This is a genomic window from Bifidobacterium callitrichidarum (assembly GCF_003129905.1).
Taxonomy (GTDB): Bacteria; Actinomycetota; Actinomycetes; order Actinomycetales; family Bifidobacteriaceae; genus Bifidobacterium; species Bifidobacterium callitrichidarum.
This window is the reverse complement of record NZ_QFFM01000018.1, coordinates 1-57,671: the sequence shown is the minus strand read 5'-3', so window position 1 is coordinate 57,671 and position 57,671 is coordinate 1. Positions and strand designations below refer to the sequence as shown.

Here is a 57,671-nt window from a genome sequence, read left to right as displayed (position 1 = left end):
AGGCGGTCCATCCCATGCTCAGCAACCCTTTGAAGAAGGAACCTAAAATTCCTGACGTGGCTGCCGCAATGGGCGTGGATACCATGAACTTGCGCGAGTTCTATGATGCCAGCGGTGAACTCGTTCCGCTGGCATATCCCGTTCAACCGGCATTGTGAACCGGTATCGGAACAGCTGGAATCGTTTTTTAGCGTGTGTGCTCGGTTCTCGGCGATGGCTTCCTTTCGCTCATGAATTTTTGAAGATCAAAGGGACTGAATATGCCGGATATAGGGGACGAACTGATTTACCGGTTGAGGGTTTACGAACCGTCTCAGCACGTCAAAGTCGTTGAGATCGATAACAGCAAGAAAACTCCGCGATATGTAGTGGAGTTTCTTGAGGGAAATAATGCCGGAACGAGAGCTAATGTTCCAGGCAGTAGGTTGCATGGCCCATGGGCGGATGTAGAGCAATTCGATTGGCGAATGGCGCAATGGGAGAAATTCGAGGATGTTGAGCTTACCGAAACGGAAACGGACGCGATGTGTGAAGTATTCTGTTTGCTTATTCCCGAAACCATAGCTCAGTGGGACTGGTCGTACGTTCATTGGTCGGTACAAGTATTGGACGAACTTGGACTGGAACAGCGGATAGGCGTTTCCGTGGATGATGTTTTGGATCAGGTTGCCGGATTCAAGGAAGACGGAGGCGTGATGCTTTCTCCGGAAGGGGGATTGCTTATAGCGCAGTATGCCTGTCGAATTAATCCCATGCCGGTTCTTGCGTGGGTGGATCAAGACGAAAAGGAGTATCGAGATAAATGCAGGAACGGTCATCTTGGCGTAGGGCCGGATAACCGTCCGCATCGAACCGATCCGCAGTGGGAATACCAATGGTATTTGGAGCATGGGCGTCCATTGCATGAATTGCTGCGATGCTGGTGCGGACAAAGAGCCGTGACTATGCATGAACGTTTGGGTGCCGCCGAGGCGGAGAACCATCGGCTGGAGGAATTGCTTGAACAGTTGTTCAGACAGATGGAACAGCACGGGTTTGCTCAATCCGTTGAATATCTCAAACGGAAATATGAGGAAGAACGCATCACCCCCTATAATTATCGAACTTCCGTGGATCGGCCGCTCAGACCTGAGGAAATTCCCGTTCGGGTGGAGTACAGGCGTGCTCCGCGTTGGTGGGGATATTAACGACCTTTCATGATTAGGTTGATAATAGGTTGCAAATCACTCGTCGTTGGTTCCGATAATTCAGGATGGGCACCATCGGGAATCGGGTTGATGACAGCAGCATACTCTCTAATTTCGGAGGCCCATTTCGTCAGTTCATGTCGCTGTGAGGGATGCGTTCGTGCCGCCTGTTCCAAGGCAATGGCATACTCCATCAAGAGATTGGAATCTCGCCAATTTCTTGCTTGTCTGATCATCGAATCCGTTGTCTGTTTACGGCGATATTGAGCCAGAGCCTCTTCGCGAGCGGCTGCAAGTGCTCGTTCGTGACGATCCCGTTTTTCTTGCTCCTGCTGGAGTCGTTCTGCTTCCTTGCGTCGTTGAAGAACGAGATCATTGTGCCGTAGCCGTATTGCTTCAAGAACTTCCGGAAGATCATCTTCCAATTTATGGTCAGTGTTATCGGCCCAATGTTTGCCCCATACTTTGTCCTGATATCCGCTCCAATTCGTGCTGCCCTTCTCTCTGAGTTGAAGAACGAGCTGCTCGCCGGGATACTCGTCATAATCGGGGAATAATATGCCACGGCTGACGAGATTGATTTCCCTGCGGGTCGGCTCATGACGTTGACGTACCAAAGGCTGTTCGAGCCATACGCGGTAGGTGTCATCTCCAAGAGAGATGTGAATTTCATCATGACGTGGAGCGTCAGGCTGGTAATACCGGTAATCATCAGTGACCACGTTGATTGCGGATTCTACGGTCATATTGTCCGCTTCGGCTGCCGTAACCAGTCCGCTCAGACATAGTAAAGCGCGGTGTCGGGTTTCTCCGGTTATCCGAAAGGTTTTGCTGTCCGCCATAGTTTGCACGACGGTATTTTGCTGAGAGAGCCTATGTGGTATCGGAACCGGAGTGAGTACAACGGATTCGCTTGTATCCTTTGGAATAAGTGCGACGCATAGAGTGCAATTATTCGCGGATAGTTTATCCACAAACACGATTTTCATGCCCGAAGGGATTTTCTTGTAACGTTTCGCTGTTCCTGCCATGTGCCGATAATGATGTTCCTCGGATGGGGGAACGGCGATTCCTGAAAGACCGGCTTGGATTAAATCATTGATGAATTGCTCTGTTTTAGTGTTTTTATTGTGCTGTTCGGTAGTGTCGTTGGTTTTCTGCCGTGTCTCAACGTTGTTATGTTGTGGCGGATTGTCTTGTTCGATTGGATGTTTTTCGGTGATACTGACAGTATTATCGGCGGAATCCTGCTTCGGGTTCTCCGGCCGCTTGGGAGACTGCGGATTTCCGCTGGGCATGTTCAAAGAAGGATTGATGGTTTGGTTTGAGATGGAAGTATTTTCGATATTGGTGCCGGATTTATGGGATTCCGTAGTATCCGGATATCGACCATTCTGTAAATAGAATGTTCCATCCTTCGTGAGCGAGGCGCTCCATTGTTTCCCATGCCCAGTAATGGTCACAAGTCCGCGATTGGACAATGCACGTGCGGATATGCGCGGAGAATAGTCATCGAAAACATCAGAAGGGCAGCCTTCTCCGATCCAAACGAGTACTTTATGCTGCGCTGCGGTCAATGGTTCGTCCCGGAATCCCATGACACGATTGTATGACCCTGAGGCATTCGTTGGAAGGCTGTGCTTTATGCGCGTTGTGGATACTATGGCAGTGGACGTACGTTGGGCATTGATGAATAAGGACCAGGCTCTGTTGAACCAAGGAATATCAGGGAGGACGCATGACGCCGATTGAATTGGCCACACGCAGGCGGGTTACCGGGTTGTCTTCGGGAGAGTTCGCCAAACTGTTCGTCACGCTGGAACGCAAGGTGGACGGCGAATCAGCGCACTGGGACGCCTCGGACGTGGAATCGTGGGAGATCGTCGGGCCGCCCGTGACGGCCGAGGAGCACTTGAACGAGACGTTCGCCGCGGCCAACGAATTCGTGGCCACGCTGGCCCGCCGCCTGTACCGTACCGTCATGCCGGGCGGTGGAGTGGCGCCCGAGGAGGGGACGGCCATCACCGCGTTTCCCGATGACCTGACCTTCTGGTCCGCGCAACCGGACTTCGGCGGCATCCCGCATGCGCTGTGGAACATCGCCGCGCTGCAGGCCGCCGAATGGATTCGCAAGGAGACCGGCGTCGTCTGTGAGCTGCACGCGCGAGAACCGCTGGTGTAGGACCATACGAAACGGGAGCGGCGGACGCATGTCGTCCTTTACCGCTCCCGTTGATTATTAGAGGTACTTGGTTCCCGTCCGTTAGTCGCGTTTACTGCTCGCCTCTTCCTCGGGGTAGGTCATGCCCCACTGGGCGCGGCGGATCAGGGTCATCATATCCATCACGTCGCGCGTGTAGTCGAGATGCATGACGGAGCGGTCGCCGGCGATGGCGGCCTCCATGTCAGCCACCTCGTAGGCCAAGGCCTTGGCGGTCTCGCCGGTCTCCACGACCTCGGTGTGGCCGTCCTCCACGTAGGTGATGGTCGCGCGCTCGCCGCGCGGGTAGTCGTAGATTTCCACGAAGCCCTTGTCGAATGAGAGCAGGCCGCGCTTGGGCTGCTTGGCGTGCAGCGACAGCGTGACCGTGGCCATCTGGCCGTCCGGGTTGGTCAGCAGGATGCCGGCCTGCTCGTCCACGCCGGACGGGGCGCGCTTGACCTGCGAAAGGATCTGGTCGGGGGTGGAGCTCATGAACCAGCGCACGAAGGAGAGCGCGTACACGCCGATGTCCAGCATGGCGCCGCCCGCGAGCTCGCGGTTGAAGAAACGGTTGGTCATGTCGTACTCCTTGTAGGAGCCGAAGTTCATCTGGATGAGTTTCAGATCGCCCAGTTTGCCGGAGGCGATGATCTCGTTGAGCTTACGGTACAGCGGCATGTGATAGAGCGTCATGGCCTCGCCGAGCACCACGGCGTTGGCCGCCGCGAGGGCCACCGCCTCGTTGAGCTCCTCGCTGTTGAGCGTGATGGACTTCTCGCACAGCACGTGCTTGCCCGCGGTGAGCGCCTTGCGCAGGAACTCGATATGCGTGTTGTGCGGGGTGGAAATGTAGATCACATCCACATCCGGGTCGGCGAACACGTCGTCGATGTTGTCGTAGACCTTGCCGATGCCGTACTTCTCGGCGAAGGCAACGCCCTTGGCGTGTGTGCGGTTCGCCACCGAATACAGCTTGCGGCCTTCGCCTTCCAGCGCCTGTTCGAGTTGGTTGGCGATGACGCCGCATCCGAGCGTGGCCCAGTTGAGTTCGCGCATAATCGTCTCCTTGTTGCCCTATTGGTCAGACTTTCAGCATACATTCGCCCCGTTCAAGGGCGCACATCGGGGGTATGTCGGGCGAGATGGACGGGGAGCAACCCGGCGGGACGCGCCGGACGCGCAGGAAGGACGGGACCGGCAGGGCACCGGCGTGACGGGGCCGAAGGGCTTCGGATGAGTTTCGCGTAACATTCGCCGATAGCATGACAGATTGTCCTGATCGATCGGCTGACGAATCGGTTGTGGAAGGACGACGGCGTCATCGAAACATCATCGAACATGGAAAGGAACATACGCATGGGCGGATACGACACGCAGCACGCACGGGCGGCACGCGCCGGAGAGTCGGCGGAATCCGGCAAACGTCCGGTCGGCGCGAGGCTCGTGGTGGCGGTGGTCTCGCTCGCGATCCTTACGTTCCTGGGCATCCTGTCCGAAACGTCGCTGAACATCGCCTACTCCACGCTGATGGAGGAGTTCGCGATCAGCGCGTCCGTGGTGCAGTGGCTCACCACCGGTTATCTGCTGCTGCTTTCGGTGGCGATTCCGAGCTCGCCGTTCATGGTGCGTCGCTTCGCCACGCGGGCGTTGTTCGTCGCGGCGGTCGTGATCTTCACCGCGGGCACGCTGTTGGGCGCGTTCGCGGTGAACTTCCCGATGCTGCTGGCCGCGCGACTCGTCATGGCGCTCGGTACGGGCATTTCGTTGCCGCTCATCACCAACATCATTCTGGAGAAGGCCCCGCTGGAGCAGCGCGGGGCGATGCTCGGCATCGTAAGCCTGGTCACCTGCGCGGCGCCGGCCATCGGCCCGGTGTTCGGCGGCGTGGTGATGGAGTACCTGAACTGGCACTGGATCTTCTACACGATACTGCCGTTCCTGCTGATTTCCTTCCTGCTCGGCATGGCCACCGTGCCCGAGATTCGTCATGAGGGCGACGCCGCACAGGCCACCATCAGCGTGCCCTCGCTGCTGTTGGTCGCCGTCGGACTGGCCGGCCTGATCGTCGCGGTGAGCTTCTTCGCCTCGTGGAACGGCGATTGGCGGTTCTGGCTGGTATTGGTCGCCAGCGCGGCGGTTCTGGCCGCGTTCGTGGCGATGCAGCTGCGCATGGAACGGCCGCTGGTGGAGGTGCGCGTCTTCGCGTATCCGGGATTCTCTCTGGGCATGCTGATTCTGGTCATGGCCTCCGGCGGCGTGCTGGGACTGAACTTCCTGCTGCCGATTCTGCTGCAGCGCGGGTTCGGCCTGAGCAGCCTCACGGCGGCGTTGACGCTGCTGCCCGGCGCGGTGGTCGGTGCGATTTCGGCGCCGATGATCGGCGGTGCCTTGAAGAATCATTTCCCGCCGAAGTTCATCGTGATCGGATTCGTGGTCGTCACGGTGATGGATGCCGTGTTCATTCTGATTTCCGGCAATATCTGGGTGATCGCGGTGGCCTATGCAGTGTTCATGGCGTTCTCCGGGTTCGTGCTCGTGCCCGACCAGACGCATGCCCTGAACCAGCTGCCGGCCAGGCTGAACGCCGATGGTTCGGCGGTGATGAACACGGTACAGCAGTTGGCGGGGGCGATCGGCACGGCCGTGGCCAGCACGCTGATCACCGAGTTCGCCGCGGCACAGGTCGCGGGCGGTGCGGGCCAGGCGGACGCCTACCTGCGCGCGTTCCCCCAAAGCATGTGGGTGTTCGCCGGCATGGCCGTGTTCGGCGCGGTGCTCGCCGTGATGATGTTCCGCTTCTCGACCCGTCGGCCGCCCGAGCTCACGGAGGTCGACGCGCAAGCTCGGGACTAGCGAAACTCAGTTCGCCTGTTCGGTGAAGTTGAAGAACTGGTCGCCGATGCGGACGGTGGCGGGGGCGTCGAGCTTGAGCGGCGTGCCCTTGACCACCTGGGTCTCCTGACCGTCCTTGATGATGTAGGTACCGTTGAGTGAACCGTAATCCTCGATCCACAGCGCGCCGTCGGTGTCGATGCTGATGGCGGCATGGTTGCGCGAGGTGGTGCGGGTCGGATCCTCGATGCGTTCCGACTTGGCGCCCTGCGGCACGTCCATGGACGGCTTGCGGCCCAGCAGCGTGCTCTTGTCGATCACGATGGTCTGGCCGGTCAGGTCGTTGTGGAGCAGGTACACCTTCTGCGGTGCCTTCGACGTGAACGAGGGGGAGAGCACGGTGCTGTCCCAGTCCTCGATGTCATGTTCGGCGGCATGCGGGGTGCCTTCCGCGGGAGTCGGGGCATCGGCGATGTCGCTGACCGATTCGGTAGGGGCGATTGCGGGGTCGGTCACCGATTGCAGGGCATCGGCCGCGGAGGTCTCGGGTGCCGACGCGGCGCTGTCCGGCTCGACCGCAGCGTTTGTCGGCTGGTCGGCCGCCTGATCGGTCGGCTGGTCGTCGGCGTACCAACCGAATTCGGGTGCCGGGGGATAGGGGATGAAGGCCATGATGATGCTGTCCTTTCGCTACTTCACCGCATCATGCGTCACTGGCGGGAGGCCAGCGCGGCGTTGATGGCCGGGTCGCCCAGCTGTGCGAGCCAATCCAGCAGGGCCGGGTACGTATTGGGGTTGCGGGCGATGCACACGCGCAGCTCCGGCGCGTACTGGGCGATCTGGGCGATCTGCATCTGATCGGTGGTGGTCAGCGCCAGCTGCACGGTGAAACCGTACGGGTTGGTGACCACCGGCTCCTCGAATACCGGCTGCGGTTGGACCGTCTGCTGAACCGGCTGGGCATAGGTCTCGGCGGCGGGCTGCGCGTAGCCGGCCGCGGGCTGGTCGGCAGGCTGGACGTCGGCCGGCTGATCGGCAGTCACGCCATAGGTTTCGGCATACGATTCTGCCGGCTGATTGGATACGGACTGCAGGTCGGCGTAACCGTCATACGCCGACTGCGATTCGGCGGACTGACCGTCGTCGGTCCAGGCGTCGGCGGCGGGCTGGGCGTCGGTCTGCTGAGCGGTTTCGGACGGTTCGGCGAAGGTCTCCGCGGCAGTCTCCTGACCGTAGACCACGTCGGATTCGGCCGGTGCCTCGGCTTCGGGTGCCTGCTGATCCACCACCGGGCCGCCGATCGCGTCGGCGGTGAAGCCCATCTGCTCCAGGGTCTGACGGGCGCGTTCGTCGCCGAACTCGGCCAGCCAGCGCTTCAGGCCGGGGTAGCAGCGGGGGTTCACGGCCACATTGGCGCCGAACTCCGGATTCTCATAGGCGACCTTCGCCAGCAGGATGGGATCCGCATTCGGATCCTGTACGGCAGCGACCGCGGCATCGTAATCAACCATGGGTTTTCCTCCTTAACTCCGCTCGGCTATGCCGAACGCAACGTCCTGAGTGTTTGCAGTGTTGCGTCCTCGATGACGCCGATTTCCTCACCCGCGTCCAGCTTGCAGGCGCTGAACGCATGGTGTTTGGGCGAGGTCGGCGGCATATCGACCACAATCACAGTGATGTTGTCCGTGCCGCCCGCGTTGAGCGCGGCGGCCAACAGCGCGTCCACGGCCTCCTGCGGGGAGGAGTGGGCGGCGGCGATGGCGGCGATCCGTTCATCCGGCACTTCGCCGTGCAGGCCGTCCGAGCAGATGATGAACCGTCCGGTCATATCCGCCACGTAGACGTCCGGCTCGATGCCGTTCGGATCGCCAAGGCATTGGGTGATGATGTTGCGTGGGATGGTGGCTTCGGCCACTTCCGGCAGCATCTGGCCGGAGTCGATGGCCTCCTGACGCTTGGAATGGTCCCGGGTGATGCGGGTGAACGAGGAGACATCCCAGACGGGCGCTTCGGATGAGCCGGTGCCGGGTACGGGATTCATGTGGTAGGTGCGCGAATCGCCCACATTCACCACATAGGTCTGGTCGATGAATTCGCGGGGAGCCCGGCCGGAGCCATCGGCTGGCGTGTGATTGGAAGCGTCCGGCAGGTCCGGCGAGGTTGGTGAAGCCGACGAATCCATCGGCCTCGGGGAATCCGGTGAATCGGGCGTGACCGGCAGAATCAGACCGGAAATGGTGGTGCCGGCCACGCCGCCGAGCTCGCGGCCCAATTGGAGGATGTCATGCTGCGCGAGCGCCAGGGCGTCGTCGATGTCGGCGCGGTTGCGTTCGGGACGTCCGGCGAGTTGGGCGAACCGCTGGATGGCCAGACCGCTGGCCTGCTCGCCGCCCATGCCGCCGCCCATGCCGTCGCAGACCACGTATACGCCGTGCGAGGCGAGGCCGCTGTCCTGATTGTTCCGGCGTTTCAGGCCCACGTCACTCGCGATGGCGGTGCGGATGGAACCTGAACTCATGACGTCGTTCCCTTCTTCGACGTGCGCCGGACGGTGCGAGACCCCTTTGGCTTCCTGACTGTGGCGCGTCTACCTGACAGTATAACCACGCTCTTGAGTGAAAGCCGGGTGCGAATCCGCCTGAATCGGGGTAGCGCCGCGAGCATCGATTTGCGTACCTTGTCCACGCTCTTCCAATAGGCGGCGGCCTGATTGGAGAGCACGGCCTTGCCGGAGAACGTGGCATAGTCGGCCTCGCGACCCAGTTGGGCGAAGGCCTGCGGGTCGGTGTTGAGCTGACGGGCGATGGACTGGGCCTGATTGCGTCTGGTGCCGGTGGCGGTGATGCCGCTTTGTTCGGCCAGCGCGTGGATGGCGTCCCATCCGGCGGCCACGCGAGTCTGCGGGCTGCCGTGCCTTCTCGCTCGGGCCAGTGCCAGCGCCTTCACCGTCAGAATCAGGCCGCAGACGATGAGCAGCAGCCAAACCGGGCTACCGTAGAGCGCCACCAGACGGGTCACACGCCAGAACTTTGGCCAGAGCAGATTGGCGGAATCGGCGTCCGCGTCCGCTCCGGCCAGGGAACTCTGGCCCTTGGCCTGGGTCTTGTCGCGCAGGGGGTCGGTCAGCGGCACCGGAGGCTGACGGACCAGCGTCTGCGGGTTCGGTGGGGTCAGGTTCTGGTTCTCATCGGGCACCTTGGTTTCCTTGGGCGTGGGGTAGAAGGCCACCCAGCCGAGGTTCTGGAGCTTGATCTCCACCCAGGCGGTCACGTCGTTGCCGGTGAATTCGGTGACGGTGTGGTTGCCGGTCTCCTTCTTGGTGCGCTTGTCCGAGATGCTGCCATCCTCATCCTTGGGCAGGAAGCCCATCACCACGCGCGAAGGCAACCCAAGTTCGCGGGCCATGAGCGCCATGGCCGAGGCGTACTGTTCGGAATCGCCCACCATGGCCGTACCCGCGAGCAGCTTGTTCACGCGGTAGTTGCCGTGGCCGGCCTCGGACGGGTAGTCGCCCTGCAGGCCGTGGGAGAACCAGCCTGATTCCTTGAGGGTATCGGCCAACGCGGCGGCGGCCGCGCCTCCCGAAGCCTGGCCGCCGGCGATCGACGTGGCCAGTTTGCTCACCGAATCGGGCACGTCTTGCGCCTGCGGCTGACTGATACGGGAGGCCTTGGCCTGGCTGACCTGTTTGTCGCTGGGCTTGGTCGGGACGATGCCGGTTTCGGTGTAGGTCAGTCCCTCGTGCGTGCCGGAGGGGATGATGGCCGAATCGGTGTCCGCGTTGTAGTAGAACGTGTCGTTGTTCGACTTGAAATCCACGCTCCTGGCCGCGCCGGCTAATGGCAGCCAGGTGTCGGCAAGCCCCTTGTTCACGGTGAAGGTGGCGGTGAACGGGTAGCCCTTCTCGCTGGTGGCGATGGACGTGCCCACGCGCTCGTAGTTCGAGGAGTCCGAAGCCTCGCTGGAATCGGAGAGGTTCCATACCGAGCCGTCGAAACGGTCCATCACCGCCAGACGTACCGGAGTTCCCGCCGGCAGATCGGTGACGGTCAGGAGCACGTCCTTCTTGTGATCCTTGATATAGGAGCGCATGCCGCTCAGAGGGCTGGTGTAGTCGTACGGGTTCAGCGGCGGGTTGTAGCGGTCGCGCAGCACCATGCGGTCCTGCGGCACCAGCAGCGTGCCGCCGAACGCCAGACCCGCGGCAAGCACCACGATGATCAGACTGGAGATCCAGCGGCCCCATTCGAACAGGTCGAGCCTCCAGGACAGCCACACGATGAGCACGATGGCGAAGGCGGTGCCGCAGATCGGCCTCTGCCAGCCGGTCCCGGTGCCCAGCAACGCGCAGACGGCCACGGCGCACGCCAGCGGTGGCACGCTGACCAGGGACAGCCAGGCGTTGCCGTGGATGGCGAAGATGCCGGCCAGGAACGTGAGCCACAGGCCCATGGTCCATACGGCCATCAGCGAACCGTCCGCGGTGCCGATGGGCGGCGTGATGGAAATCAGGTATTTGAACGAGCCGAACGTCGCCTCCCAGCCGCGGCTCAGGGTCTCAAGACCGGGCACGATATGGGCTGTGGTGGTGCCGTTGAACGCGATCACCGGTCCTACGATGAACTGCGCGAACGCCAGGAACACCAGCTGCCACCACAGTCGCAGGATGGGGCGTGTGCCGGCGAGGGCTATCAGGGCGCCGATCAGCGTGGCCGGCACCGCCGCCGCGGCCCATGCGACGGGTTCGCCGTAGACGTCGATGAGATTGGACAACGCCAGCAGCATCATCGCGACCACGGCCGTCAGACTGATGAGATGACGTCCCCAGGGCTGGCCGGAGCGGCCGATGCCATGGGCCAGGTCCCCATGGGTCATCCAGATGACCGAGTGGGTGGAATCCGCCCATGACCCGGTGGTGGTGTTGGTGCCAAGGGTGCCGCCGAACGTGGCGCCGGAGACGGGGGCGGTTCCGGAGGGCAGTCCTCCCGGTGTCCGGCCGGGTGCGGTGCGTGGCGCGGTGAAGAACCCGGCCGAGGTGCGGGTCGGCTGAGCTGGCTGATTCGGCTGATTCGGCTGAGTCGATTGGGTTGGCCGAATCGATTGTGCCGATTGGCTCGGCTGCCCTGATCGGGCCGGCGCGACGGATCCGGTCGCCCCGGTGGCCCGATACGTGGCTTGGCTGGCGCTAATGGGAGCTTTGCGACGGTTGGCGGTCATGCGAGCACCCCCATGATGAGCGGCAGGTCGTCAAGCTCGCCCACGGTGGCCAGCGTGAAGTTGGCGAATCGCCTGATGCCGCGGTTCGCACCGGAATCGGCCTGCAGCACCACGCAACTGGCGGAGCGGGGCAACGCCATGGTCATGCGCTTGATCTGATCCACGCTTTTGAGCGAACCGACGGTGAAGAAGTAGAACGAGGCGTCCGGGCTGTGCCGCAGCGTGCCTTCGGTCAGATTCGGATTGTCCTCGCGGTCCGGTTCGATGGCGCTGGAGGCGTCCAGGAACTCCATGGCGTTGCGCGGCTGGGCATGCAACTCGCCGGCATGGCAGAAGAGTGGACGGTCCTGGAGCAGGCATTGCACGCCGATGGAGGCGTGGATGGACACGGCCATCTCGAATTCCTGGCTGGTGGCGTAATCGTCGGGATTGACGCTCATGGTCACCGACGTGTCCGTGCGACGTGTGGCCTCATACTGGCGGATCATCAGGGTGCCGGTCTTCGCCGAGCTCAGCCAGTGCACGTTGCGCACGTCGTCGCCCGGCTCGTATTCACGCAGGCCGTAGAAATCGAGGTCGTCGTCCACGATCTGGCCGGAGGGCTGCCCTTCGAGATCGCGCGGCACGCCGGAGCTCAACGTGTTCAGACGCACGGTCTTCGGATGGATGAACACGGTGAGCCGCTCCGCCAGCTCCTTTTCGTGGCGGATGAGTCCGAACGGGTCGCCTTTGCGGATGCGCAAAGGGCCGATGGGCAGGATGGCGCGGGAGACCGTGCGGAACTCCACATCCGTCTGTTTGGCCTGGCCCGGAGCGAGCATCGGGATGGTGAACCGTTCGTGGGCGTCGCCGATCGGCAGGTCGCCACGCGCGTTGGTGGTAGGCGTACGGCCCTTGTTATCGATATCCACCAGCACGGACACCATGTCTCCCACGGTCACCCGCCGGTTGGACGCGGAGATCGCGGCGTTGAAGCGCGTGTTGCCCAGGGACAGCACCACGGCGGAGAGCAGCATCACCGCCGCCACGATGGCGAAGACCAGCAGCTCGTACCAGCCCAGCAACGCGAACGCGATCAGGCATGCCAGCCCCGCCGCCAGCACCGCCCAGCCCAGGGGCGAGACGTATGAGGCGAAGAATCTCCGGACCGTCCTGACGGCGCGTCTGAATGAGCGCTCGCGTCTCCGGCGTCGCCGTGCGATTGCAGTGGATGCGGTATCCATGAAAATCCCTTCCGAGAAAACCTTCTCCTGCAGGAGTGTTTTCGTCATCGTCCGATGGTGGGGGCGGGCACGTCCTCCAGGATCTGGGCGATCAGGCTTTCGGCGGTGGCGCCGTCGAAGGTGGCCTCCGGGGTGAGCGTGATGCGGTGGGCGAGCACCGGCACCGCCAGGTCCTTGACGTCGTCCGGCACCACGTAGGCGCGACCGTCCGCCGCGGCCCAGATGCGGGCGCAACGGGTCAGGGCCAGCGCGCCACGCATGGAGGCGCCCACCATGATCTTCTCGTTGTGACGGGTGGCCTCCACCAGACGCACCACGTATTCTCGGATCGCATCGTCCACGTAGATGTCGGAGGCCACCTTGCGCAGGCTCAGCACATCCTCGCCGGTGAGCACGGGGGAGATCTCGCCGGCGCGGTCGGTCACGTCCAGCTGCTTGAGGATATCCACCGAGACGTCATGGCCCGGATATCCGATGGAGGTCTTGATGAGGAAACGATCCATCTGCGCCTCGGGCAGTTTGTAGGTGCCGAGCTGCTCGATGGGGTTCTGCGTGGCGATCACGATGAACGGCTGCGGCACGGGATGGGTTTCGCCGTCCACGGTGACCTTCTGCTCCTCCATGACCTCCAGCAAAGCGGACTGGGTCTTCGGCGAGGCGCGGTTGATCTCGTCGGCAAGCACGATGGACGCGAAGATCGGGCCCTCACGGAACTCGAACTCGCTGTGCTTCTGGTCGTAGAAGGTCACGCCCACCACATCCGAGGGCAGCAGATCGGGGGTGAACTGGATACGCTTGAAGCTGGTGGAGATGGAATTGGCTAAACCTCGGGCCAGCTGGGTCTTGCCGGTGCCCGGATTGTCCTCGAGCAGGATATGGCCACCCACCAGCAGCGCGGTGACGCACTGGCGGATCGGCTGCACCTTGCCGACCACCACCTTCGAGATGTTCTCCACCAGCGCGTGGAAGGAGTCCTGGAACTCCCTTACCTCGTCGGTGGGTTCCGGCAGTAGCCCGGAATCGATGGCGCCGGGGGCCTGGGAGGCCGCGCGCTGCCGGGTCTTCTTCGGGAAACCCTCGTCGCCCTTCCGTTTCGGCGTGATGGGCGCGGTCTGCGGGCCGGACGGCTTGGACGCGCTTCCGGTGCCCGGACGCTGAGGAAGGCTGGGCTGCACCACGGGAGATGCGGCGTTGGCCTTGGTATCGGACGACGTGGCTTTGGCCTGCCTGCCGCCGGAGGGCTGCTTGCCGCGGGCGTGATCGGACGGGCCATGCGGCGTGGTGGAGAGGCGCGTGGCGTCGGACAGGCGGGTGGAGTCCGAGAATTCGGTGGAGTCCGAAAGCCTGGTGGCGTCGGACAGTTGCGTTGCGTCGTCGATGTGTTCGCTCATGGGGATTGTTCTCCTACTGTTGCTGGTCGTGCTGCCGGGTTATGCCGTCGGCTGTGTTCGGCGGCTTTGGGTGTGTCGGTTATGTCTGTCTGCCATCGGATTGATGTCCGTGCGCTGGATTGGCGAGGGATTCATGGAATATTCGGAACGTATGGGTCGTAAGGTCCTCACCGCCCCGGCGTTCTGGCCAGTCCCAATATCCATGGCGATCTGATCAGTGCATGGGTGCTGGAACGGGATTTGAAGGAGGATGTGGAGGCCTCGCCGTCGGTGTCGGGCTCGACGCCGGGGCGGGTTCCCCGGATCGTGCCACCGGAGGCGGTGTTGTTGAGCCCGCTCAGGCCTTCGGTGCTGGTGACCTTGACGCTCCACCGGTAGTCGTCGTCATCGTCGATGTCGAGGTCGGTCACGTCCAGCGGGCGTCCCGGAGTCCAGTCGAACGCCTGGCCGTTGATGACGATCTGGTAGCGGGCGTCCTTGCCGTAGGTGTCCACGGAACCGCCGGACACCTCGACCACGTCCTTGCTGTCGCCCCACTTGAGACTGCTGGGGGCGGTGATCTTCGCCTTGACCTCATAGACGTACGGCGAGCCCGACGGGCCTCCGGAGACCGGATCGCTGGTCTCGCCGTTGAACACCTGCTCGACCGAGGCCGTGCCGCAGGTGGCCCACGGATCCATGCTGAACGTGGCGGAGGTCTCGTTCTTGCCGGCCGTGGTGGATCCCAGACCGTCCGCGGTCACGTTGAAGGACTGGACGAGGCCCTGCTTGCTCCAGCGCACGGTGCAGGTGCTGCCCGAACCGGAGGTGCGGACGTTCGTGGGCTGCTGCACCTCGTAGACGGGGGTGAAGGACGCCTTGCCGGTCTCCGGATCGGACGGCTTGCGCTTGGGCTTGACCGTGGCGGTCACGGTGATCTTGGACTGGTTCAGATCGCTCTCGTGGACGGTGAACGTGGTGGAATCCTCGGAGCAGGACAGGCTGCCTTCCGTGTCGCCGCCGAACACGATGGCCTGGCAGCCGGCGTTGTGGTTGTCTCCGAGGGTGATCTTGGCCGTGACCTCCTCGTCCTTGTTGGACAGGTCGATGGTCGGCGCGTCCGGGTCGCCCCAGACGTCCGCCGCCTCGGAGGGCGCGGATTCGGCGCCCCAGTTGATGGCGTTGTGCGCCTTGACCGTGGCGGTCACGGTGGTGCCGTCCTTGATGTCGCCGTTGGGGAACGTGAACGTCATCTTGTTGGCCGTGCCGTTGGTTTCCTTGGTCTGGGGTGCGCCCGCGCCGCTGATGGTCACCGAATAGTTGTCCACGGCGCCGAAATCACCCTTGGGGGCGTCCCAGCTGACGGTCGCGGTCTTGTTGCCGCCGGTGACGGTCACATTGGTCGGCGCAGTGGGCACCCGGTCCGGCGTGGCCTCCACCGAGGCGGACGGCTTGGACCAGCCCACTTCGTTCCGGGCGCTCACGGTGAACGAATAGGGCTTGTTGTTGGTCAGTCCCGTGATCTGGCAGGAGGTGACGGCACCGCAGGATTTGCTGCCCTCCGCGCCTCCGGTCCAATCGACCCGGTATTCGGTGATGGGGCTGCCGTTGGCCGCGCCCGGCGTCCATGTCAGGGTCACCGATCCGTTCTGCGGTTCGCCGCCCACAGGGGAGAGGAGCGGCGGTTCGGGCCGGTCGATCACGGAGACGGTGATGGTGCCTGTCACCTGCCGCTCCTTGACCTTGCTGCCATCCTCGACGGTCACCAGCACGGTGCTCGTGGAGGCTCCGATGTCCGAGGCGGCGGTGATGGAGATGCGGCCCGAGGGGTCGCATGCGTCGACGGTGAGTTTGGTGGAGTCGTCCGCCTTGCAGGCCACCACGGTCAGCGGAGAATCCGGGAACGGGTTGTAGGCATCCGCCAGCACATCCACGGAATCGCCGGAACCGGCCTTGAGCTGCAGGGTCTTGCCGCTGATGCGGGCCAGCGAACGGCTGGACGCCACCACGCGCACGGTCACGCCGGCGTTCACCGTGCCCTTCTCATAGTTGATCTGCACGGGGACGGTTGCGGTGGTGCCCGGCTGTGCCTCCTTGGTGGCGGAGATCTGCAGGCTGCCGTTGCCGGACAGCTTCGCCGTGATCTGGTCCGAGGAGGAGGTGCCGCCGGCGTACGTGTACCGTGCGGCTTCGGATTCGAATCCGGCCGGGGCGTGGGTGAGCGCCTTCAGGTCGATGGTCTTCGGATCGGCTCCGGCCTCCACATCGATGGTGGAGGAGGTGAACGTGGGCGGCGGCACGTCCTTGCCCACGATGGTGATCTGCAGCGTGATCACCGCCGAATTGATGATGCGGTTCTTGTCCGTGCCGGGTTTGCCGTCCGTGGCGGTGAAGGTGATGGACGCCGGACCGGAATAGTTGTCCACGGCCGTGAACTTCAGCGTGTGGTCGTTCGCGTACAGATCCGAGTTGGACGCCTTGGTGGCGCTCACGGAGCCGGACGACTCGATATGCGGCTCCTTGCCGGCGCCCACGCGCACGTAGTCGTTGATGTTGATGGTGATGGTCTCGCGCGAGTTGACCTTCAGCTCAGGGGCCTTCGGGCGCAATGTGGGCGGGAACACGCCGTATGCGGGCACCTGGATGAACGCGGTGGAGGTGATGTGGTGCGTGGTGTTGGTCACCGTATACGGCACCGCGCGGGCCTGCGAGGTCAGGTCCACGGTGATGACGGTCGAACGCTTGCCGCCCTTGACGCGCGCATGGTCGGCCGCCGAGGGGTGCACGCCCACCTCGAGCTCGTCGACGGTGCCCGAGGGGTTGGCGATCCACTGGGAGATGTCCACGTCCACGGACTTCTTGTCGATCGTCGCCGCGGAAGGCACCCGGTAGTCGTAGGCGGTGGGCGGTTCGATGGCTGCGTTCGGATCCACGTTCACGGTGAGCGTGGCCGTGTCCGAAAGCCCGGCCTTGTCCTTGACCGTGTAGGCGATGTACGCGGTGGTGGCGTTCGCCGGTGTGGTGAAGGCGATCATGTTGTCCTTCACGTTCACGCCGCTGATGCCTTGAGCCTTGACGGTCTTGTCCACGGTCAGATTGGTGTTGTCGCCGGAGATGTCGTTCTGGGCCACGGGCACGGTGGCGGCCGTGTTCGGACGCAGCGTGATCTCGTCGTCGCGCGCGTACACGCCGGAGCTGGAGGAGCTTTGGAACACGCCCACGCGAATCTGCGCCTGGGCGCGCTGGCCGGTCCAATCCTCCACGGCGTAGGAGAAGGTGTCGGTGCCGGAGGAATCGGGATACGCCTCGTAGATCAGGTAATCCGAGCCGACTTCGGAGATGCGGCCCAGGCTGGGGGCCTTGTTGCCCAGGCCGAGGAGCTGGTCGTCGTCTCCATCCACGTCGATGCCGGTCAGCGTGATGGGGATGCGCACCTTCTGGCCTGCGGCCACCTGGGCTTCCGTGTCATGCGGGGTGGGGGCTGCCTTGCCTTCGGCGTTGCGTGCGTGCACGGAGATGGTGATGGTGGCGGAGGCCACGTTGCGGAGGTTGTCCTCCACCGTGTAGGTGATCGGGAACGTGCCCGTTTCCTCGGATGCCTGATAGCGCACCGTGTCCCCGGACACGAAGGCCAGTCCCTTGAACGTGTTCTTGTCGTACTGCAGATTGTTCTTGAGCTTGACCGTGGTGCCGTCCGGATAGGTCACATGGTCGAGCACATCCACCGAGACGATGCCTCCCGCACGTACCTGCGCGTTGACGTTGGCGGCTTTCGGCACCGAATTCGAGGAGGTCAACGCCGGCGGCTGCAATACGATGGTGCCCTTGGCAGTGCCCGAGGCGTTGGCGACCGTATAGCTGATGGCCACCGGACTGGTGGGCACCTGACGTGCGGTGATGTACACGCGCTTGTGGCTCACGAGCCCCACCTTGATGCCGGAGCCAGCGGGGGCGCTCACCGTGGCCACAGACAGCACGCCGCCCATCGGATCCACGTCGTTGGCGAGCGGCTCCACGATCGCGGTGTTGTCCGCGCCGAGCAGTGCCACATCGTTGGCGGCCACCGGCTTGGCGGCCTCGCCCTCGACCGGCTGCACCTCCACCCGTGCCAGACCGGTGGCGGGCACCGACCCCTGCGTGATGGTGTACGGCACGTAGTAGGTGCCTGGCTTGGCGGCTTTGAACGAGATGGTCATATCCGCCGTATTGGCGGCTGTGGAGGCGCCGTCCGGCGTATCCACTTGGCTCAGCTGCGCGGGTTCGCTGGATGTGCCGTGCACGTAGGAGGCCAGCGTGATGGTGGTGTCCGTATTGGGCGTGGTGGTTTTGGCGATCGGGTCGATGACCGCCGAAAGCGTGTTCGCCGGTTTGATGGAGAAGTACACCAGGCCGGTGCCGCTGGCCCGTCCGTCTGAAACGGTGAGTTCCACGCCCACGCGGCCGGAGGCCAGGGCACCGGTGTTGAAGGTGAGCTGGCCGTCCGCGCGGGTGGAGACCTGCACCTGATCGGTGTTCTGCGGCACCGCGGAGATCAGGGTAAGCGGATCGCCGTCCGGGTCGGTGAAGCTGCCCAGCGCGTTGGCGGTGTAGCTGGCGCCCTGCTCCACATCGATTTCCGGCGGGGTGTCGAACTGGAGCGGCGCCCTGTTCTCCGAACCGGTCAGTTTCACGGTCACGGTGGCGGAGGAACTCTGGCCGCGGCCGTCGGTGATGTCATAGGAGAAGGTCGCGGTGCCGGAGGATGCGGAGGAGGCGTCCAATTGTAGGAACCTGCCATCGTAGATGGGGGAGACGGTGATGTTCTCGCCGCTGGGCGCGCCCACCTTGGTGATGCGCAGCACGGAGCAGTCGGTCTGCTCGTCGTTGCGGAGCACGTCGAGGATCTGTTCGGAGCCGGCTCGGGCTCCGATGGTGTCGTCCACGGCCTTGATCTGACCGGATTGGGCTGAGCAGGTCTTCGAGAAATCGCGGTGGTTGTTGGCCGAATCGGTGTTCTGCTCCTCCTTGGAGGTCTGTTCGGTCTGGATGCGGTTCCACTGGATCTTGATGACCTTGGTGGAGTCCTCGGGATTCCACACGTTGCCGTTGATGACGTCATTGAGCACGGCAAGGCGATGATTGGTGCGGAACACCAGCTGCGAGGTGGTGCTTACCGCGTCGAGGGTCTGCAGTTTGCCGTCCGTGCCCGTGGGGGAGCAGACGCGCACGTAGTTGCTGACCTTCTGGCTCCAGGCGGCCATGACGCAGCCGTTCAACGAGACCGGCTGCGCGGTCTCGCCCTTGCCTCCGTTGGCTAGGAACACGGGTTTGGCGCCGGATTTCAACCTGACCAGAGCCAGACCATGTGGTGAGGAGGCCGCCACCCAGTCGGTTTGGCGGTCATCGGTGGGTGGTGCCTGAAGCGTGAGCTTGCCGGTGGTGTCCACGGTGGCCTTGCCGCCCTTGAACAGAATGTCGGTGCCGGAGGCGATCACCGGCGTCTCGCCGATGACGGTGAAACTATCCGCCGTCTGCTGCCGGCCGCCGGTCAGGGATCCGATTTCCTGCGGGCTGCCGCCCGCATCCTTGATGCGCAGGACCATGCCGTCCGATGGACGGTAGCCGTAGACCTCGCCCGTATGGGTCACGACGATGCGCCCGCCCGAGCCGAGCTCCATCTGCGGATCCGAAGCCGTGGGGGAGACCGCGTCGAGATGCGAGGACTGGCCGGTCCACACATTGCCGGTCTTCTCATTGAGGAAGGCCACCGTATCTCCACCCATCATGGTCGTGGTGTTGGCGCGGGTGTCGGTCTTCGCGTCGGTGCTGACGGTGGAGGCCTTGATGGACGAGGCCCTGTTCGGCTCGGCCAGGATGGTGTCGCTGTTATGTTGCGCCACGTCGAATCGGGGTGCGGAGGAGGCGATGCCGGCGTCCGCCTCACGGTTCTTCACATTGAAACGCGCGGCTTTCCGATTGTTCAGGGACGTGACCCACACGGTGCCGTCGTCAAGCTGGATATGCCGTCTGGTCACCGTGCTGACGATGACCGCGCCCGCCACCAGGCCGATGAGCAACAGCAGCGTGAGCGCTGGCATGGTCCATGTATGGCTGCCGGACGGCAGCAGACGACGGAATGCGGCGCCGATGCGACGCCTGCGATCATATGATCGGGCTGATCTGGCCATCTGGTCTTCCCCCTGACCTTCCTGCTCTCTGTGGTGCCAGTCTAGTGGTGCCGGCGTGTGGTTTCAATGCGTATCGATGACGGGACTACTGCGGTTTGGCCGCGCAGGCGATTGCGGGATTCGCGGACATCTGACGGCTCTCGCGCACGATCGACACCTGGATGCAGGTCTGCGAACCATCCTGCGCGTTCACGGTCACCTGGGTGTCCTTCGTGGTGGTGGTCGCGGCGCTCTGATCGGCCGTACTGCCCTGCATGATCGCCCACGCATAGGTATCGCCGTCCTGTGGGTCGGGATTGGTCCAGGTGAAGGTCACGGAGGAACCGTCCTGCGCGTACGATCCGGTGACGTTCTCCGGCGAGGGCACCTGCGCGTTCGCCGTATCGGTGATCACGTCGTCGTCTTGTCCGTTGCGGTCGCCGTCGTTATCCGACGTACCGGGCGTCGCCAGCTGCCGGGCATCCGAACTGGCGGCGTTGTCCATGCGAGGCCACACCACGAACGCGAACACCAGCCCCACGGCTGTCAACGCCGCCACGATGGAAGCCGCGATGGCCACGGGCTTGCCCCAATGACGTGGCGCGGCCGTCATCTGGCCGGTCTGATCCGTGACCCTGCGGCGACGTTCGATGTCCTTCGGATACGGCGGCATACCCTCCACCGTGACCGGCGTGGCATGACCGTAATACGCGAACTGCACGCGCTGCATGGCCCGTGCGAACTCCAGCGCCGAGTAGTAGCGTTGATCGGGATCCTTGTTCAACCCGCGGCGCAGCACGTTCTCCACCTCGGCCGGCACGTCCGCGCGGTTGATGCGCGGCAGCGGCTGGTTGATGATCAGGCTGATGAGCTCCGACTGCGAACGCGGACGATATTCATGCTGATATGGCGAGCACCCCACCAACAGCGCGTACAACGTGGCCGCCAGCGAGTAGATGTCGGCCGCCTCCGAGCCGTTGGTCAGATGCTGCAGCACCTCCGGCGGCGCCCACGGCGGCGAGAACCCCGTCTCGGTACGGTCGTAGACATCGGTGGAAATGCCGAAATCGGCCAATACCGGCAGCCCCTGCGACGTGATGAGAATGTTGCTGGGCTTGATGTCGTGATGGATGATGTTGCTGCGATGCGCGGTGAACAGCGCGCTCGCCAGCTTGATGCCGAGATCCAGCACCTGTTCGCAGGTCAGCGACTGGGCCTTCATCATGCTGTTGTAGGTGCCGCCCGGAGCGTATTCCACCACGATGAACCCATGCCCGTCCGAGGTGACGCCCGCATCATACACCGGCAGAATATAAGGATGCGATGAAAGCTTGGCCATGAAATTGGCCTCGCGGTTGAACAGGGCCGCCGCCTGCGGATCAAGGGTCTTGGCGCTGACCTTGACCGCCACCGGGCGGGCGGGCATGCGCTGGTGATACAGGTATACGGTCGCCGTGGCGCCACTGCCCAGCGTTTGGACGAAATCGTAGCCGGGCAGCTTCGGTGGCCGGCTCGGTGCATTGGCCATAGTCTTCCCTCTCTCGGGTGCGGATGCGTCTCCACGGCATCCGCTCACTTACCATACAGCCGACGATACCGCCGAATATTGCGGGCGGTAAAATTTTTCCCTCCCCAAAAACCGGGGTTAGGCTTGAGCCATGACTGACGGATTGCATGCTTCGGACCTGCTGGACGGCCTTGACCGCGACGGCGCGGCAAGGCTGGTGATCGGTGCGCCCTGTTCGGGCAAGACCGAGTTCGCGCTCGCCGTGTTGGAGGACGGCCTGCGCCGTTACGGCACCGCCGGCGCGGTGATGGCCGTATCCGGCCGCGTGGCCGCCGATGCCTTGGGCAACCGCGTGGTCCGCGATTTGGGGGCTTCCGGACAGGCCAGGCCGGTCACCACATTGGGCGCGGTGGCCTTCCGCGCCATATCGGCCGCGCGCAGGGGCGAGGGGCTCGTGGCCCCGAGGCTGCTCAACGGCGCCGAGCAGGATGCCTTGTTGCGTCAGGTCATGGCCGTGCATGTGGGGCATGCCGTATCCGGAGACGATTGCGCCACCTGCGCGCTGCTGCGCGGGTACTTCGCCCAGAACGACTGGGCCGGGCTGGTCCATGAAACCGCGGTGGAGGTGTCCGCGCAAGAGGGTTCCGCCGGTTCGGGGGACTCGGGCGCGGGCTCCACCAGCGCGAACACCTTCGCGCAAGGCATTTCGGACGCTTTCATCGGCCAGTTGCGAGACATGCTCGCCCGTTTGGACGAACTCGGCATCGGGGCAGCGGAGGAGCCTCGCCTGCTGGGCGCCGCCGCTGCCGATGCGAGACTGAGCGTCCAATGGAGCCTGGCATTCGCGTTGCGGCGTGAGTATATCGCCGCGCAAGGTGAGGCATATCCGGGCCAATACCGTTTGGACGCCTCCTATCTTCTGGTGGCCGGCGCCCGCGCGGTGCATGACATGGTTGCCGCGCATGCCGGGGAGGGGAAGGCCCCATCCGGCGATGAGCCGGAATCCGGTGCCTCCGCAGCGGTTCGCGGACAGGCCGATTCATGGTTGCGGTCGCTTGACGTTCCCGAACTGCTGGTGGTCGACGACGTCCAGGACACCACGTTGGCGGGAATCCGATTCCTTGAGGAACTCGGCAGGGCCGGCGTGAAGCTGGTGCTGGTGGGGAACCCGGATGAGGCCGTGCAGACCTTCCGCGGCTCATACCCCGAATACCTTATGCGGCGCATCGTGAACGGGCCATTGCATGCCGTCGAGATGGCATTGACCCATGCCTCGGGCGCAGGACTTCTCCCGACCATCCGGGACATATCGGAGTGGACCTCTGCCATCGCTGAGAAGGATGGTCTTCCGGAATCCGGTGGGGAAGCTGCCGATCCCGGCGCATCGGATATCCCCGAGGCCTGGCGTTCCGGTGCCAGGGCGGCCGTGGTCGCATCCCGCGTCTCGCTGTCGATTCCCTCGCCGGAAGAGGAGCCGCTGCCTCTGGCCAAAAGGCCAGGGAAGCTGACGTGCGCTTTGCGGACAGGCCTCGCCGATTCCTCTGGTGATACCAAAAGCGCTGCGGATGGCGGCGGAGCCGATGCCGTTCCGACCGATTCCACGCTGTCCGCCGAACTGTACCGTTCACCCCGCGAGGAGTTGGACGACGTGGTCTGGCGCATCAAACGCGCGCATCTGGACCGTCAGGTGCGCTGGAACGACATGGCGGTCATCGCGCACGACAACGCCGCCGTCCGTCTTTATGGGGAACGGCTGCGCCGCGACGGCGTGCCGGTACGGTACTCGTCTGTCACCCGCCCGCTGAAGGACGAATCCTTCGTGCAGGGATTGTTCGCCCTGACCGAGCTGGCACTGCTTCGTCATGAGGGCATCGCCGATTGCCGGATGAGCCTTGGCGAGATCGCCTCATATGTGCGTGCGCGGGTCACGGCGGTGGTGAACAGTCCGCTGCTGACCGTCGGCACCAAACCCGGCACCGGCGGCCCCGCCCGCCTGGCACCCATCGAATCGGCGCTGGAGGCATTGGAATCATTGTCGATGCTCGCCGGAGAGGACACCATACTGTCCGGGCTGGCGGCAGCCTGGCAGACACTGCGTGAAACATACCGTGAAACGCATTGCGGAGACCGGGCGTATTGTGAAACGTCTCGTGAAACACAGACTGGCAGTGTGACGGTGGATGACAGCGTCATCGACGGTCCATCCGGCAATGATCTGGCCTTCGGCGCCGATGCGCTGTTCGTGATGCTCGCATTTGACGCGCCACGGGCACCGTCGGATGCCGTCGTCGAGGCCGTCGGCGCGGTGCTGGGCAAGGACCCCCAAGCCCGGGCGTTCGACCGTCTGTGGACGCTGGTGGATGCCGTCAATCACGGATTGCTGCGATTGCCGCCCGATCAGCGCCGCCGCCCGTCCTATGTGCTGTCCCTCGCATGGAACGCCGCAGGGGTCGCTCCGGTATGGCAGCGCGCGGCATTGGAGAACACCGATGACGGGCGCGCCGCCAACGACCGGCTCGATGCGGCCATGCGCCTGTTCCAGTTCGCCGAGGACTCCACCGCCGACAGGGACATCGCCGGATTCATGGCGCAGGTGCGCGGCATGGAGGTACAGGCCGATTCGCTGGCGCATATCGGGCCGGTGGAGGACGCCCTGACGCTCACCACCCCGGCGGGTGCCGCGGGCCGCCATTGGCGGTATGTCTGGTTGCCGGTGATCCAACAGGACGTCTGGCCCAACCTCGCCGGACGCAACACCCTGTTCGGCGGTGAGGACCTCGCCGATCTGGTATTGCATGACGGCACCCGCCAACCTGCCGAACCGGGACATGACCCGCGGCTGGCAGCCGTCCTCTCCAGCGAGAAGAAGAGCTTCCTCGTGGCGTTGACCCGCGCCTCGCGCAACGTCACCGTCAGCGCGGTATGGAACGACGACGCCACCCCTTCGGACTTCCTCTTCGGGTACCTGCCGGAGCATTACCCGCGCAACAGGGCGCAGGCGCGGTTCACGGCCGTGGGCGGCGAGACCTCCGAGACCCGGCATGAGTTCGCGGGACTGGATGCGGACGCACGCGGACTGGTGACCGCCGCCCGCGTGATGCTGACCACGGCCGAACCGGAGTCGCCGGAGGCTCGGGATGCCATGAAAACGTTGGCCCTGCTCGCCGAACACGGTATCGCCTCCGCCGACCCGGATGACTGGGCCTTCATGCCGCCGCATGATGACGTGACGTCGTCTGGGGGTGAGGGAAGCGAGACCGGCGCGGGCGGCGTTTCCACGGTTAATGCCACTGCTACGGCCAATGATGTCGCCAAGAACGATGGCGTCACGGCCGGCGATGCGGTTGCGGATGATGGCGACGGACATTGCCCCATGGTCACGCTGTCCCCGTCCGCCGTGGACAACCTGTGGGCCTGCCCGGTCTGTTGGATGCTGGAAAACCGTTTCGCCGGGCCCCGCCCAGGTTCGGTGGCCACCGGTTTCGGCACGCTCATCCACGCGGTCGCCCAGCAAGGCAGCGAGGAAGGGCTGGACCGGCTGGACGAGCATCCCGAACTCATGGAGACCCTGGGTCTGGACGGCTCACCCACGCCGAGTCAGCGCATCGCCGCGGTCGCCGCACGACTGGACAAGATCTATCAGGAGAAACGCTCGGATCCCGAGTCCATCGCCGATACGCGGGATCGGTACGCCGCCATGCGCAAGGACGACTCCGCCGCGGACATGCTGGCCAACATCGCCGACTATTTCGTGGCCGGCAACGGCAGCCCCGCCTCCTATCTGGGCAGGAACGCCGAAGCCGTACGACTCGGCCGACTCGATCACGTCGACTGCGAACGGGAATTCGCCGCCCGCTTCGACCTGAACGACATCCTCGCCGCATACAACGCCATGGAGGACATCAGGCCCATCGACCGAGCCACCTTGTCCGCATGCATGGGCGCGCTGGTGGGTGGCTGGCCGCAAGGCATGAGCGAGGATCTGACCGTGCGCCTGTCCGGCCGCATCGACCGCATGGAAACCCGTATACAGGAGGACGGCAGCACGAGCATCCGCCTCATCGACTACAAAACCGGCAAGGTGCCCACCACCAAGCAGATCTTCAACGATTTGCAGCTGGTGTGCTACCAGCTCGGACTGACCTTCCCCGAAGGACGGGCGCGCGGTGCCAAGGCGCTCGCCGCCATGCCGTACATCGCGCAAAGCGAACTGTTCCACGTCGCCCAGAACGCCGCCCCGGCGCAAAGCTACGCGCCGGAAGGCGTCTTCCAACCGCCGCTGTTCCGAAGCGGCGCATTGAACGAGGAGCCGTTCACGCCGCGCTTCCACTACAAATCCCCGGACACGTTCTACGACGTGCCGTGGCCCGATGCCGCCACGCCGCCGGAAGACGTGAGCCGCGAAGACTGGGAACGGTTCACCAACCTCGCCGGCACGCAGGCGATGTGGGCGCTGACCATGATCGCCCGCGTGTTCTACGCTGCCGCCGCCAGCCGGTCCGAGGCGATCGCGGCCCATCCCCAGCCCACGCATGTGGCGTTCTGCCGCATGAAGCACATCTGCCCGGCCTGCGCGGGGCAGGTCGACACCGTATTCGAAACGAGGCAAGCATGAGCACGTTCACCCCCACCAAGGAACAGGCCGCCATCATCGACGCCCCGGTGGATGCCGACGTGCTGGTGGTGGCCGGCGCCGGCTCCGGCAAGACCTTCACCATGACCCAACGCATCATCGCCCTCATCCACCGCGGTGTGGCCCCCGAACGCATCCTCGGCCTGACCTTCACCCGCAAGGCCGCGGGCGAACTGTTGGAACGTGTTTCCGCGGCGGTGGCCGGCGAGATGCACGATGGAGAATCGGGCTCCAGCGCCGTGCCCGGCGACCGCGCGTTCCTCAAACCCGCCATCTTCACCTATGACGCCTTCTTCCAGACCATCGTGCGCCAGTACGGTCTGCTGGTCGGCTTCAACCAGAACACCCAACCCCTCAGCGAGGCAGGAGCCCTGCAGCTGGCCACCGAAGTGATCGATGAGCACATGGATCTGGCCCTCGGCGAGGATTTCGGTGCGTTCAACACCCTCGCCGGCCAAGTCCTGGCCCTGTCCGGCGCCATCGGCAGCGCCATGATCGGCTCCGGCTGCACCAGCTTCGAGAACGCCGTCGAACGGGTGCGACAATGGGACACCGCCTTCATCGACCGGCTGGAACAGGCCATCGGCGATGAGCCCATGCCCGACGCCGAGCCGCGCATTGCCACCGTCAAACGCACCAAAAAGGATACGGATGCCAGTTGGCAGGCCAAACTGGACGAGCGCAACAGGCAACTGCACGCCCGCTGTATCTACCATTGCGGCGAACTGCTGACCGTGACCCGCAAACGCGAGATCCTGCTGAAACTGGTGGAGGCGTACGCCCAGGCCAAACGGGCCCGCAATATGGCGGAATTCTCCGACTTCACGCTGGCCGCATACCAGCTCATCGAACGATTCCCCTCCATCGGGGAACGCATGCGCCGCCGGTACAGCCATGTGCTGCTGGACGAATACCAGGACACCTCCACCACGCAGGCCGCCCTGCTCGCCGCGCTTTTCCACGTCGATACGACGAACAATGCGACCGCCGGAGCGTCCGGCAATGACCGGAACGATGCCGGCGCGTCCGGCACGGAATCTGTCGGCGTGACCGCCGGCACGTCCGGCATGCGGCCGGCTGGTGCGACCGCCGGCGACGCCGAAAGCTCGGCCGTCAACGCCGTGGGCGACCCGTTCCAATCCATCTACGCATGGCGAGGAGCCAGCCCCGGCGCCTTCCGCATGTTCCAACGGGACTTCCATATGCCGGCCGGCTCCAAACCATTCCCGCTGACCGTGACCCGGCGCAACAGCCGCATCGTGCTCGAAGCCGCCAACGACCTGACCCTGCCGTTGCGCTCGCGGCCCGAACGCCCGTCCAGCTCGCTCATGAGGGAAGTGGACGTCTCGCCGCTGGATGCCATGCCCGACGCTCCGGAAGGCACGTTGGGCATACTCGGGTTCGAGACCGCCGGTCAGGAGATCGACGCGGTGGTGCGTTTCTGCAAGACAGCCATCAGCCGGTTCCGCAAGCCCTCGGATGATCCGTGGAACCCCGGATGGGTGTACCCCAAGGGCCAGTCCCAGGACGAGAAGGCCCCGGTCGCCGTGCTGTTCCGCTCCAAATCGCGTATGCCTGAATATCAGGAGGCATTGGAACGGGCCGGCCTGACCACGTTCGTGGTGGGATACTCCGCCCTGCTCGAGCGCCCGGAGATCCGCGATCTGCTGGCCCTGCTCCACGTGGCGGCCGACCATACCGATACGGCCTCCCTCATGCGGCTGCTCGCCACGCCGAGGTTCGCCATGTCCGCGGCCGACCTGACCGCTTTGGCGCGGGCCGCGGAGGAACGGAACACCGAACGCCGGTTCCTGGCCCTGGTGCAGGCGGGGCTTGCCAAGCCGGATACCCCCAGCGCCGAATGGGCGGCGGTCGTGCGCGAATACCGCGATCAGGTGGCCAACGCCGTGTTCCTGCCCGATCTGCTGCTGCGCTCGGACGTGGAGCATCTTACCGAAACGTTGAGCGAACCGGGACGGCATGCGGTTGCCCGCGCCGCCAAGGCGTTGCGCCTCACCCAGCGCATGGTCGGCCACCCGCTTGCGGACGTGATCCGCACCGCCGTCGAGGCACTGGATCTCGACATCGACACCGTGGTGGCGGGAGCATTGCGCAATCCGCAACATGCCGCCAACCCCACGCTGGCGCATATGCCCATGAACGCCATCGTGGATCTGGTGGACACCTATACGCAGGAGATTGCCATGGGACAGACCGCCACCCTGCAGGGATTCATGACGTGGGTGGATCATCTGGCCTCGGTGGAGGACGAGGCCGCCAGCCTGCCGGACGGGCCCGTGGACGTGGAACTCATGACCGTGCACCAGTCAAAGGGCCTGGAATGGAACGCCGTGGCCGTGGTCGGGCTCACCGCGGGCGGATTCCCCAGCAACCAGGGCGACCACCTCAAGGTCACGCCGGATGAGGAACGCACCGGAGGCACCGAACAGGGACGATGGGCGGCACCCGAATACCACGAGACCGCCGACTCATGGCTCACCAACCCGGTGGCCGTTCCCGTCCCCATGCGCGCCGACACCGGCATCCTGCCGCGTTTCCCGCATGACGCCGACCCGGACGCGAACCCCATCGCATCGCTGCAGGCTCTCGACGATGTGGAACTCATCGACGACGAGGCCTTCGGCTCCATGCGCAAGGTCGGCGACGGTGTGGACGAGGTGGATCCGTCCGGCTGGTATCTCACCCAGACCGAGGAATACGGCCGCCGTCTCCATGCCGACGAACGTCGCCTGATGTACGTGGCGCTCACCCGCGCCAAGGAGGATGCGCTGCTGACCTACTGCCGTCACGCCGGGGAGCCCGGCCGTGACCCCGCCATGGTGTCCAAGGGTTCAAGGGCCTCGTCCCCTTCCAATTTCTGGCTCGAAGTGCATGACGCGCTCCACTCCCATGTCGGCGTGGTCGCCGCCGAAGCGAGCATCGAAGCGTATGCGGGGGAGAAGGGTGACTTGCCCTTGGTTTCGTCGGACGGCGAACCGATCGCGCCGCCCGAAGGCTTCTTCGTGGGCGAATACGCCGCCGAATATGGCGCAGCGGTGGTTGGTGCAGCGTGGAACACCCCCATCGAACAATCCGAACGGGTTGAAGACCTGACTTGGCCGGCCTCACTGAGTCCGGAGACGGTCCGCCGCCTGACCAACGGCACCGAACAGGTCCGCAGGCTCATTAAACGCGCGGCAAGGGATGTAGAGGACACGAAACTGCGGGAATCCAACCGTCCAGCAGATATCTCCGTCCATGGCGCAGCGGCTTCCGCGACCCAGGCGGCCGGTGCCATTCCTGAAGACGCCGAAAACGCCGAGGTCGTCGCTGTCGGGAATGCCTCCGCGCGCGAACCCGGTCCACTGCTGCAACGCGCCCAACTGCTGGTGAACGATGCCGATCTGATGGCCGGCTCGTTGGAGGGCGACGATCTGGACCGGGACGTCAAGGCCAAGGCACAGCGCATCCTGGCCGTCGGCCGTCAGAACGTGACCAGCCTGCAGGCCCGCGTGGGCGGCATGGGGGAGCGCGAGGAGCGCGCCTACTGGCGCGGCATCATACGCCCGATTCCGCGGGTCTCCTCGCCGGCTGCCGAACTCGGCACGCGATTCCATGCCTGGGCCGAGCGGTTCGTCAACGCCGGAAGGCTGGACCAGGCCGCGCTCTCTTGCGAAGCCATGGAAACCGTCGGCGATGGTGAGAGCACGGTCACACGGGAAGAGCTGATCCGTGCGTTGGCGGCTCGGACGGGTGGGAACGGCGACCGGCCCGGCGAAAGCGGCGGAACCGTCGGGGGTGTCTTTGGCGGGAGCATCCCGCGACCCGACGATTCGCCCGACGTCTCGCAATCCGACGATTCAACCGCACCTGATCAATCCGACGATTCGGCCGGGCTATCCGCGCAGGAAGTCAAGCTCCGGCTCTGGCAGCGTCGATTGGCTGAATCGAGATGGGCTGCACGCACGCCGGTGTGGGCCGAACGCGCCATCGTGGTGGACGTACCCGGCATCGGCCTGGTCAACGGCAAACTGGACGCGGTCTTCGCGGGCGGCCTTGACCCGACGGACGGCGCCAAACGGTATACGGTCGTCGACTGGAAAACCGGCCACAGACCCGTCAAGCCGGAGGACGAGATGCGCAAACTCGCCCAGCTCGACATGTACCGGCTTCTGCTGGCCGCGGTCGAAGACGTGGAATTGGACAGCATCGACGCCACTCTCTACTATGTCAGTGAACCCGATGCGGGTCGGCGCGAGCTGCATGCCCGCGCGAAAAGTGAAAAGGAGATCCTTACCGAGTTGAGCTCCGGCATCCCCGAACAATCCGACAACGACTGAACCAGCAAAGGTTCATGACCCCGTCCGCTCCTCGCCCGTCGTCTCGGAACAGGCACGGCGAACACGCCGCCCGTTCCGAACGGACACGCAAGACCGTTCGCCCATGATGGGCGGACCGGGCAAGGTGGAACAGACAGGGTCCGCGGTTGAAACGCACCGCGTGACGTTGCTCGGGGACCGCTACCCTCGGATGGCATGTGTGGGCGGGCGCACATGCCGGAACACACCCCAGTAAGGAGTAGAACAACCATGTCCACGACTCGTACGGCAACGCAGTCGCACCAGTCCGACCAGCCGAGCCCGACCGCCGAACCGCAGGCGAACGGAGCGCAGAACACGCAATTGGCACAGGCCGTGCAATCGACGCAAACCGACCGGACGACTCAAGCCGCCCACCACTCGCCATACCAGCGCCTGTTCACCCTGCCCGGCACCAAGGCGTTCTGCCTGTCCGGAGCCGTGGCACGCCTGCCGATATCCATGATGAGCCTCGGCATCGTGCTGGCACTCAACCACATCTACGACAACTGGACTGTCGCCGGCACCATGAGCGCCGTCTATGTGCTCGCCATGTCCTGCGTCACCCCGTTCTACGCCCGAGCCTTCGACCGGTTCGGTCAGGCCCGGGTGGGACGCATCGCGCTCGCCGTGCAATTGGTCGCCATGCTGTCCTTCGCGTTCGCGGCGCTGGTGCGCGTGCCGATTCCCGTGCTGTTCGGCCTGGCCATCATCATGGGCCTGACCCAGTTCTCCTTCGGCGCGCTCGTGCGTACCCGCTGGGCATATGCCCTGCGCGGCGTGGAGGACGGCGAGCAACTGCTCAACACGGCCTACGCCATGGAGGCCGCCATCGATGAGATCGTATTCATCCTCGGCCCCATCCTGGCCGCATGGCTGGCCACTTCGGTGCATCCCGTCTCGCAGCTGTTCGTGCCTACGCTGGCTTGCGGTATCGGCGGCACCGTGTTCCTCTCGCTCAAATCCACCCAGCCGCCGGTGATGATCGAGCAGGTCGAGGTGCGTGCGGCCTCCGGCGAATCCCAGGCCGGTACGGGCCAAGCGACGGCGGATTCCGGCAATACGTCCGGCGAGGCCGACCAGCTCACCCTGCGCCAACTCAAGCGCAGTGGCGCCAAGCCCAAGAGCGTGCTGCTGTACGGCGGCGTGTTGCCGCTGCTCGTGGTGTTCATCGTGTTCAACATGAGCTTCACCTCGTTCGACGTGTCGATCACCGCCACGATGAAGGGCATGGGCTTGGAACCGTTTCTGGGCCTGCAGCTGGCCATGTTCGCGGTCGGTTCATGCGTGGGTGCACTGATTTTCGGCTCCCGGCAGCTCAAAGGCTCGCACTGGGGGCACATGGTGATGTTCCTGGCGCTGCTCACGGTGGGATACCTCTTCTTCCGTGTCACCATGGACAACCTCATCCTGCTGGGACTCATCGAGATCCTGACCGGCCTGACCGTCTCGCCGCTGTTCGCCACCGGCAACCTCATCGTCAAGGACCTGGTGCCGCCCGAATCGCTGACCGAAGGCCTGAGCTGGGTCACCACGGCCGGCACGGTGGGCACGTCCATCGGCTCGTCCGTGGCGGGCATCGTGCTCGACGCCGCCAACCCGCATGTGGGCATGCTGCTGCCCTTCGCCTTCACACTCGCCGCGGTGCCCCTGGCCCTCCTCGGCTGGCGCCTCTCCAAACGCCGGTAGCGTCGGTAACGTGCAGCTCGCCCGATTGGAACCTCGGTTAGTCTGGCTCCCCTCTTTGAGGGGAGCTGTCGGCGAAGCCGACTGAGGGGAGCCCGGTGGGTCGCTGACGGTTTGAGCCATACGGATCGCGCCCGATGTACACAGCGCGGACAAACCGTTGGCGGCAACGTACGCGGGTGATAGGCTGAGTGCCGATCAGTGCCGCGGCAGGAACGCGGCGGGAATGCCGAGAGGCAGCCGAACAGCCAAACAGCCAAACAGCCAAATGCAACCGGCAACCAATAATCAGGCAGCAACAGCACCTGCCGGGCAACCCGGCGGGAACGGACAGCAAGGGGAGAACAACGTGATCAAGGTATCTGTGGTCGGCGCCAAGGGCCGTATGGGCTCGCACGTGGTCGAAGCCGTCAACAACGCGCAGGACACGCAGCTGGCGCTCGCGCTGGACGCGGGCGACGACCTGACCGCCATCACCCCGGACAACACGGACGTGGTGGTGGAGTTCACCGTGCCGAGCGTGAGCCTGAACAACGTGCTCACCCTCATCGGCCAGGGCGTGGACATCGTGGTGGGTACCACCGGCTGGACCGAGGAGAAGCTCGCCCAGGTCAAGGCCGCCATCGCCCAGGGCCCGCGGCCCGAGACCCAGAAGGTGTTCATCGCCCCGAACTTCGCCATCTCCGCCGTGCTGGCCGACTTCTTCGCCGTCAAGGCCGCCAAGTACTTTGAATCCGCCGAGGTCATCGAGCTGCACCACCCCACCAAGGTGGACGCCCCCTCCGGCACCGCCATCCACACCGCCCACGGCATCGCCGAGGCGCGCAAGGCCACCGGCATGGCCCCCGTGCCGGACGCCACCGAAACCGACGGCGGCTCCCGCGGCCAGGTGATCGACGGCATCCACGTGCACGCCGTGCGCCTGCGCGGCCTCAATGCCCACGAGGAGGTGCTCTTCGGCAACGCCGGCGAGCAGCTGACCATCCGCGCCGACAGCTTCGACCGCACCAGCTTCATGCCCGGCGTGCTGCTGGCCGTGCGCAAACTCGCCGGCGACGCCCCCGCGGGCCTGACGGTCGGCCTCGCCAACTTCCTCGACCTGTAAGGCCGCAAGAGACCGCAAAACCGATACGTAAAACCAATCAAACCCAAGCAATACAACCATCCACAAACGGACGCCGAACGCACCCCGCGCAGCGTCCACAACGGGAAGTACGGTGAACACTATGAGCGAGCATGACATGCATCTTCTTGACCCTGCGCCTTTCGGCCGAATCCTGCCGGCTATGGTCACCCCCATGAAGTCCGACGGCAGCGTTGATTTCGAGGCCGCACAGCAGCTCGCCAAGCATCTCGTGGCCGATGGCGCGGACGGTCTGGTGGTCAATGGCACCACCGGTGAGTCGCCCGTGACCCACATGGACGAGAAGGTCGACCTGGTCCGCGCCGTCAAGGAGGTCGTGGACGTGCCGGTGATCTCCGGCGCCGGCTCCAACGACACCGCCCACACCGTGCGCATGGTCGAGCAGACCCAGGAGGCGGGCGCCGACGCGGTGCTCGTCGTCATGCCCTACTATTCCCGTCCCTCCCAGGACGGCGTCGTCGGCCACTACAAGGCCGTCGACGAATCCGCCGAGAAGCCGATCATCGTCTACGATGTCCCCGGCCGCACCGGCCTCAAGGTCAAGGTCGAAACGTACGACCGTTTGGCCGAACTCGAACACGTCAAGGCAGTCAAGGACGCCACCGGCGATCTTGCTGCCGCAGTGGAGAAGCAGCAGCGCACCGGCCTCGCCTGGTATTCCGGCGATGACGGCCTGTTCCTGCCGTTCCTCTCCATCGGCGCCGTCGGCATCATCTCCGTGATCGCCCACGTCGCTTCCAACCCCATGCAGCAGCTCGTGCAGGCGTTCGACCGCGGCGACATCACCACCGCGCGCCGCCTGGCCAACCAGCTCGCCCCGCTCGTCCACGCGCTCAACGGCGACGGCTACCAGGCCGTCATGGCCAAGGCCGCGCTCAAGGTCAAGGGATACATCCCGAACACCACCATGCGCCTGCCGAACGTCGGCCCCGACGCCAACCAGCTTGAAAAGGCCACCGCGGGCATGCGAGCAGCCGGCTTGCTGTAATACGGGCTGAAACCCGTCGCCCCTGCAAGACGAACAGAGGCACAACAAGAAAAACAAACAGGATATGGCAGAACAGAAGAAAACCAGCAAAAACAGCAATTCGCGTCGCCGTGGTTCCGCGCGCCGCAACAGCAATGGTGCGTCCACCCGCACCACCCGCACCTCGTCCCGTGGCAACGCCTCCCGCGGCGCCGCGTCCCGCAAGCCGGCGAACCAGCCGGCGACCGCGCCCCAGCAGGACGCCGTCCTGATCGCCCCGCCGAAGTACCGCAAGGGCTCCATGCGCATCACGCCGCTCGGTGGCCTGGGCGAGATCGGCCGCAACATGAACGTGATCGAATACAACGGTCACCTCCTGCTCATCGACTGCGGCGTGCTCTTCCCCGAGGAGGAGCAGCCCGGCGTGGATCTCATCCTGCCGGACTTCAGCTACATCAAGAACCGTCTGGACAAGGTCGACGCCCTCATCCTGACCCACGGCCACGAGGACCACATCGGCGGCGTGCCCTACCTGCTCAAGCTGCGTCCGGACATCCCGCTGATCGGCTCCAAGCTGACCCTCGCCTTCGTGGACGCCAAGTGCAAGGAGCACCACATCAACCCCACCAAGGTCGAGGTGCAAGGCCGCGACCGTCTCAAGGTGGGTCCGTTCGACCTCGAGTTCGTCACCGTGACCCACTCGATCCCGGACGCCCTGGCCGTGTACGTCAAGACCCCGGCCGGCTCCCTCATCGACACCGGCGACATCAAGCTCGACCAGCTGCCGCTCGACCACAAGATCACCGATCTGGTGGAGTTCGGCAAGATCGGCGAAAAGGGTGTGGATCTGCTCATGATGGATTCCACCAACGCCGAGGTGCCGGGCTTCGTCAAGCCGGAGACCTCCATCGGTCCGGCGCTGGACCAGGCGTTCGCGCAGGCCAGCCGCAAGATCATCGTGGCCAGCTTCTCCTCGCACGTGCACCGCGTGCAGCAGGTGGTGGACACCGCCCACAAGTACGGCCGCAAGGTGGTGTTCGTGGGCCGCTCCATGGTGCGCAACATGTCCATCGCAGCTGACCTGGGCTACCTGCACATCCCCGAAGGCACCGTCGTGGACCTCAAGCAGGCCAATGACATCCAGGACGACAAGCTCGTCTACATGTGCACCGGCTCCCAGGGCGAACCGATGGCCGCCCTCGGCCGCATCGCCGACGGCAACCACCGCGACATCCACATCAACGAGTTCGACACCGTGATCCTGGCCAGCTCCCTGATTCCGGGCAACGAGCACGGCGTGTACAAGGTCATCAACAAGCTCGTGCAGCTCGGCGCCAAGGTGGTCAACCGCGACAACGCCGCGGTCCACGTCTCCGGCCACTGCAACGAGGGCGAGCTGCTGTACATGTACAACATCGTCAAGCCCAAGTGCGCCATGCCTATCCACGGCGAGAACCGCCACCTGGTGGCCAACGGCCTCATCGCCGTCAAGACCGGCGTTGACCCGCAGAACGTGGTCCTGGCCGAGGACGGCGACGTGGTGGACCTCTACCACGGCAAGGCCGCCGTCGTGGGCTCCGTGCCCTGCGGCTACGTGTACGTGGACGGCGACTCGGTGGGCGAGCTCACCGACGAGGAGCTGGAGAAGCGCCGCATCCTGGGCACCGAAGGCTTCGTCTCCGCGTTCATCGTGGTGGACACCGAGACCCATGAGGTGGTCACTGGCCCGAAGATCTACCTGAACGCCGTGGCCGAGGACGAAAGCGAGTTCGACAAGGTCCGCCATCAGATCGTCGAGCAGCTGAACGACGCGATGATGCAGGGCACCAAGGACACCTACAAGCTGCAGCAGATCATGCGTCGCACGATCGGCGGCTGGGTGGCCCGCCAGCTCCACCGCAAGCCGATGATCGTGCCGGTCGTGGCCGATCTCGCGCAGGACGTGGACGCCGCCAGCGTGGTGGAGAAGCAGTGACTCCGCAAACGCGGCGCACGCACTACACTGGAAGCGATAACTACAGCAACCACCGATAAAACTGACCTATGAAGGCCCGGCGAATCCCGGAAACCGCGGAGCGAAAACCCGCGGCCACCGGAAGTCACCGGGCCATCACCATGAAAACGCACTTATACATCCGCTAGAGCACAGGACGACCACCACAAGGTAAAGGAGTACCAGCATGCCCGGTTCCAATCTCACCCGCGTCGAGGCCGAAGAGCGCAAGGCCGTAGTCGAGGCGCCGATTCATTACCACGTCAACCTCGATCTGACGGTCGGCCCGAAGAACTTCGGCTCCAAGGCGCTGATCTGCTTCAACGCCAAGCCCGGTTCCTCGACCTTCCTCGACCTGATCGCCGACGAGGTCTCCTCCATCGAGCTCAACGGCCGCGCCATCGATCCGGCCACCGCGTTCGTGGACAACCGCATCGAGCTGACGGACCTCAAGGAGAAGAACGAGGTCACCGTCACCGCCAAGTGCCGCTACTCCAACACCGGCGAGGGCCTGCACCGCAGCGTGGACCCCTCCGACGGCAACATCTACCTGTACTCCCAGTTCGAGGTGCCGGACGCCCGCCGCGTTTACGCCGTCTTCGACCAGCCCGACCTCAAGGCCACCTTCGACTTCAAGGTGCTCGCCCCGGAAAGCTGGATCGTGACCTCCAACATGCCGGCCGCCTCCGTCGAGGCCGACCCGCGCGAGACCCTGGACGGCACCCTCGGCGAGAAGCCGAACGAGAGCACCCGCCTGTGGTCCTTCGAGACCACGCCGGTGATGAGCTCCTACCTGACCGCCATCTGCGCCGGCCCGTACGCCGAATGGCACACCGAATACCACAACGAGGACGGCCGCACCATCCCGATGGCCCAGTACTGCCGCCAGTCCCTGGCCGAGGCGTTCGCCAAGGACGTGGACTACCTGTTCGACATCACCAAGAAGGGCTTCGCCTTCTACGCCAAGACCTGGGGCGTGCCGTACCCGTACGCCAAGTACGACCAGATCTACGTGCCTGAGTACAACGCCGGCGCCATGGAGAACATCGGCATGGTCACCATCCGCGACTCCTACGTGTTCGAGTCCAAGGTGACGGACGCCCTGGCCGAGCGCCGCGTGGTCACCGTGCTGCACGAGCTCGCCCACATGTGGTTCGGCGACTACGTGACCATGAAGTGGTGGAACGACCTGTGGCTCAACGAGTCCTTCGCCGAGTTCACCTCCACGCTCGCCACCGCCGAGGCCACCGAATGGCACGACGCCTGGGCCACCTTCTGCTCTGGCGAGAAGAGCTGGGCCCTGCGCCAGGACCAGCTGCCCACCACGCACCCGATCGTCGCCCCGATCAACGACCTCAACGACACGTACGTCAACTTCGACGGCATCACCTACGCCAAGGGCGCCTCCGTGCTGAAGCAGCTGGCGTTCTACGTGGGCCGCACGCAGTTCTTCGAGGGCATCCACAACTACCTCATCAAGCACTCTTACTCCAACGCCACGCTCGCCGACCTGCTCGACGAACTGGCCCAGACCTCCGGCCGCGACCTCAAGGCCTGGAGCGCCAAGTGGCTGGAGCAGTCCGGCATCAACACCATCGCCTCCGCGGTCGAAGAGAACGAGAACGGCACCATCGCCGAGCTCAAGCTCACCCAGACCGCGCCCGCCGAGCACCCGGTCCTGCGCCCGCACCGCCTGGCCATCGGCTTCTACAACGAGGACGAGGCCACCGGCAAGATCGTGCGCACCGACCGTCTCGAGCTGGATGTGGACGGCGAGACCACCGTCGTGGCCGAGGCCGCGGGCAAGCAGCGTCCGGCGTTCGTGCTCGTCAATGACGAGGACCTGACGTACACCAAGATTCGCTTCGACGCCGAGTCCCTTGCGTTCGCCGAGGCCAACCTGCATCGCTTCGACGATGCGCTGGCCCGCGCCGTCACCTGGCTCGCCTTCTGGGACATGACCCGCGACGGTGAGTTCCCGGCCGAGCGTTTCGTGGACATGACCCTGCGCCTGCTGGCCACCGAGACCGAGTCCACCACCTTCCGCTACGCGCTGGCCTGCATGAGCACCACCGCCCACCACTACGTGGCCCCCGCCGCCCGTGAGCAGGTGCTGCGCCACGTGGCCGCCGAGCTGTGGAAGCTCGCCAACGCCGCCGAGGCCGGCTCCGACACCCAGTTCCAGCTCATCACCGCCTACCTGGGCTACGGCGAGGAGGGCGATTCCGCCTTCGCCGCCAACGCGCACGGCCTGCTGGACGGCACCGTGAGCCTGCCGGGCCTGGAGATCGACAACAACTTCACGTGGACCATCGTCAACGCGCTGGCTTCCGTGAACGAGTTCGACGAGGCCGAGATCGACGCCCAGCTGGCCAAGCGCGACACCACCGAGAACCGCGAGTTCGCGCTCGGCGCCCGTGCCGTGCGTGGTCTGGCCGAAGCCAAGGAATGGGCCTGGAACGAGGCGCTCAACAACGCCGAGCTGACCAACGCCCAGCTGGAGGCCGTGGCCCGTGGCTTCTCCGCCACCCCGCGCCCCGACCTGGCCGAGCCGTTCGCCGCCAAGTACTTCGAGACCGTGGACTGGATTTGGGCCAACAAGACCTACCACATGGCTGAGGCCCTGCTCAACGGCCTCTACCCGGGCTACGCCGACCCGGCCACGCTGGTCGAGCTCGGCGACGCCTGGCTCGCCGCCCACGCCGACGCCGACAACGCCCTGAAGCGCCTGATCGTCGAGAACGTGGCCTCCTCCCACCGCACCCTCAAGGTCCGCGAATACAACGCGGCCCTCTGATTGGCGCAACAGGCTCCGCGCTTCAGGCTTTCCGCTCTAAGAGGAGCCCTTAAATAGATGGCTCGTCACCATTCCCGGTGACGAGCCATCTTCGTTTGTGCTGGGATTGTTTCCTTGATTCGGGCTGATTTTCGCCGTTGATTCGCGCTTACGCGAATAGTGCGATGTTGCCGAGTAGGAAGTCTTCGAGCGGTGTTTCGTAGCATAACAGTCATTGAGTATTTTTGCTCAGTCATTGAGCAAAAATACTCAATGACTGAGCAAATTCGCCTGACTGGTTTGTAAAGCCGTTTTAGCTGGGTGCCCACGCAATCCATGGCCGATAACAATCATGCACGTCATCGGCAAGCCGAGAAGCTACTTTCGTCAGATACCGCTATTGCGAGTCCGTGAGTCCCGTCCACATAGCAAAAGAAAACCCGCAATCCGCATCCAGCGGCGTATTCTCGCTCAAGGTCAAGGCCTGCGCGTGTCAAACAGTCAACGACGTGCCGGCCACACAACGTGAGCATTCGAGAGGACGTCAAGGGATGATTGCGGGTTTTTCCATAGTCTCACTGCTGCTGATCCTGCTGGCCGGCATCGGCGCGGGATTCGTGGGGTATGCGGTGGGCGCGTCCTCGCTGGTCTCTTACCCGGCGTTGCTCGCGTTCGGCATCCCGCCCGTGCTGGCGAACGCCTCCAACACCGTGGGTGTGGTGGGCACCGGCATCGGCGGCGTGATGGGCGCACGGCGTGAGCTCAAGGGCCAGTCCCTGCGTGTGATCACCTACGTCACCATCGGCGCGATCGGTGGCATCGTCGGCGCGTATTTGCTGCTAGAACTCGACCCGTCCGTCTTCGAATTCGCAGCCCCCGCGCTGATTCTGTTCAGCTCGCTGATCATCGCCGTCAATCCGCGCGGCCGCATGCAGGCCAAGCAGGCCGCCGCCGACGCCGCCGAACAGTTACGCGACATGTCCGCGGAGTCCGCCGCTGCCGGGGCGTCCGGCAAGTCCGATGAGTCCGGTGCGGCTTTCGCATCCGCCGACAAAACCAATACGACTGCCGCCAAGTCCGCCGCGACCGCTCCCGCCCATCCGCACCCGGTCGTCCAGCCGTCCGACCAGCCGGTCCAGCCGATGAACCAGGACTCATGGTGGGTCTGGCTTGGCGTGGTGGCCGTCGCCATCTATTCCGGCTACTTCGGCGCCGGTGCCGGCACCTGCGCGCTGGCCGTGCTGGACGCCGCCAAGATCGGCCCGTTCCACAAGATCAACGCCCTGAAGACCCTCATCGGCACCGGCGCGAACATCAGTGCCTCGGTCGTCTTCATCATCAAGGGCGCGGTCGACTGGCCGGCCGCGATCATGCTGTGCCTCGGCTGCTTCATCGGCGGCTACATCGCCCCGCCCATCACGCGCCGCATCCCCGCCAACATCATGCGCGCCGCCGCCGTCATCGCCGGCATCGTCCTCACCGTCGACCTTGCCCTCAAGACCTACTGACTGTCGAAATTGTGTATGGACATTCATCGGAAGTCTTCGTATTTCCTACGTCGATAGCACATCGGGCATGAATGGTTGTTTCGCTGTCCGCGGCCAGGCGTTACTATAGACGTACAGGCTTATGAGGCCGTACCCAATCGGACTATCCGGTCGGTCGGGTTGGCGTAGTCGGCCTGCAGGAACCATCCGCCGGTACCTCCCATCCGAGAGGGAGGGGTAGCCCAACGGGCCAGGCGATACCGTCTACGAGAAGTATTCTCGACAAGAGACGGAGGCCTTCGTGTTTGCTTTCGCGTAGCGAAAGAGGCCACGCGGTTGGTGTTGGGTTCCTAGGGGACCGCCTCCCGATAGGGGGGCGATCCCCTTTTTCGTACCGTGCGAGCCAAAGGGGGAGGAATTGTCCAAAAGTAAGTGGACGGAGGACAAGATCAAATGGCTCCGCTCGGCCCGGCGCAATATCCTTCCCGAATATCGTCGTCTTATGGACAGTGGCTGTCTTCGTCTCGAATGTGCTGGACGTGATGATGTGTGCATCGTGTTCCTTGGAGAGAATCTCGCTCATCTGCTTGGTTTTGCTTATGTGAACGAGAAAAGGGCGCGAATAGCGCGTCGTTTCCCTGACGATTTGCATAGTGGTGCGGTTGCGGCCAATCGCATTGAATTCGCGGACAAAGGAAAACCCGGATACACGCCGCAGAAGGGCCATGATGATGCGGCGAAGAAGAATGCCATTGCACAAAGCGTCTTCTCCGGAATTGATTCCCTGGATATTAATGGCTATGTAGTGGAATCAGCGAAAAGCGCAGTGGTGCTGTTTACCGGCAAGGTGACATGGTCGCTGGGGCTGGCGAAGGAAAAAGATGCGAATGATGTATGGACAGGCCGCTATGTGCCGGCGAGCCTTGTGGATGACTCGATTCTTTCCAGCGCCATATGCAAGGCGGGAACGAAGCCGAGTGCCATTATTCGTGTCAGTTGGATTTGAGCGACAGGTGAATTTGTTTTTGGCTCTGTTAAACCAAGATTGATATGCCCCTTATTCTCGGCTCCCCTTGTCAGGACATTGCCGTGAAGCAAACAGCGGAGCTGTTTGTAGGCAATGTGCGAGACGACAGTCGAGCCAATAAGCTGCGAACGAAGTTCGTCCTCAATTGCAGGACGAGCTGTCGGCGAAGCCGACTGAGGGGTAGTCAGATATGGATTCATGTCAATCTTGGTTTAACAGAGCCTTGTTTTTTAGGTGAACTCTTCCTAGCCGATAGGGGGTATTCGGCCGGGTGGGGCGCACGTTGATGATGTGCAGTTTCCGGTTGCCGTGACGTCGGTCGTCTGATCGGCTATGGCTCGCATGTCCATAATATGACACGCAAAACGCCTATGACAACGCTTGCAGAATATTTGGTGTACGATAAAAGCCGTTGCGAGGCAAACGTTTGCAATGATGCAGGAATGCAAGTGTTTTCAGTACTTTCTGCAAATAAAGACTGCTTTGCAGTCGTGCAAACGTTGGCTGTGCTTTGCCTTGTAATACGGATAAGCGTGAACACTGCGCCGTACGCCGAACCGTCAACGACGACGCACGAGACAACCGAGGGTGGTTGAACGAAAGGCAACCACCTCAAGGGAGAGACGATGAACGTACCTACGATGACCCCGTTTGCAAAGGGGGTGTCCGAAGCCAAAGCCCTGGCGGCGGCGACCCTCGCCGCAGCGATGCTCGTCGGCTCCGCCGCGTTCATCACCGCACCCCGCAGCGTCTATGCGGAGGATGCCCAATTGTCCGATGGCGCTCTGTGCACGCCGTCCGAGCAGAAGATGGGTACCGACACGGATCCTTCCACTAATCGTGATTCAGGCGTCGCCACGTGGGTTGGTGGCAACATGTACGTGGGCAAGAAGCCGGCCAACACCGCCAATCTGAAGAATGCGAATGGTCCTGACGGCTCGTACGCTGTGGAGGCCGAAGGTCTGACGGTCGTCAACGGCAAGTTGATGATGAACCCGATCAAGAACTCGTGGAGCAACGCCGGCTTTCGTTTCGGTATCGCCGGTTTTGGCACGCAGTTCCGTCCCGCGAAGGACAGCACGGCGTTGGTGGTCGGCGGCAACACTGGTGATACTGATTTGCCGGATTGGTCGAATGTACAGGCGTGGACCCATTCCGGTTTTCTGCGCGACAACGGCCATATCGCGTCGATCGCCGGCACCAGTTCCGACCGCTGGGGCGCAACCGGGACGAAGTCCTTGGATAAGAATCCGTCCAACACGAATGCTTCAGTCAACTGGAACGTGAACAATCCGATGGAGAACGTCACCGTCAAAAGCGACGACGACGACAAGGACGCCTCCGACGACATCAAGAACCTTTCCGAGAGCGAGTACTACCAGAATTACATCGTCGAGGACATTTCCGCGCCGCTGGCGTTTCAGACCGCGACCGGCACGGTATCGCAGAGCGTTTCCACGCTGGACACGTTGACCCGTCACAAGTACAACTCCAACACCAGCCACGTCCAGTACACGTTCAACTACACCGATGACACGAAAAACGGTACCGGCCGTGGCTTGGAAACCACCGACTCCTACACAAACCGTGAGAAGCTCATCACGTTCACCGGCACGAACAATCCGACGATGGAGGTGTTCAATCTCGACGCCAGCATGCTCACCGATTACATCGATGGTACCCGTTACCGCGGCGTCGCGTTCGCGTTTACGAACATCGCCGACACCGCATCCATCGTGATCAACGTGACCGGCAACAGCAAGAACATCAGCTTCCACAACGGCTGGCAGTTCTGGTGGAACGGTCAGGAGATCTCCGACGGCTATTCCGACGTGGCTGGCAGCGATATCCAGAAGGCGTACGCGAAGGCCGCGCAGAAGATCCTGTGGAACTTCCACGACACCGATAACCTCACCATTTACGGCGGCATCGCCAACGAAGGCACCGACAAGTACACGGAGGACGATCCGGCCGCCGCGATGCTCGGCAGCATCATCGTGATCGGCGACGCCAACTCCGGCGACGAATCCGGTAACGCGGACAATACGACCGGCAATTTCGAGTCGCATGTGACCACGAACGGCCGCGTGTACACGGAGGGCGACTTCTCCATGCACAACCCGCACTTCGCGGCGAAGTTCACGCAGGCCGGTGCGAACGACGGCGATTCCGCGTCCGTGATCGACATGGATCAGGAACGTCATAACTTCCCGTGGAACGGTTCGTACACCGAGTCGTGCTCTGCGATTGCGTGGCAGAAGTCAGACGAGAACGGCAGCGCGCTCGCCGGCACCACGTGGGCTGTGTACGGCACATACGACGATGCCGTGAACGGTAAGAACGCCCTTTATACCGCGGTCAAAGACAACGACTTCGCCGATAAGGATGCTGCGGCCGGTGCGTTCAAGATCGAAGGCCTTAAGTCGAACGCCACCTACTTCATCAAAGAGGTCGCGGCTGGCGACGGTTATCAGTTGAATACGAATATTTATTATGCCGCGACCGGTGAAGCATCGGATACGGCAGTCACCGTGAGCCAGTCGGTCTCCAAGGACGCTGACAGTTCATTGGAATTCGGCACGACTGACATGACGAGCGGCAAGATCATCAATAAGGTCTCCGGCCACGAGGTGACATGGACGAAGACGGACGATACGGATTCCACCAAATCTCCTTTGGCTGGTTCCGCATGGCAGATTGCGTCGGAGGGCGATGCGACCAACACGAAGATCTGGAACATCAAAGATAATGTGAATGCTGCCACTGGCGTCACCATCACCCCGACCTCCGCCACGCTCGACTCGTCCAACCAGTACAAGGCGACGCTCACCGCCGCCGTCCAGCCGTCTGAAGCCGTACAGAACGTCACATGGGCGTTCACGGATGAGAACGGCACTCCGAAGTCCGACGAATCTGCCGCCGTACTGAGCAAGACCAGTGATCTGCGTGCGGATGTCATCGGCACGAGCGACACGGATGACACCGTCTACGTCAAGGCATGCTCGGTATCTAATCCGGACGTGTGCAGTGCTGTGGTGACTATCACGGTCAAGGCTGCCAATGTCACAAGCTTGACCGTCAAGGATTCGGAAGATAAATCCGTTGCGGAGAACGCCGTAATCACCGCTGGTGACGATGACCTCACCTTCACTGCGGCCGCCACCCCGTCCGTGCCGATTGTCTGGACGACTAGCGACGAAGACATCGCCACGGTGAGCACGTCCGAGAATGGTGCAAAGGCCACCGTGTCCGTGCACGGCTTCGGCACGGCCACCATCACCGCGAAGGCCGGCAACAAGACCGTCTCGTTCACGGTGATGACGCCGAGCACGACCGTGTACTTCAAGAAGACGCTGGTGGGCTGGTCGAACTACTACCTGTACTACGACGACGGTGTTTCGTGGAAGTTCGTGAAAATGGACCGGGCCTGCGGTGACTACGTGGCGGTCACAATCCCGCGGGTCACGAGCGGCAAGCAGTTCCTGTTCCACGACAGCACCAATCCAAAGTCGGGCAATTGGTATAAGCCGTCCACGGCCGCGAACGCGAACTTCACGTTCACCGGCAACGAGGTGCAGGTCGTCGAACTATACAACAACTCACAGGGTTCGATTGCACCATCTGGATGTTCTTCGGTGTCCGATTATTCGCATGCCGATGATGCGAACGTTACTGGTTATGAAGGTGAAACTGTTGCTGATGAGGACTTCAATACCTTTGATGGCAATGGTTTAGCGGTGGATAATCAGATGAATACGTTCGCTGACAATAGGTCCACCGAGAAGGCGGTCACGCCCTGTGTCGCTGCTGACGGTGTTAGCGGCAATCCCGGTGTGAAGTGCGACATTGACACGACGCCTGGCAAGTTCAAGGTCGATGGTCTGGATGCGGGCACGTATCTGCTTCACGAGATCACCGCGCCTGACGGCTATACGCTGAATAAGACCGTGTACCAGTTCAAGATTGACTCTGATGGCAAAGTGACATGGAATGGCGGCTGGGCCGATGGCGATACGGCCAAGGAGATGAACGCGAATCTTATTCCGGACGCCAATAACGGTAATGCCATTAGTGACCAGTCCACGGAAGTCACGTGGTACAAGGTCAGTTCGGAAGATTCCGATTCGACCACGTATCTGAAGGGTGCTCAGTGGGAGCTGATTCGCACGAAGGATGGTTCCGGTTCGTCCGTGAAGGATGAAGCGTACTGCATCGTTGACGGTAACGGTGATGGTGCCAGCAAGGATAACAGTCTGATTTGCCCGAATTCCGATTCTGGCGCTGATAGCGGCACGGATTCCTCCATCACACGTCTGACTGACGTGAGCAAGGTGGACGAGCAGTCTGGCACCGTACAGGACATCGCCGACGGCATCATCAAGCTCACCGGCCTGAAGTTCGGCACGTACGAACTGGTCGAGACGGTGGCGCCGGAAGGCTACGACCTCTCCACGACCAAGTACACGTTCAAGATCGATCAGAACTCCAGCGATGGTGCAACGGTCCAGATTTCCTTCACGAAGGATGGCACGAAGACAGATGTTGCGGGCAACCGAATCCCCAACAAGCCCGGCGTGGAAATGCCGGACACCGGCGGCATCGGCACCAGCATCTTCCTCGTCGGCGGCACCCTAGCCGTGCTCGTCGCCACACTCGGCCTAGCCGAAGTAAGGAGGCGACGCCCATGACCATCCCCTACCCGAGGGGAGGAGACCCCTAGCCAAAAAACTTCCTCGGCCCCCTCTGACGAGGGGGCTCCCGGCAAAGCCGGGTGGGGGAGAGACAGCCTCCCAAAAGAGGGCGACTCCTTTTCTGGTTCCCTTCCCTGAGGGGAGCGCCAGCCACAACCCCCAACCCATTTACCAACAACCACCAACCAAACCAAACCTGTAGAGAAAGAACTCTAAAAAGGAGCAATCATGAAGAAGTTAGGCAAGGCCCTCCTCGGCCTCATCGCCGCCGTGGCGATGCTCTTCACCGGCCTCACCGTCGGCGCCGTCCCCGCAATGGCGGATGGCGATGAGCAAATCATCCCCGCTGCCAAAACCAGCTATACGATTACGCCGCCGGCTGATAACACCCATACGTATGAGGTGTATCAGATCTTTACTGGCGATGTGTCCAAGGATAAGGACGGCAACAAGATTCTGTCCAACGTGAAGTGGGGGCAGAACGGCACGAACGACGGAACAGCTGTTGCTGTCGGTGATTCTGTGCCGGAGACCGTGCTGGATGCGCTGAAGGCTGTTTCCAAGGAGGGCGATCAGGCGAAGCTGGATGTCATCAAGAAGTACGTTAATCTAAATAGCGCTCCATACGATACGGTTAAGACCACAAAACTGTCCAACGTTCCTGCTGGTTATTACCTGATTAAGGACAAGGATGGTACTGTAACCGGTGATGATGCGTATACGCTGTACATCGTGCAGGTAGTGGGCGATGTGACTATTACGCCGAAGTCCAATGTGCCGACCTCTGAGAAGAAGGTCATGGACAAGACCGACTCTAATGAGGATAACAGCGTAACCAGCACAGATAAGAATGATGGTAAGTGGACTGATTCCGCCGATTATGATTTTGGTGACCCGGTTCCCTTTAAGCTGACTGGTACGGTTGCCGACAACTATGACAAGTACAAGGTCTACAAGTTCACGTTCCACGATACTGAGGCTAAGGGTCTGAAGTTCCAGAAGGATACCGTCGAGGTGAAGGTCGATGGAAATACGATTACCACAGGGTACGAAGTTGTGGACGAGGGTCTGACTGACCAGTGCACTTTTGAGGTTCGTTTCGCCGATTTGAAGAGCATCAAGTCCGTGAAGGCCGGCAGCGTCATCACCGTCGAGTACAAGTCCGAACTTACCACTGATGCCAAGGTCGGTGCCGAAGGCAACCGGAACACGATGCACCTTGAGTTCTCTAACAACCCGAATGATGAGCAGGGTGGCGAAACTGGTAATACTCCGCCTGATACGGTCATCGTGTTCACCTACAAGACCGTGTTCAGCAAGGTGAGTCCTGAAGGCACTGAATTGACTGGTGCCGAATTCACCTTGGAGAAGAAGGTCTGCACAACCACTGATGGCGAGACCGCCTGCGAGTACAAGGCCATCTCCGATGCGACCAAGGCGACTTCAAGCGTTGAAGGTAACAAGTACACGTGGACCGGTCTGGATGCCGGCGATTATCAGCTGGTTGAGACCAAGGCTCCTGATGGCTACAACAAGCCCGACAAGCCGATTCAGTTCACTATCACCGCGGAACACAAGGTGTTGTGGAACGGTGATATTAACGATAATGCACTGACCAGCCTCAACGGCAGCAGCACCGATGGATTGGTTAAGAACATTAAAACCACTGATGGTTCTGTGACTGCCGATATCGAGAACAAGGGAGGCTCCGAGCTGCCTGAGACCGGTGGTATCGGCACCACGATTCTGTACGTGGCCGGTGCCGCGTGCGTGATCGCCGCCGGCGTGTGGTTCGGCCTGCGTCGCCGCAACGCCCGCTGATTTCGGTCCGGGCCCATAACCGTCTAAGGGTGTTGTTTCATCTAGCCTATGTTGGCGAGGTGAAGCAACACCCTGGCCATCTGCTTCCGCTTTGAAAAGATCTGGTCGTGAACCGTCGGATTTCATGTAATCGCTCACGGTATCTATATATAAAAGATATATAATCAATATATAAACGATATCTCTTGTGGGTTGGAGGCTTCATGGCTACGACGTTGGTCAACGTCCGACTGGACGAGCAGACGAAAAAGGATATGAGCGCGGTATGCAATGAGCTCGGACTGAGCATGAGCGCCGCGTTCAACATCTTTGCCAAGGCGGTGGTCCGGGAAAGGCGCATCCCCTTCGAGGTGACGGCTGACCCCTTCTATTCGCCAGCGAATATGCGGCATCTGGCGCGCTCCGTGGCTCAACTTGATGCTGGACTCGGGCAGCCACATGACCTGATCGGGGAATGACGTGATCAAAGTCTGGTCCGATGAAGGGTGGGAGGACTACCTGTACTGGCAGACAGTCGATAAAAAGACGCTGAAACGCATCAACCTGCTCGTCGAGGACATTGAGCGAAACGGCATGGCCGAAGGCGTGGGTATGCCGGAACCATTGCGCGGCAACCTGTCCGGGTGGTGGTCCCGCCGTATCGACTCCAAAAACCGTCTGGTCTATCGCATCCGTGGTGGTGATGAGCCGCGGCTGGAAATCGCCTCCTGCCGCACTCATTACCAGGAACACTAAAGGAACAACAGTCGGCCGGCGAATGCGGCGGATTTTGTAATAGGCGGCGCGCGGGCGGTACCGAAAGGTGAAGCGGCGTAGGATTGGTAGCAATCGCAACGATTGCGGCTGTCTTTCGGTCCGGCGATAGTGGCTTTATCACAAACGGAGCAGATAAGAAGAGATTGAAGCAAGGAAGAATGATGACTGACACAAATGGCGGCCGTTCCGGCCGAAGCGTGGCGGTGCTCGGCGCGCGCTGGGCAGGCAATGCCCTTGCGACGATCTGCGCGCTGGTGCTCGCCTTCGCCATGTGCGTGGCCGGGCTTGTGGCCGTGCCCTCGGCTGTAGCTGATGAGGCTGCGACTACTGTGGACGAAACCGGCAGCATCACCGTTGATTATGAGAACGGTGATACGCCCATCGGCAATGCCACCGTAAAGCTGTATCACGTCGGTAATTGGGATTCGTCTGGCAATTTTGAATCCGTTTATCCTTTCAACAAGTACAACATTACGTGGAAGCAAGCGGATGCCGATGCCTATCGTGATTTGGCCGAGACCATTCGTGGATATATTTCAACGGACAACATTCCTGCGGATGCAACCCGAACCACGAATGCTTCTGGCGTAGCTACGTTCGATGGTCTTGCCAAGGGCCTGTATCTGGTAGTCATCGAGTCGTACAGCGATGGTGATTTTTCGTGCAAGCCTTCGGCCCTACTGGTCTCGATTCCTTCCGCCACTGGTGAGAATGGCAAGACCACGATGAATCCCACCATTTACCCTAAGACCAGCTGCGAAACCACCCCGCCGACTCCTCCGACTGAAACGGTGAAGAAGAAGGTCGTCAAGGTCTGGAAGGGCGATTCCTCGACCAGCCGTCCGGGCAAGGTAATCGTGCAGCTGCTCCAGGACGGCAAGGCGATCGACGAGGTGGAGCTCAACGCCTCCAACAACTGGACGCATGAGTGGACCAACCTGCCCGCCGGCCATGAGTACCAAGCGGTCGAGAAGACCGTGCCGGATAACTACACCGTGCTCGTGGACCGCGAGAACGACGTGATCACCATCACGAACACGTATACGCCTCCGACGCCTCCGACTCCGCCGGGGGGCCATAACCCGCCGAGCGACAACACCCCGCCAAGCAAGAAGACCCCGCCGATTGGCGAGACCGGCTCCAATGTCGTCATCGCGGCGATTTGTGCCGGTGTGCTGGGCGGATTGGGTGTGATTCTGCTGGTGCATCGGAAGCGGAAGGCGAAGTAGCGGGTGAGGGGGCTCCTCGTGGACTCCCCTCAGGCGGCTCCGCCGCCAGCTCCCCTCAGAGAGGGGAGCCAAAAAACGTGTGGCATCCCTAATTAGTGGGAGCCGAGAAAAAAGATTGACCCCCTCGGTCATTGAGGGGGTCGATTTGTATGGAAAGGAATGGGGATGGCGGCTCATCGCAGGAAGACCGCGGACACGGTTTCGCGCATCATTTCCGCATTCTTCGCGGTGGTGCTGGTCGCGGGCATCGGCCTGATCGCGTACCCCACGGTGGCGGACTGGTGGAATCGTATGCACCAGTCGCGCGCGGTCGCCACCTACATCGAGGAGACCGAGGACCTTTCCAAAGCACAGCGCAAGCAGATGCTCGAAGCGGCTCGCGCGTACAACGCGACGCTTCCATCGCAAACGGACCGCTGGCGTCCCACCAAGGAACAGACCAAGCAGTACGACTCCCTGCTGGACGTCTCCGGCACCGGCATCATGGGCTACGTCACCATCCCCAAGCTCAAAGTGCGGTTCCCCATCTACCACGGCACGGACGCGGGCGTCCTGCAAATCGCCATCGGCCATCTTGAAGGTTCCTCGCTGCCGGTAGGCGGCGCAACCACGCACGCCGCCGTCTCAGGGCACACCGGACTGCCGAGCGCCAAGCTGCTGACCGGCCTCGACACCCTCGAAAAGGGCGATACGTTCGCATTCCACGTGCTGGGGGAGACCTACACCTATCAGGTCGACAAAATCAGCGTGGTGCTGCCGACCAACCTCAAGAACCTTGACATCGAGGACGGCAAGGACCTCGCCACCGTCATCACCTGCACGCCCTACGGCGTCAACTCGCACCGCCTGCTCGTGCGCGGCCACCGCATCCCCAACCCCACCAAGCCGGACACCACCGATTACGACACCCCCGTGCGCATGATGACCGCCGGCATCGTTGCCGTGGTGGTCTCCGTGCTCGTGATCGGCGCACTGATCCTCCGCTGGCTCTACGTGCGCCGCCATCGCCCCGTGGGCCTGCACACCTCCGGTGCCGACGCAGTCGTTGCCGCCACCGCCAAAGACGATGTAAGTAGTGCGGAAAACGACCATTGATCAGTGGTCAAAATGCACGTCATCGCCGAAAAGACGATGCCATGCGTCGATGATTTCGTTGTAGTTGCGTGCGACGGCGGCTTGGATCAGGCGGATATGTTTTGCCGGGATTCGGCCATGGTTGTGAGATAACGACACAGTGCCGTCGGCGTACAGTACGAACCGGGCAAGATCGCGTTTGCCGCCTTGCGCCACATGGACATGAACGCCATGCTCACGGTCCAAGGTGCTGAAATACACGCTATAACCAGCCAGAAAGAAAATCTCAGGCATTGGAATATTCCCGGTCGATGGTCCGGAACTCATCGATCATCGGCTTCATCTTGCCGAACCAGTGATGCAGAAAAGGCTCGCCTTGTTTGCCGAACGTGGAGGAAAGAATGTTGCCGTCATTGTCCAACGTTGCGGTGCGGTCGAAGCCTGGTTCGGTGATCACCATCACGTCATCGTCCCATTGGGTCTTGATGCCGTCCATGATGAATACGTTCTCGTCGGGCATGTTGCGCTCCTTTCGATCATTCTTATTATCCCGCAGACATCCATGTTCGGCAATGCGTTCCAACCGCGAAGAAAATGCGGAGGACTGCCCGCGTGGGGCGGCACGGTGCCACGGAACGCACGGAGTCGACTAGGATGAATCGGGTAACTGAGATATAAGGAATGGGACTCATATGCCGAAGATGTTTGGAACCGATGGTGTTCGTGGCCTGGCCAACAAGGATCTGACCGCCAGACTGGCGCTCGACCTGGGAGACGCGGCGGTGCGCGTCCTGGGCGACGCCGGCACGAAGGACGACCAGCCGGAAGGTCGCCGTCGCGCGCTCGTGGGCCGTGACACCCGCGTTTCCGGTGACTTCCTGGCCTCCGCGCTCTCGGCCGGCATGTCCGCCGGCGGCTTCGACGTGATTGACGCCGGCATCATCCCCACCCCGGGCGTGGCCTACCTGACCAGCGTGCTCAACGTGGAGATGGGCGCCGTGATCTCCGCCTCCCACAACCCCATGCCGGACAACGGTATCAAGTTCTTCGCGCGCGGCGGCTTCAAACTGCCCGACCAGAAGGAAGACGAGATCGAGGCCGTGCTCGGTCAGGACTGGGAGCGCCCCACCGGCGCCGGCGTGGGCCGCGTGAGCCATGACCAGAACACCGCCACCAACCTGTACATCGACCATTTGGTCTCCACCATCGCGCCCTTGAACGACGACCAGACCCAGCCCAAGCCGCTGAAGGGCCTCAAGATCGTGGCCGACTGCGCCAACGGAGCCACTTCCGTGGTGGCCCCCGAGGCCCTGCGCCGCGCCGGCGCGGACGTGATCGTGATCAACGCCTCCCCGGACGGCTACAACATCAACAAGAACGCCGGCTCCACCCACCCCGAGCAGCTGCAGGCCATGGTCAAGGCCACGGACGCCGTGATGGGTGTGGCCTTCGACGGCGACGCCGATCGCTGCCTCGCCGTGGACGAGGACGGCAACATGGTCAACGGCGATCAGATCATGGGCATCCTGGCCCGCGCCAAGCAGCGCGAAGGCAAGCTCGCCCATGACACGCTCGTGGTCACCGTGATGAGCAACCTCGGCTTGAAGCTCGCCCTGAAGGACATGGGCATCAAGACCGTAGAGACCGCCGTGGGCGACCGCTACGTGCTCGAGGAGATGCTCAAGGGCGGCTACACGCTCGGCGGCGAGCAGTCCGGCCACGTCATCAACCGCGAATTCGCCACCACCGGTGACGGCACCCTGACCGCCCTGACCCTGTGCAACGAGGTGGTCAAGTCCGGCAAGAGCCTGAAGGAGCTCGCCGCCGACTTCCCGCAGCTGCCGCAGACCCTCATCAACGTGCCGAACGTGGACAAGAACGCCGCATCCACCAACCCCCGCATCCAGGCCGCCGTGGCCCACGAGGAGGAGCTGCTGGGCGAGTCCGGTCGCGTGCTGCTGCGCCCCTCCGGCACCGAGCCGCTGGTGCGCGTGATGGCCGAGGCCGCCACCCAGGCCTACGCCGACGAGGTCTGCACGCGACTGGCCAAGATCGTGGCCGAAGAGCTCGCGCTGTAGTTTCGGTACTCCTTCTCGGTCTTTGCTACGCAATTTGGCTCCCCTCGGAGAGAAGCGCCGCGGAAACCGGTTACTGGCTCCCCTCTCTGAGGGGAGCTGTCAGCGGAGCTGACTGAGGGGAGCATCACGTAAGTCCCCCATTCCCTCCCATATCCGTCCCCTGCATCGCCCCATATAAGGAACCCCATGTTTGGAAAGAACGCAAAAGTCGACCTCGAACTCAACCGTATCGTCGAGCAGCTCATCAAGACCGGCGGCAAGGAGAAGATCCTGCCCATCGTGCAGGCCGGCGAACCGGTGTTGCGCCAGCAGACCATCGCCTACAACGGCCAGCTGTCCAAGCACACGCTCCTGAAGCTCATCGACACCATGCACACCACCATGCTGGAAGCCCCCGGCGTGGGCTTGGCCGCCACGCAGATCGGCCTGGGCCTGGCCCTCGCCGTGGTGGAGGACCATGTGCGCGACGACGAGGATGATCCGCGCGAAATCGCGGAATTCCCGTTCCATGTGATCATCAACCCCACGTACAAGCCGGCCAGCGACAAGACCGCCAGCTTCTTCGAGGGCTGCCTGAGCTTCGACGGCTACCAGGCGGTGCGCAAGCGCTGGCTGGACATCGAGGCCGAATGGGACGACGAGGACGGCAAGCGTCACAAGGAACGCCTGCACGGCTGGCCGGCCCGCATCTTCCAGCACGAGACCGACCATCTGAGCGGCGAACTGTACATCGACCGTGCCGAAATCCGGTCGCTCACCACCACCGAGAACCTCGAGGACTACTGGTGCAACGACCCGGTGCCCACCGAGGCCGCCGAGGAGCTCGGCTTCGCGCTGTGATGCCGCATCCGATGCGGTCAACGCGGCCAAAGTGGCCAGCGCAGCCGAATCGGCAAATCGGGCGATTCCGACACTCGCGACACATCCGGAAATAGGCAATGTCCGGCGCGATGATGCGCTTCAGCCTAGCGCGATTCCCGTCTCAGGTCATCGCTATACTCCTGACCTCGTGAGTGAATATCAGGACAGCCGTCAGCAGCGCGAACACCGCCGCCGCACCATGGTGCGCGTGGTGTGCGTCGTCATTGCTGTGGCCATGCTCGGCTCCCTGGTTATCCCCGCCATCTACGCGGGGCTTTGACGCTGCCTGTGCACACCGTGCCCGCGGAAGAGCACGTCTGATGCACAGGGACGATTCGGCGAGCCAACGCGACTGAACGGCAAATCAGCCATCGGCGAACGGCTCGCCAACAATCCCGCCCCAACGCATCGCAACACCGCGGACCGGCAGGCCGGGGAGCCCAGCCCGAGAGAACACGAATCCAAACGCCGCCAAGCCAGCACAGCGGAAACGGGAACCGGAATCGTGGAGTCGGGGAGGGGAACCGAACCGGCACCAAGCCAACGGAATGTGCACAGGCTGTCAACGAAGACGTGATATTCCAAGGTATTTCACAGCACGAACAGTAAGGTAAGACACGATGGCAGAATTTGACTTTTCCCAAGCAATCGGTGACGCCCGCGCCAAGTACGATTCCATCGCCAAGGCGCTGGACGTGGACCGTCTGAAGTCCGAGATCAAGGATCTCGAGGCCCAGGCCGCGGCCCCGGGCCTGTGGGACAACCCGGAGAACGCCCAGAAGATCACGAGCAAGCTCTCCGCCGCCGAATCCCAGCTCAAGCGTCTCGACTCCGCCTCCCAGCGCATCGACGACGTGGAAACGCTCGTGGAGCTCGGCCGCGAGGAAGGCGACCAGGACTCCCTGGACGAGGCCCAGAACGAGATCGGCGAGATCCAGAAGGACCTCGACTCCATGGAGATCCAGACCCTACTCGACGGCGAATACGACGAGCGTTCCGCGGTGGTCACCATCCGCTCCGGCGCCGGCGGCGTGGACGCGGCCGACTTCGCCCAGATGCTCCTGCGCATGTACCTGCGCTACTGCGAGCGTAACGGCTTCAAGGCCAAGGTCATGGACACCTCCTACGCCGAAGAGGCCGGCATCAAGTCCGCCACCTTCCAGGTGGACGCGCCCTACGCCTACGGCCGACTGTCCGTGGAGGGCGGCACCCACCGACTGGTGCGCATCTCCCCGTTCGACAATCAGGGCCGCCGCCAGACCAGCTTCGCCGCCGTCGAGGTGGTGCCGCTGGTCGAGGCCACCGATCACATCGACATCCCGGACACCGATATCCGCGTGGACACCTACTGCTCCTCCGGCCCCGGCGGCCAGGGCGTGAACACCACGTACTCCGCCGTGCGCATCACCCACTTGCCCACCGGCATCGTGGTGACCATGCAGGACGAGCGCTCGCAGATCCAGAACCGCGCCTCCGCCATGGCCGTGCTGCAGTCCCGACTGCTGGTGCTGCGCCACGAGGAGGAAGCCAAGAAGAAGAAGGAGCTCGCCGGCGACATCAAGGCCAGCTGGGGCGACCAGATGCGCTCCTACGTGCTCCACCCGTACCAGATGGTCAAGGATTTGCGCACCGGCTACGAGACCAGCCAGACCCAGGCCGTCTTCGATGGCGACATCAACGGCTTCATCGAGGCCGGCATCCGCTGGCGTCACGAGCAGCGTCGTCAGGCCGCCGCCGAAGCCGAAGAGTAAATCTCGAAAACCTCGGCTCCCCTGACCGAGGAAGCCAAGATAATCGAAGGAAAGCAAGAGCAAACATGGCACTGATCTCATTGGATAACGTATCCAAGATCTACCCCAGGGGCACGCGCCCCGCACTCGACGGCATCAACCTCAACATCGAGCGCGGCGATTTCGTGTTCCTGGTGGGTGCCTCCGGCTCCGGCAAGACCACGCTGCTGAGCCTCCTGCTGCGCGAGGAGGAGGCCACCAGCGGCGAGATCCGCGTGGCCGGCAACGACCTGCGCCGCATTCCGAACCGTCAGGTGCCGCATTACCGTCGTTCGCTGGGCTTCGTGTTCCAGGATTACAAGCTGCTCAACAACAAAACCGTGTGGGAGAACGTGGCCTTCGCCCTCGAGGTGATCGGTACGCGCCGCTCCACCATCAAGTCGCTGGTGCCCAAGGTGCTGGATACCGTGGGCCTCACCGGCAAGGAGAGGAACTACCCGCACGAGCTGTCCGGCGGCGAGCAGCAGCGCGTGGCCATCGCCCGCGCGTACGTGAACCATCCGCAGATTCTCCTCGCGGACGAGCCCACCGGCAACCTCGATCCCACCACGTCGCTGGGCATCATGGAGGTGCTGGACGCCATCAATCGCACCGGCACCACCATCGTGATGGCCACGCACAACGAGGAAATCGTCAACTCCATGCGCAAGCGTGTGGTGGAGCTGCACAACGGCAAGATCGTGCGCGACGAGGCCCACGGCTCCTACGATTCCGCCCTCTACTTCCCTGACGCCGAGGTGGAGGCCCGCTCCGAACAGGCCTCGCGTATCCTGCCGTCCACCTTCACGTCCGACAAGTCGCTCGCCCAGGAGGATGGCCCGTCCGAAGGCATCGCCCGACTGGCCAATTCCGTGCATTCCGGCCGCACCGGCCGCTACGGCGAGACGTTCGCTCCGCTGGAGAACACGCTCACATGGGGCAAGGGACTGCCGCTCGAGGAGCAGGCCAAGGCCGTTGAGGCGGAACGTGCCGGTAAATCCGCGGTTTCCGGCATGTCCGGTATTGCCGGTGATGGTTCCGATTCCGTCGTTTCCGCCGCGCCTGCCGCGTCTGGTGATGCCACTCGCTCCAACCCCGATCACGCCCGTTTCATGCGTCCGGCTTCCGGTGATGCCGCCCAGGCCGGCCTGTCCGATTCCGTGTCCGCCGGTCAGCAGGCCGATGCCGTGCCCGCCGATGCGCTGGAACAGACGCAGACCTTCAATCCCATCACCGACGGCTTCGAGCCTGCTGCCGGACAATCCGGTCAGCCCGCCGCATCCAACGATTCCGCAGACCACAAGCCTCACGGTTGGGCCGCTGCCCTCGCCAAGTCCGATCCGAACAGGGGCAACGCCCGCTCCGAACAGCCCGCCCAGTCCGATCAATCCCGTGCCTCGGCCGATGATTCCGCCGCCCGCCGCGACGATGCCGCCGTGACCGATGGCCCGTCCGATGCGGACGCGACGGACTCCGCCAAGGCCTCCGACCAGATTCAGTCGGATCACAATGATCATCGCAGCGACCGTCAGCCGGCCGCCGATGCTGCCGATGCCGCCGCTGACGGTACGAACGTCGATACAACCGCACCGGCCCCGCCCGCGCCTCCCTGGCTGGGATTCCCAGGGGCGAGCCC

General features: G+C 63.0%; 35 protein-coding genes and 1 pseudogene (1 of these 36 running past the window's edge). 24 read left to right on the top strand and 12 right to left on the bottom strand.

Annotated features, from left to right (window positions below):
- On the top strand, positions 1-158 hold the 3' end of the coding sequence (locus DF196_RS09175) for a DUF4411 family protein (protein ID WP_109057531.1). 406 nt of this gene lie to the left of the window's left edge; 158 of the gene's 564 nt are visible here — the last part of the coding sequence; its start codon lies off the left edge, out of view; the stop codon is at positions 156-158.
- A 102-nt stretch (positions 159-260) separates the two neighbouring features.
- Entirely contained in the window at positions 261-1,187 is a 927-nt protein-coding gene (locus tag DF196_RS13300) for a hypothetical protein (RefSeq protein ID WP_146194746.1), read from the top strand.
- On the opposite strand, the gene DF196_RS13295 is transcribed toward DF196_RS13300, so the two are convergent.
- Entirely contained in the window at positions 1,184-2,785 is a 1,602-nt protein-coding gene (locus tag DF196_RS13295) for a hypothetical protein (protein ID WP_146194745.1), read from the bottom strand. The two genes, DF196_RS13300 and DF196_RS13295, sit on opposite strands and share 4 nt — an antisense overlap.
- Positions 2,786-2,925: 140 nt before the next feature.
- Between DF196_RS13295 and DF196_RS09160 the strand changes: the two genes are divergently transcribed.
- Entirely contained in the window at positions 2,926-3,369 is a 444-nt protein-coding gene (locus DF196_RS09160) for a hypothetical protein (RefSeq protein ID WP_109057528.1), read from the top strand.
- Positions 3,370-3,450: 81 nt separating this feature from the next.
- Here DF196_RS09160 and DF196_RS09155 read toward each other — a convergent pair whose 3' ends face one another.
- Positions 3,451-4,446, bottom strand: a complete 996-nt coding sequence (locus DF196_RS09155) for a Gfo/Idh/MocA family protein (RefSeq protein ID WP_109057527.1) — start codon at positions 4,444-4,446, stop codon at positions 3,451-3,453.
- A gap of 300 nt (positions 4,447-4,746) precedes the next feature.
- Here DF196_RS09155 and DF196_RS09150 point away from each other — a divergent pair, with 300 nt between their 5' ends.
- Positions 4,747-6,243: a DHA2 family efflux MFS transporter permease subunit gene (locus DF196_RS09150; protein WP_109057526.1), complete on the top strand. Its 1,497-nt coding sequence runs from the start codon at positions 4,747-4,749 to the stop codon at positions 6,241-6,243.
- A gap of 6 nt (positions 6,244-6,249) precedes the next feature.
- Here the strand turns inward: DF196_RS09150 and DF196_RS09145 are convergent, their stop codons facing one another.
- The 8 genes from DF196_RS09145 to DF196_RS09110 form a co-directional block, all read right to left on the bottom strand.
- On the bottom strand, positions 6,250-6,894 hold the full coding sequence (locus tag DF196_RS09145) for an FHA domain-containing protein (RefSeq protein WP_109057525.1): 645 nt from the start codon (positions 6,892-6,894) through the stop codon (positions 6,250-6,252).
- 38 nt (positions 6,895-6,932) lie between these two features.
- Positions 6,933-7,733, bottom strand: coding sequence for a variant leucine-rich repeat-containing protein (locus DF196_RS09140; RefSeq protein WP_109057524.1), 801 nt, complete (start codon positions 7,731-7,733; stop codon positions 6,933-6,935).
- A 26-nt stretch (positions 7,734-7,759) separates the two neighbouring features.
- Entirely contained in the window at positions 7,760-8,740 is a 981-nt protein-coding gene (locus DF196_RS09135; RefSeq protein WP_109057523.1) for a PP2C family protein-serine/threonine phosphatase, read from the bottom strand.
- Positions 8,737-11,097: a transglutaminase TgpA family protein gene (locus DF196_RS09130; RefSeq protein WP_109057522.1), complete on the bottom strand. Its 2,361-nt coding sequence runs from the start codon at positions 11,095-11,097 to the stop codon at positions 8,737-8,739. The genes DF196_RS09135 and DF196_RS09130 overlap by 4 nt, the downstream gene beginning before the upstream one ends.
- Positions 11,098-11,435: 338 nt before the next feature.
- Positions 11,436-12,662, bottom strand: coding sequence for a DUF58 domain-containing protein (locus DF196_RS09125; RefSeq protein ID WP_109057521.1), 1,227 nt, complete (start codon positions 12,660-12,662; stop codon positions 11,436-11,438).
- 44 nt (positions 12,663-12,706) lie between these two features.
- Complete coding sequence (locus tag DF196_RS09120; protein ID WP_109057520.1) at positions 12,707-14,053, bottom strand: AAA family ATPase; 1,347 nt, start codon at positions 14,051-14,053, stop codon at positions 12,707-12,709.
- Positions 14,054-14,220: 167 nt separating this feature from the next.
- Complete coding sequence (locus tag DF196_RS09115; protein ID WP_109057519.1) at positions 14,221-20,199, bottom strand: Ig-like domain-containing protein; 5,979 nt, start codon at positions 20,197-20,199, stop codon at positions 14,221-14,223.
- 85 nt (positions 20,200-20,284) lie between these two features.
- Entirely contained in the window at positions 20,285-21,706 is a 1,422-nt protein-coding gene (locus DF196_RS09110) for a serine/threonine-protein kinase (protein ID WP_109057518.1), read from the bottom strand.
- A 130-nt stretch (positions 21,707-21,836) separates the two neighbouring features.
- Between DF196_RS09110 and DF196_RS09105 the strand changes: the two genes are divergently transcribed.
- From DF196_RS09105 to DF196_RS09030, 15 genes are all read left to right on the top strand, one after another.
- Positions 21,837-26,300 (top strand): PD-(D/E)XK nuclease family protein, encoded by a 4,464-nt coding sequence (locus DF196_RS09105; protein WP_241519669.1) that lies wholly within the window; start codon positions 21,837-21,839, stop codon positions 26,298-26,300.
- Complete coding sequence (locus DF196_RS13935; RefSeq protein ID WP_241519668.1) at positions 26,297-30,658, top strand: UvrD-helicase domain-containing protein; 4,362 nt, start codon at positions 26,297-26,299, stop codon at positions 30,656-30,658. Before DF196_RS09105 ends, DF196_RS13935 begins: the two co-directional genes overlap by 4 nt.
- 249 nt (positions 30,659-30,907) lie before the next feature.
- Positions 30,908-32,365 carry an MFS transporter gene (locus DF196_RS09090; protein ID WP_109057517.1) on the top strand — a complete coding sequence of 486 codons (1,458 nt, stop codon included), beginning with the start codon at positions 30,908-30,910 and terminating at the stop codon, positions 32,363-32,365.
- 346 nt (positions 32,366-32,711) lie between these two features.
- Positions 32,712-33,467 (top strand): 4-hydroxy-tetrahydrodipicolinate reductase, encoded by a 756-nt coding sequence (gene dapB, locus DF196_RS09085; RefSeq protein ID WP_109057516.1) that lies wholly within the window; start codon positions 32,712-32,714, stop codon positions 33,465-33,467.
- 121 nt (positions 33,468-33,588) lie between these two features.
- Positions 33,589-34,494 carry a 4-hydroxy-tetrahydrodipicolinate synthase gene (gene dapA, locus DF196_RS09080; RefSeq protein WP_109057515.1) on the top strand — a complete coding sequence of 302 codons (906 nt, stop codon included), beginning with the start codon at positions 33,589-33,591 and terminating at the stop codon, positions 34,492-34,494.
- A gap of 64 nt (positions 34,495-34,558) precedes the next feature.
- Entirely contained in the window at positions 34,559-36,448 is a 1,890-nt protein-coding gene (locus DF196_RS09075; RefSeq protein WP_109057514.1) for a ribonuclease J, read from the top strand.
- 205 nt (positions 36,449-36,653) lie between these two features.
- On the top strand, positions 36,654-39,263 hold the full coding sequence (gene pepN / locus DF196_RS09070; RefSeq protein WP_109057513.1) for an aminopeptidase N: 2,610 nt from the start codon (positions 36,654-36,656) through the stop codon (positions 39,261-39,263).
- Positions 39,264-39,793: 530 nt separating this feature from the next.
- On the top strand, positions 39,794-40,750 hold the full coding sequence (locus tag DF196_RS09065) for a sulfite exporter TauE/SafE family protein (protein ID WP_109057512.1): 957 nt from the start codon (positions 39,794-39,796) through the stop codon (positions 40,748-40,750).
- 397 nt (positions 40,751-41,147) lie between these two features.
- Positions 41,148-41,735, top strand: coding sequence for a hypothetical protein (locus DF196_RS09060; RefSeq protein ID WP_109057511.1), 588 nt, complete (start codon positions 41,148-41,150; stop codon positions 41,733-41,735).
- A gap of 647 nt (positions 41,736-42,382) precedes the next feature.
- Positions 42,383-46,444 carry a SpaA isopeptide-forming pilin-related protein gene (locus DF196_RS09055; protein ID WP_241519667.1) on the top strand — a complete coding sequence of 1,354 codons (4,062 nt, stop codon included), beginning with the start codon at positions 42,383-42,385 and terminating at the stop codon, positions 46,442-46,444.
- A gap of 231 nt (positions 46,445-46,675) precedes the next feature.
- Positions 46,676-48,268 (top strand): SpaA isopeptide-forming pilin-related protein, encoded by a 1,593-nt coding sequence (locus DF196_RS09050; RefSeq protein ID WP_109057510.1) that lies wholly within the window; start codon positions 46,676-46,678, stop codon positions 48,266-48,268.
- A gap of 203 nt (positions 48,269-48,471) precedes the next feature.
- On the top strand, positions 48,472-48,726 hold the full coding sequence (locus DF196_RS09045) for a type II toxin-antitoxin system RelB/DinJ family antitoxin (RefSeq protein WP_109057509.1): 255 nt from the start codon (positions 48,472-48,474) through the stop codon (positions 48,724-48,726).
- 1 nt (position 48,727) lies between these two features.
- Entirely contained in the window at positions 48,728-49,003 is a 276-nt protein-coding gene (locus DF196_RS09040; RefSeq protein ID WP_109057508.1) for a Txe/YoeB family addiction module toxin, read from the top strand.
- A gap of 179 nt (positions 49,004-49,182) precedes the next feature.
- Positions 49,183-50,253 (top strand): Cna B-type domain-containing protein, encoded by a 1,071-nt coding sequence (locus tag DF196_RS09035; protein ID WP_109057507.1) that lies wholly within the window; start codon positions 49,183-49,185, stop codon positions 50,251-50,253.
- A gap of 165 nt (positions 50,254-50,418) precedes the next feature.
- The gene (locus DF196_RS09030) at positions 50,419-51,348 is read left to right on the top strand and encodes a class C sortase (RefSeq protein ID WP_241519666.1); all 930 of its coding nucleotides are present in this window, start codon (positions 50,419-50,421) and stop codon (positions 51,346-51,348) included.
- Here DF196_RS09030 and DF196_RS09025 read toward each other — a convergent pair whose 3' ends face one another.
- Positions 51,349-51,621 (bottom strand): DUF4160 domain-containing protein, encoded by a 273-nt coding sequence (locus DF196_RS09025; protein WP_158276306.1) that lies wholly within the window; start codon positions 51,619-51,621, stop codon positions 51,349-51,351.
- Entirely contained in the window at positions 51,614-51,847 is a 234-nt protein-coding gene (locus tag DF196_RS09020) for a hypothetical protein (RefSeq protein WP_109057504.1), read from the bottom strand. Before DF196_RS09020 ends, DF196_RS09025 begins: the two co-directional genes overlap by 8 nt.
- A 172-nt stretch (positions 51,848-52,019) precedes the next feature.
- Between DF196_RS09020 and glmM the strand changes: the two genes are divergently transcribed.
- The 5 genes and pseudogenes from glmM to ftsE form a co-directional block, all read left to right on the top strand.
- Positions 52,020-53,405: a phosphoglucosamine mutase gene (glmM, locus tag DF196_RS09015; protein ID WP_109057503.1), complete on the top strand. Its 1,386-nt coding sequence runs from the start codon at positions 52,020-52,022 to the stop codon at positions 53,403-53,405.
- Positions 53,406-53,591: 186 nt separating this feature from the next.
- On the top strand, positions 53,592-54,245 hold the full coding sequence (locus tag DF196_RS09010; protein ID WP_109057502.1) for a peptide deformylase: 654 nt from the start codon (positions 53,592-53,594) through the stop codon (positions 54,243-54,245).
- A 169-nt stretch (positions 54,246-54,414) separates the two neighbouring features.
- On the top strand, positions 54,415-54,546 hold the full coding sequence (locus tag DF196_RS14065; RefSeq protein WP_277745553.1) for a hypothetical protein: 132 nt from the start codon (positions 54,415-54,417) through the stop codon (positions 54,544-54,546).
- 340 nt (positions 54,547-54,886) lie between these two features.
- Positions 54,887-56,017 carry a peptide chain release factor 2 gene (gene prfB / locus DF196_RS09000; RefSeq protein WP_109057500.1) on the top strand — a complete coding sequence of 377 codons (1,131 nt, stop codon included), beginning with the start codon at positions 54,887-54,889 and terminating at the stop codon, positions 56,015-56,017.
- A gap of 65 nt (positions 56,018-56,082) precedes the next feature.
- A pseudogene (gene ftsE, locus DF196_RS08995) lies at positions 56,083-57,016 on the top strand (cell division ATP-binding protein FtsE); the annotation flags it as partial.
- Positions 57,017-57,671: the final 655 nt, after the last annotated feature.

Excerpts from the sequence above, each read along its gene's own strand:
- DF196_RS13300 (WP_146194746.1), top strand. The coding sequence starts at position 261 with ATGCCGGATATAGGGGACGAACTGATTTACCGGTTGAGGGTTTACGAA.
- DF196_RS13295 (WP_146194745.1), bottom strand. The coding sequence starts at position 2,785 with ATGGGATTCCGGGACGAACCATTGACCGCAGCGCAGCATAAAGTACTC.
- DF196_RS09160 (WP_109057528.1), top strand. The coding sequence starts at position 2,926 with ATGACGCCGATTGAATTGGCCACACGCAGGCGGGTTACCGGGTTGTCT.
- DF196_RS09155 (WP_109057527.1), bottom strand. The coding sequence starts at position 4,446 with ATGCGCGAACTCAACTGGGCCACGCTCGGATGCGGCGTCATCGCCAAC.
- DF196_RS09150 (WP_109057526.1), top strand. The coding sequence starts at position 4,747 with ATGGGCGGATACGACACGCAGCACGCACGGGCGGCACGCGCCGGAGAG.
- DF196_RS09145 (WP_109057525.1), bottom strand. The coding sequence starts at position 6,894 with ATGGCCTTCATCCCCTATCCCCCGGCACCCGAATTCGGTTGGTACGCC.
- DF196_RS09140 (WP_109057524.1), bottom strand. The coding sequence starts at position 7,733 with ATGGTTGATTACGATGCCGCGGTCGCTGCCGTACAGGATCCGAATGCG.
- DF196_RS09135 (WP_109057523.1), bottom strand. The coding sequence starts at position 8,740 with ATGAGTTCAGGTTCCATCCGCACCGCCATCGCGAGTGACGTGGGCCTG.
- DF196_RS09130 (WP_109057522.1), bottom strand. The coding sequence starts at position 11,097 with ATGACCCATGGGGACCTGGCCCATGGCATCGGCCGCTCCGGCCAGCCC.
- DF196_RS09125 (WP_109057521.1), bottom strand. The coding sequence starts at position 12,662 with ATGGATACCGCATCCACTGCAATCGCACGGCGACGCCGGAGACGCGAG.
- DF196_RS09120 (WP_109057520.1), bottom strand. The coding sequence starts at position 14,053 with ATGAGCGAACACATCGACGACGCAACGCAACTGTCCGACGCCACCAGG.
- DF196_RS09115 (WP_109057519.1), bottom strand. The coding sequence starts at position 20,199 with ATGGCCAGATCAGCCCGATCATATGATCGCAGGCGTCGCATCGGCGCC.
- DF196_RS09110 (WP_109057518.1), bottom strand. The coding sequence starts at position 21,706 with ATGGCCAATGCACCGAGCCGGCCACCGAAGCTGCCCGGCTACGATTTC.
- DF196_RS09105 (WP_241519669.1), top strand. The coding sequence starts at position 21,837 with ATGACTGACGGATTGCATGCTTCGGACCTGCTGGACGGCCTTGACCGC.
- DF196_RS13935 (WP_241519668.1), top strand. The coding sequence starts at position 26,297 with ATGAGCACGTTCACCCCCACCAAGGAACAGGCCGCCATCATCGACGCC.
- DF196_RS09090 (WP_109057517.1), top strand. The coding sequence starts at position 30,908 with ATGTCCACGACTCGTACGGCAACGCAGTCGCACCAGTCCGACCAGCCG.
- dapA (WP_109057515.1), top strand. The coding sequence starts at position 33,589 with ATGAGCGAGCATGACATGCATCTTCTTGACCCTGCGCCTTTCGGCCGA.
- DF196_RS09075 (WP_109057514.1), top strand. The coding sequence starts at position 34,559 with ATGGCAGAACAGAAGAAAACCAGCAAAAACAGCAATTCGCGTCGCCGT.
- pepN (WP_109057513.1), top strand. The coding sequence starts at position 36,654 with ATGCCCGGTTCCAATCTCACCCGCGTCGAGGCCGAAGAGCGCAAGGCC.
- DF196_RS09065 (WP_109057512.1), top strand. The coding sequence starts at position 39,794 with ATGATTGCGGGTTTTTCCATAGTCTCACTGCTGCTGATCCTGCTGGCC.
- DF196_RS09055 (WP_241519667.1), top strand. The coding sequence starts at position 42,383 with ATGAACGTACCTACGATGACCCCGTTTGCAAAGGGGGTGTCCGAAGCC.
- DF196_RS09050 (WP_109057510.1), top strand. The coding sequence starts at position 46,676 with ATGAAGAAGTTAGGCAAGGCCCTCCTCGGCCTCATCGCCGCCGTGGCG.
- DF196_RS09045 (WP_109057509.1), top strand. The coding sequence starts at position 48,472 with ATGGCTACGACGTTGGTCAACGTCCGACTGGACGAGCAGACGAAAAAG.
- DF196_RS09035 (WP_109057507.1), top strand. The coding sequence starts at position 49,183 with ATGATGACTGACACAAATGGCGGCCGTTCCGGCCGAAGCGTGGCGGTG.
- DF196_RS09030 (WP_241519666.1), top strand. The coding sequence starts at position 50,419 with ATGGCGGCTCATCGCAGGAAGACCGCGGACACGGTTTCGCGCATCATT.
- DF196_RS09025 (WP_158276306.1), bottom strand. The coding sequence starts at position 51,621 with ATGCCTGAGATTTTCTTTCTGGCTGGTTATAGCGTGTATTTCAGCACC.
- DF196_RS09020 (WP_109057504.1), bottom strand. The coding sequence starts at position 51,847 with ATGCCCGACGAGAACGTATTCATCATGGACGGCATCAAGACCCAATGG.
- glmM (WP_109057503.1), top strand. The coding sequence starts at position 52,020 with ATGCCGAAGATGTTTGGAACCGATGGTGTTCGTGGCCTGGCCAACAAG.
- DF196_RS09010 (WP_109057502.1), top strand. The coding sequence starts at position 53,592 with ATGTTTGGAAAGAACGCAAAAGTCGACCTCGAACTCAACCGTATCGTC.
- prfB (WP_109057500.1), top strand. The coding sequence starts at position 54,887 with ATGGCAGAATTTGACTTTTCCCAAGCAATCGGTGACGCCCGCGCCAAG.